Source organism: Actinomycetospora cinnamomea (assembly GCF_003096675.1).
GTDB classification, from domain to species: domain Bacteria; phylum Actinomycetota; class Actinomycetes; order Mycobacteriales; family Pseudonocardiaceae; genus Actinomycetospora; species Actinomycetospora cinnamomea.
The window spans coordinates 1-57,671 of record NZ_QEKW01000015.1 but is presented as its reverse complement, the minus strand read 5'-3'; the positions used below and the strand labels follow the sequence as shown (position 1 = coordinate 57,671).

General features: G+C 74.4%; 44 protein-coding genes and 1 tRNA gene (1 of these 45 running past the window's edge). 24 read left to right on the top strand and 21 right to left on the bottom strand.

Going from position 1 to position 57,671, the window contains the following annotated elements; genetic code table 11:
- The 5 genes from C8D89_RS22405 to C8D89_RS22385 all read left to right on the top strand — a co-directional run.
- Positions 1-1,501: the 3' portion of a helix-turn-helix transcriptional regulator gene (locus C8D89_RS22405; protein WP_116710359.1), read on the top strand. It extends 161 nt beyond the left edge of the window; only the last 1,501 of its 1,662 coding nucleotides appear in the window; its start codon lies beyond the left edge, outside the window; its stop codon occupies positions 1,499-1,501.
- Positions 1,502-1,550: 49 nt separating this feature from the next.
- On the top strand, positions 1,551-2,375 hold the full coding sequence (locus C8D89_RS22400; protein ID WP_116710358.1) for a class I SAM-dependent methyltransferase: 825 nt from the start codon (positions 1,551-1,553) through the stop codon (positions 2,373-2,375).
- A gap of 392 nt (positions 2,376-2,767) precedes the next feature.
- Positions 2,768-2,977, top strand: a complete 210-nt coding sequence (locus tag C8D89_RS22395) for a hypothetical protein (RefSeq protein WP_116710357.1) — start codon at positions 2,768-2,770, stop codon at positions 2,975-2,977.
- 128 nt (positions 2,978-3,105) lie between these two features.
- On the top strand, positions 3,106-4,503 hold the full coding sequence (locus C8D89_RS22390) for a WS/DGAT/MGAT family O-acyltransferase (RefSeq protein ID WP_116710356.1): 1,398 nt from the start codon (positions 3,106-3,108) through the stop codon (positions 4,501-4,503).
- A 282-nt stretch (positions 4,504-4,785) separates the two neighbouring features.
- Positions 4,786-5,100 carry a DUF3040 domain-containing protein gene (locus C8D89_RS22385; RefSeq protein ID WP_116710355.1) on the top strand — a complete coding sequence of 105 codons (315 nt, stop codon included), beginning with the start codon at positions 4,786-4,788 and terminating at the stop codon, positions 5,098-5,100.
- A gap of 4 nt (positions 5,101-5,104) precedes the next feature.
- On the opposite strand, the gene C8D89_RS22380 is transcribed toward C8D89_RS22385, so the two are convergent.
- Complete coding sequence (locus tag C8D89_RS22380; protein ID WP_243418309.1) at positions 5,105-5,953, bottom strand: IclR family transcriptional regulator; 849 nt, start codon at positions 5,951-5,953, stop codon at positions 5,105-5,107.
- A 77-nt stretch (positions 5,954-6,030) separates the two neighbouring features.
- On the opposite strand from C8D89_RS22380, the gene hutU reads away from it, so the two are divergent.
- The 6 genes from hutU to C8D89_RS22350 all read left to right on the top strand — a co-directional run bounded on the left by hutU (position 6,031) and on the right by C8D89_RS22350 (position 14,274).
- On the top strand, positions 6,031-7,668 hold the full coding sequence (hutU, locus tag C8D89_RS22375; RefSeq protein WP_116710353.1) for a urocanate hydratase: 1,638 nt from the start codon (positions 6,031-6,033) through the stop codon (positions 7,666-7,668).
- Positions 7,665-8,870 carry an allantoate amidohydrolase gene (locus C8D89_RS22370; RefSeq protein WP_116710352.1) on the top strand — a complete coding sequence of 402 codons (1,206 nt, stop codon included), beginning with the start codon at positions 7,665-7,667 and terminating at the stop codon, positions 8,868-8,870. Before hutU ends, C8D89_RS22370 begins: the two co-directional genes overlap by 4 nt.
- The gene (locus C8D89_RS22365) at positions 8,867-10,174 is read left to right on the top strand and encodes a formimidoylglutamate deiminase (RefSeq protein ID WP_116710351.1); all 1,308 of its coding nucleotides are present in this window, start codon (positions 8,867-8,869) and stop codon (positions 10,172-10,174) included. The genes C8D89_RS22370 and C8D89_RS22365 overlap by 4 nt, the downstream gene beginning before the upstream one ends.
- Positions 10,171-11,397: an imidazolonepropionase gene (gene hutI, locus C8D89_RS22360; protein WP_116710350.1), complete on the top strand. Its 1,227-nt coding sequence runs from the start codon at positions 10,171-10,173 to the stop codon at positions 11,395-11,397. The genes C8D89_RS22365 and hutI overlap by 4 nt, the downstream gene beginning before the upstream one ends.
- A 58-nt stretch (positions 11,398-11,455) precedes the next feature.
- Complete coding sequence (locus C8D89_RS22355) at positions 11,456-12,925, top strand: aromatic amino acid ammonia-lyase (RefSeq protein ID WP_116710427.1); 1,470 nt, start codon at positions 11,456-11,458, stop codon at positions 12,923-12,925.
- Positions 12,926-13,146: 221 nt separating this feature from the next.
- On the top strand, positions 13,147-14,274 hold the full coding sequence (locus C8D89_RS22350) for a CapA family protein (RefSeq protein ID WP_116710349.1): 1,128 nt from the start codon (positions 13,147-13,149) through the stop codon (positions 14,272-14,274).
- A 449-nt stretch (positions 14,275-14,723) separates the two neighbouring features.
- Here the strand turns inward: C8D89_RS22350 and C8D89_RS22340 are convergent, their stop codons facing one another.
- Both C8D89_RS22340 and C8D89_RS22335 read right to left on the bottom strand, forming a co-directional pair.
- Entirely contained in the window at positions 14,724-16,049 is a 1,326-nt protein-coding gene (locus C8D89_RS22340) for an amidohydrolase family protein (protein ID WP_116710347.1), read from the bottom strand.
- 63 nt (positions 16,050-16,112) lie between these two features.
- On the bottom strand, positions 16,113-16,970 hold the full coding sequence (locus C8D89_RS22335) for an MBL fold metallo-hydrolase (RefSeq protein ID WP_133252021.1): 858 nt from the start codon (positions 16,968-16,970) through the stop codon (positions 16,113-16,115).
- Between the two features lie 373 nt (positions 16,971-17,343).
- Here C8D89_RS22335 and C8D89_RS22330 point away from each other — a divergent pair, with 373 nt between their 5' ends.
- Complete coding sequence (locus tag C8D89_RS22330; protein ID WP_116710345.1) at positions 17,344-20,511, top strand: DUF6777 domain-containing protein; 3,168 nt, start codon at positions 17,344-17,346, stop codon at positions 20,509-20,511.
- 95 nt (positions 20,512-20,606) lie between these two features.
- On the opposite strand, the gene lpdA is transcribed toward C8D89_RS22330, so the two are convergent.
- From lpdA to C8D89_RS22300, 6 genes are all read right to left on the bottom strand, one after another.
- Positions 20,607-22,397, bottom strand: coding sequence for a dihydrolipoyl dehydrogenase (gene lpdA / locus C8D89_RS22325; RefSeq protein ID WP_116710344.1), 1,791 nt, complete (start codon positions 22,395-22,397; stop codon positions 20,607-20,609).
- A gap of 21 nt (positions 22,398-22,418) precedes the next feature.
- Positions 22,419-23,789: a 2-oxo acid dehydrogenase subunit E2 gene (locus tag C8D89_RS22320; RefSeq protein WP_116710343.1), complete on the bottom strand. Its 1,371-nt coding sequence runs from the start codon at positions 23,787-23,789 to the stop codon at positions 22,419-22,421.
- A 30-nt stretch (positions 23,790-23,819) separates the two neighbouring features.
- Positions 23,820-26,531, bottom strand: a complete 2,712-nt coding sequence (gene aceE / locus C8D89_RS22315; RefSeq protein WP_116710342.1) for a pyruvate dehydrogenase (acetyl-transferring), homodimeric type — start codon at positions 26,529-26,531, stop codon at positions 23,820-23,822.
- 544 nt (positions 26,532-27,075) lie between these two features.
- A tRNA-Val gene (locus tag C8D89_RS22310) sits at positions 27,076-27,147 on the bottom strand.
- Positions 27,148-27,216: 69 nt separating this feature from the next.
- Positions 27,217-27,681, bottom strand: coding sequence for a peroxiredoxin (locus C8D89_RS22305; protein WP_116710341.1), 465 nt, complete (start codon positions 27,679-27,681; stop codon positions 27,217-27,219).
- 155 nt (positions 27,682-27,836) lie between these two features.
- Complete coding sequence (locus C8D89_RS22300; protein ID WP_116710340.1) at positions 27,837-28,274, bottom strand: DUF3052 domain-containing protein; 438 nt, start codon at positions 28,272-28,274, stop codon at positions 27,837-27,839.
- Positions 28,275-28,561: 287 nt separating this feature from the next.
- On the opposite strand from C8D89_RS22300, the gene aceE (C8D89_RS22295) reads away from it, so the two are divergent.
- Both aceE (C8D89_RS22295) and C8D89_RS22290 read left to right on the top strand, forming a co-directional pair.
- Positions 28,562-31,345 carry a pyruvate dehydrogenase (acetyl-transferring), homodimeric type gene (aceE, locus tag C8D89_RS22295; RefSeq protein WP_243418307.1) on the top strand — a complete coding sequence of 928 codons (2,784 nt, stop codon included), beginning with the start codon at positions 28,562-28,564 and terminating at the stop codon, positions 31,343-31,345.
- A 218-nt stretch (positions 31,346-31,563) separates the two neighbouring features.
- The gene (locus C8D89_RS22290; protein ID WP_116710338.1) at positions 31,564-31,767 is read left to right on the top strand and encodes a cold-shock protein; all 204 of its coding nucleotides are present in this window, start codon (positions 31,564-31,566) and stop codon (positions 31,765-31,767) included.
- 263 nt (positions 31,768-32,030) lie between these two features.
- Here the strand turns inward: C8D89_RS22290 and C8D89_RS22285 are convergent, their stop codons facing one another.
- Positions 32,031-32,696, bottom strand: coding sequence for a pirin family protein (locus C8D89_RS22285; RefSeq protein ID WP_165825871.1), 666 nt, complete (start codon positions 32,694-32,696; stop codon positions 32,031-32,033).
- A 56-nt stretch (positions 32,697-32,752) separates the two neighbouring features.
- On the opposite strand from C8D89_RS22285, the gene C8D89_RS22280 reads away from it, so the two are divergent.
- The 5 genes from C8D89_RS22280 (at position 32,753) to C8D89_RS22260 (ending at position 37,599) form a co-directional block, all read left to right on the top strand.
- On the top strand, positions 32,753-33,961 hold the full coding sequence (locus C8D89_RS22280; protein WP_116710336.1) for a PucR family transcriptional regulator: 1,209 nt from the start codon (positions 32,753-32,755) through the stop codon (positions 33,959-33,961).
- A gap of 139 nt (positions 33,962-34,100) precedes the next feature.
- Positions 34,101-35,033 carry an ACP S-malonyltransferase gene (locus C8D89_RS22275; protein WP_116710335.1) on the top strand — a complete coding sequence of 311 codons (933 nt, stop codon included), beginning with the start codon at positions 34,101-34,103 and terminating at the stop codon, positions 35,031-35,033.
- A complete protein-coding gene (locus tag C8D89_RS22270; protein ID WP_279323401.1) occupies positions 35,030-36,010 on the top strand; it encodes a beta-ketoacyl-ACP synthase III in 981 nt (326 codons plus the stop codon). The genes C8D89_RS22275 and C8D89_RS22270 overlap by 4 nt, the downstream gene beginning before the upstream one ends.
- Positions 36,011-36,097: 87 nt before the next feature.
- Positions 36,098-36,340: an acyl carrier protein gene (locus C8D89_RS22265; RefSeq protein WP_116710334.1), complete on the top strand. Its 243-nt coding sequence runs from the start codon at positions 36,098-36,100 to the stop codon at positions 36,338-36,340.
- Positions 36,337-37,599 (top strand): beta-ketoacyl-[acyl-carrier-protein] synthase family protein, encoded by a 1,263-nt coding sequence (locus tag C8D89_RS22260; RefSeq protein ID WP_116710333.1) that lies wholly within the window; start codon positions 36,337-36,339, stop codon positions 37,597-37,599. Before C8D89_RS22265 ends, C8D89_RS22260 begins: the two co-directional genes overlap by 4 nt.
- Before the next feature lie 10 nt (positions 37,600-37,609).
- Here the strand turns inward: C8D89_RS22260 and C8D89_RS22255 are convergent, their stop codons facing one another.
- Positions 37,610-38,215: a hypothetical protein gene (locus C8D89_RS22255; protein WP_116710332.1), complete on the bottom strand. Its 606-nt coding sequence runs from the start codon at positions 38,213-38,215 to the stop codon at positions 37,610-37,612.
- 50 nt (positions 38,216-38,265) lie between these two features.
- Positions 38,266-38,757: a DUF3145 domain-containing protein gene (locus C8D89_RS22250; RefSeq protein WP_165825870.1), complete on the bottom strand. Its 492-nt coding sequence runs from the start codon at positions 38,755-38,757 to the stop codon at positions 38,266-38,268.
- A gap of 161 nt (positions 38,758-38,918) precedes the next feature.
- Between C8D89_RS22250 and C8D89_RS22245 the strand changes: the two genes are divergently transcribed.
- Positions 38,919-40,127: an MFS transporter gene (locus C8D89_RS22245; RefSeq protein ID WP_116710331.1), complete on the top strand. Its 1,209-nt coding sequence runs from the start codon at positions 38,919-38,921 to the stop codon at positions 40,125-40,127.
- A gap of 747 nt (positions 40,128-40,874) precedes the next feature.
- Positions 40,875-42,164: a sensor domain-containing diguanylate cyclase gene (locus C8D89_RS22240; protein ID WP_116710330.1), complete on the top strand. Its 1,290-nt coding sequence runs from the start codon at positions 40,875-40,877 to the stop codon at positions 42,162-42,164.
- A gap of 6 nt (positions 42,165-42,170) precedes the next feature.
- Here C8D89_RS22240 and C8D89_RS22235 read toward each other — a convergent pair whose 3' ends face one another.
- Positions 42,171-43,373 (bottom strand): acyl-CoA dehydrogenase family protein, encoded by a 1,203-nt coding sequence (locus C8D89_RS22235; protein ID WP_116710329.1) that lies wholly within the window; start codon positions 43,371-43,373, stop codon positions 42,171-42,173.
- 4 nt (positions 43,374-43,377) lie between these two features.
- Positions 43,378-43,848, bottom strand: a complete 471-nt coding sequence (locus tag C8D89_RS22230; protein WP_116710328.1) for an NUDIX hydrolase — start codon at positions 43,846-43,848, stop codon at positions 43,378-43,380.
- 67 nt (positions 43,849-43,915) lie between these two features.
- On the opposite strand from C8D89_RS22230, the gene C8D89_RS22225 reads away from it, so the two are divergent.
- Complete coding sequence (locus C8D89_RS22225; RefSeq protein ID WP_207787364.1) at positions 43,916-45,019, top strand: carboxylate-amine ligase; 1,104 nt, start codon at positions 43,916-43,918, stop codon at positions 45,017-45,019.
- A gap of 32 nt (positions 45,020-45,051) precedes the next feature.
- On the opposite strand, the gene C8D89_RS22220 is transcribed toward C8D89_RS22225, so the two are convergent.
- Together C8D89_RS22220 and C8D89_RS22215 are read right to left on the bottom strand one after the other, a co-directional pair.
- Positions 45,052-46,491, bottom strand: coding sequence for a DUF2867 domain-containing protein (locus C8D89_RS22220; RefSeq protein ID WP_165825869.1), 1,440 nt, complete (start codon positions 46,489-46,491; stop codon positions 45,052-45,054).
- 42 nt (positions 46,492-46,533) lie between these two features.
- Positions 46,534-46,743 carry a hypothetical protein gene (locus C8D89_RS22215; RefSeq protein ID WP_116710325.1) on the bottom strand — a complete coding sequence of 70 codons (210 nt, stop codon included), beginning with the start codon at positions 46,741-46,743 and terminating at the stop codon, positions 46,534-46,536.
- Between the two features lie 582 nt (positions 46,744-47,325).
- Here C8D89_RS22215 and C8D89_RS22210 point away from each other — a divergent pair.
- The gene (locus C8D89_RS22210; RefSeq protein WP_116710324.1) at positions 47,326-47,571 is read left to right on the top strand and encodes a WhiB family transcriptional regulator; all 246 of its coding nucleotides are present in this window, start codon (positions 47,326-47,328) and stop codon (positions 47,569-47,571) included.
- Positions 47,572-47,644: 73 nt separating this feature from the next.
- Here C8D89_RS22210 and C8D89_RS22205 read toward each other — a convergent pair whose 3' ends face one another.
- The 5 genes from C8D89_RS22205 to C8D89_RS22185 all read right to left on the bottom strand — a co-directional run bounded on the left by C8D89_RS22205 (position 47,645) and on the right by C8D89_RS22185 (position 55,729).
- A complete protein-coding gene (locus tag C8D89_RS22205; RefSeq protein WP_116710323.1) occupies positions 47,645-48,568 on the bottom strand; it encodes a DUF2188 domain-containing protein in 924 nt (307 codons plus the stop codon).
- A 104-nt stretch (positions 48,569-48,672) separates the two neighbouring features.
- Positions 48,673-53,439: a cation-translocating P-type ATPase gene (locus C8D89_RS30475; protein WP_116710322.1), complete on the bottom strand. Its 4,767-nt coding sequence runs from the start codon at positions 53,437-53,439 to the stop codon at positions 48,673-48,675.
- Between the two features lie 133 nt (positions 53,440-53,572).
- Complete coding sequence (locus tag C8D89_RS22195) at positions 53,573-54,895, bottom strand: FAD-dependent monooxygenase (RefSeq protein WP_165825868.1); 1,323 nt, start codon at positions 54,893-54,895, stop codon at positions 53,573-53,575.
- A 151-nt stretch (positions 54,896-55,046) separates the two neighbouring features.
- Positions 55,047-55,244 (bottom strand): hypothetical protein, encoded by a 198-nt coding sequence (locus C8D89_RS22190; protein ID WP_116710320.1) that lies wholly within the window; start codon positions 55,242-55,244, stop codon positions 55,047-55,049.
- Positions 55,241-55,729, bottom strand: a complete 489-nt coding sequence (locus C8D89_RS22185; RefSeq protein ID WP_116710319.1) for a helix-turn-helix domain-containing protein — start codon at positions 55,727-55,729, stop codon at positions 55,241-55,243. The genes C8D89_RS22190 and C8D89_RS22185 overlap by 4 nt, the downstream gene beginning before the upstream one ends.
- Before the next feature lie 257 nt (positions 55,730-55,986).
- On the opposite strand from C8D89_RS22185, the gene C8D89_RS22180 reads away from it, so the two are divergent.
- The coding region (locus C8D89_RS22180; protein WP_133252020.1) for a serine/threonine-protein kinase at positions 55,987-57,671 on the top strand (1,685 nt) is incomplete at its 3' end.

Here is a 57,671-nt window from a genome sequence, read left to right as displayed (position 1 = left end):
GCTCGACGACGCCGAGACGGTCTTCCCGGCCCGCGAGCGGGCCTTCCGGCTCTACCGGTCGTGCGACGATCCCGCGTCCGCGGCCCGGGTCGGCATCTGGATCGCCTCCGACCATCTGGATTTCCGTGGCGCCGTCGCCGTCTCCTCCGGTTGGCTGCGGAGAGCGCGCCGGCTGCTCGTGGCGATGGACACGCGACCGGAGCACGGCTGGCTCACCTTCCATGAGGGGTACCTCGCCGCCCTCGCAGGGGACGTCGTCGTCGCTCGACAGCGTGCGGCGCAGACCGCCGAGGTGGGAAGGCACCTCGACGCGCCGGACCTGGAGATGCTCGGGCTCGCCCTCGACGGCTCGCTCCTCGTCAGCCGGGGCGAGATCGACGAGGGCATGCGCCGACTCGACGAGGCCGGTGCGATGGCGGGCGAAGCAACCATCCCGATCTCCAGCGGCTGGGCCTGGTGCTTCCTGATCACCGCCTGCACCACCGTCCTGGACCTCGACCGCGCAGCCGCGTGGTGCGTGCGGACCGCCGAGCTCGCCGACCGCTTCGGCAGCCGCTATCTGCGCGCGTTCTGTCGTGCGGAGTACGGCGCTGTTCACGTGTGGCGCGGCCGGTGGTCCGACGCCGAGGAGCTGCTGGAGTCGTCGATCGAGGACTTCAGCCGCTCCCGGCCGGCCATGGTCGGAGGTGCGCTGGTCGAGCTGGCCGAGTTGCGCCGGCGGCAGGGTCGGCTGGACGAGGTCGCGAGGCTGCTCGAGCGAGCCGGCGCGACGGGGCCCGCACTGCTGTGCCGGGCACGCGTCGAGTTCGATCGCGGCCGCCCCCTGCACTCCGCCGAGTTGGTGGAGCGGGTGCTTCGTCAGAGCCCTCCGGAGTCCAAGGTCGATCGCGCACCCGCACTCGAGCACCTCGTCCGCTCGCGGGTGGCGAGCGGCGAGCTCGACCGAGCCGTCGCGGCGCTCGGCGAGCTGTGGGAGGTCGAGAAGCTCGTCGCCACCGAACCCGTGCACGCGCTCGCCGAGGTGTGCGACGCGCTGGTCGCCGCCGCGGGCGGCGACCACGAGAGCGCCCGGAGCTCCCTCGAGAGCGCCGTCGACCGGTTCACCCGTTGCGGGACACCGTTCGAGGCGGCGCGGGCCCGCCTCGAGCTCACCACGAGTCTGATCGCGCTCGGGCAGCTCGACCTCGCCGCGCAGGAGGCGGGTGCCGCCGCCACGTCGCTGGACCGGCTCGGCGCGGAGGTGGAGTCGGGCCGGGCGCACCGGCTCCTCGACGTCGCCACGAACCCGGCGGGCCTCGCCGTGACCCGCCGCGAGCGTGACGTCCTCGTCCTCCTCGCCGAGGGCCTCACCAACCGTCAGATCGCAGCGCAGCTGGTGGTGTCGGAACACACCGTGCACCGGCACGTCACGAACATCCTGCGCAAGCTCGACCTCCCGTCGCGGACCGCGGCCGCCGCCTACGTGGTCCGGTCGGGCCTCACGGCCGGGCGTCACGGATAGCCAGAACTGGCGACGCGACATGACCGCCGTCCGTGGCTGGCTTGACGCCATGGACACACGAATCGATGAGCGGAAGAGCGCGACCCGCGCCGCGTGGGCGCTCGGCGACTACCACCGGTTCGCCAAGGCCACCGTCTGGGATCTCGGGCCCGTGCTCGTCGAGGCGTGCGGTATCTCCGCGGGTCAGCGGGTGCTCGACGTCGCCGCCGGGACGGGCAACACGGCGATCCGCGCCGCCCTTGCCGGCGCCGAGGTCGTGGCGGCCGACCTGACGCCGGAGAACTTCGAGGCCGGCCGGCGAGAGGCCGCGGCCCACGGGGTACACATCGAATGGGTGGAGGCCGACGTCGAGGCGCTGCCGTTCGGGGACGGCGAGTTCGACGTCGTCACGTCGTCGTTCGGGGCGCTCTTTGCGCCGCACCACCAGACGGTGGCCGACGAGATGCTGCGGGTGTGCCGTCCGGGCGGGACGGTGGGGATGCTCAACTTCACACCCGAGGGCCTGATCTCGGATTTCTTCGGCGCGCTCGCCCCCTACATGCCGTCTCCGCCGCCCGACGCCTCGCCGCCTCCGCTGTGGGGCAGCGAGGAGCACGTGCGCACGCTCTTCGGGGACCGGGCAGCGGTGACCTTCCGACGCGACACCTACGACGAGGTGGCGGCCGATCCCCGTGCCTACGTCGACCTCTTCAGGGACACGTTCGGCCCCGTGGTCGCCACCTACGCAGCGCTCGCCGACGATCCGCAGCTCGCGGCCCTCGACCACGACCTCCTGGAGTTCGCGACCCGGGCCGACCAGGGCGAGCCGCACGGCCCGTCCCGCTACACCTACGAGTACCTGGTGGTCGTCGCCCGCAAGCTCGTCGGCACGTGACCCTCCGGCCAGACCGAGGAAGGCCACCTCTCGCCCTGCCCACGACGTGGAGACCGCGCCGCGTGCTCGGACCTGGACTGCAACCGGTCGGTGATACCGCCGTGTCTGCTCGATGCCCGTCGGCCGAGGATCGTGCGCCGCGCCTTGCACACCCCAGGGGGGCCGAAAGGAAGGCCGGAATGTGCCCATCGACGGCACCGGGCCCGTCACCGACGAACCGACGGAGCCGGGCCGATCAGCGACGGAGTGCACGTCGTCGTGGCGGAGGAGTCGGCGGAGGAGTCGGCGGAGGGGTTGGCCGCGCGCCGGTCGCTGTACTCCCCCGACCCACCCACCCCGGCCGCGCCTCCGCGGGCAGGGTCCGGAGGAGGGCGACCGCCCCGCTGGCGGCGGTGGAGGCCTCGGCGCAGGCCACGGCCGAGGCCGCGGCCGGGCTGCTGCTCAGCGCGGCGGCGCTGGCCGCCGACACCCTCGCCGCGGTCCTCTCCCCCACCGAGTTCGCGGCCGAGGTGATCGACCGGGCCACGCACGGAGATCGGAGCAGCGACCGCGACGGGGTCGATGAGGCGGGTCCTGACCGGCTGGACCGGCCGCGGGTGTGAGCCGCGCCCGTCGCGACCGCCGGGGCGGTCGGCCACGCTCACGCACCCGTGCCCGGGAGGGGCGCGGCGGCAGCGAGCATCATGGCGTCCCCGTGCCGTGAGCGGGTGACGCGAGAAGGGTGGGACCGGTGGATCGTCTGGGGCCGATCGACGCGACCTTTTACCACCTCGAGGGCCCGACGACCCCGATGCACGTGGGCTCGGTGTCCATCATGGAGGGCCCGGGGCCCCGGTCCGAGGAGCTCACGGCGCTGCTGGCGACCAAGCTCGCGCGAGTGCCCCGCTACCGCCAACGGGTCCGCACCGTTCCCCTGGGCCTCGGGCGTCCGGTGTGGGTGGACGACCAGGACTTCCGGATCGATGACCACGTCCGGCACGCCGCCGTCGCCGAGCCGGGAGGCGACGAGCAGCTCCGCGACCTCGTCGCCCGGATCGTCGAGCAGCCCCTGGACATGACGAGGCCGCTCTGGGAGGTGTGGTTGGTCGACGGGCTCGAGGACGGCCGGTGGGCGATCATCGCGAAGGTCCACCACTGCATGGTGGACGGGATCGCCGGCACCGACCTCTTGCAGCTGATCTTCGATCGGGAGCCCGAGGTCACGGGTGAGGAGCCGGAGCCCTGGGCGCCGAACCCCGAGCCGTCCACGGTCACGGTGATCGCGCAGAGCCTGCGGGGCGCGGTCACCGACGCGGGGCACCACACGTCCCAGCAGCTGGGCGTCCTGCGCGATCTCGCGTCCCCGGCGGAGTGGACCCGCCGGGCCGACGCCGCGACGTCGTCGATCCTCGACCTCACCCGACGCGCCACCGCGACCACCGCCCGGGTCCTCAACGGCCCGCTCGGCCGGCGTCGTCGGTGGGCGTGGACCGCCACCGACCTCGCGACCGTGCGGCGTGTCCGCCGTCAGCTCGGCGGCTCGGCCAACGACGTCGTCCTCACCGCGATCACCGCCGGCCTGCGCGACCTGCTCGCCGGAAGGGGCCGGCTCACCGACCACCTCGTGGTCCGCACCCTGGTGCCGATCTCGGTGCGCCGCAGCGCCGAACGCGGCGAGGTCGGGAACCGGATCGCCACGGTCCTGGTCGACCTCCCGGTCGGTGACCCCGACCCCCTGGCCCGGTTCGCCGACGTACAACGGCAGATGGACGACCACAAGCGACTGGTCGTCGCCGCCGACGTCCGCACGATGCTCTCGGCGGGCGACCTCGTGGCGCCGGCCCTGCTCGCCCTGACCGCGCAGACCACCGGGGTGGCGCAGCCGATCGCCCAGGCCGTCGCCACCAACGTGCCCGGGCCGCCGAGACCGCTCTACGCGCTCGGCCGGCGGATGGTCTCCCTCCACGCCCACGTGCCCATCGCCATGGGCTGCCGGCTCGCGATCGGCATCTTCTCCTACGCCGGCCGCATGACCTTCGGCATCAACGCCGACCACGACGGCGTACCGGACGTCGACGTGCTCGCCGCCGGCATCGAGCAGGGCCTCGACGAGCTCGTCCGTCGGGCCGGCGCCGCGTCCGACCGCTGACACCTTCGCGCTCGCGACCACCGAGTACGACCGGGACCGAGCGACCGTCCGACGTTGTTCGGCACAGCCAGGAGTCGCTTCGGAGATTGTCCGGGATCGACAGTTCGGGCCGGTGCCCGCCGCTTCATCCTGGCTCTCACACCATCGAGCCACCACGCGGCTCGACTGCTCTCACCGCTTGCCGTCGCGATCACGCCGCTCAGCGCCGAGCCTCACCTCCACGTGCCCGCGCTCCGGTGACGGCACGCCATCACCGAGGAACGAGGAGAGGGAGGGGGAACCATGCTGAGTGACCCCGAGCGCCGCACGCTCCACGACATCGAGCGCCGCCTGGTCAGGGAGGACCCCTCCTGGGCCGAAGTGTTCGGCGGTCCGCAGCGCGAGCTCGAGTGTTCGTACCGCCCGACCTGGGCCCGTCTCGCGCTGGCGTTGGCCCTCGGGCTCGCGGCCGCGCTGGCGACGATCGCGGTCGTCCTCGATGCGCACTCCTTGACGGCCTTCCTTCCGGCCGCCATCGCCCTGTTCATCTGGGTCCTCGACCGGCCCAGGCCCCGTTCCGGTCAGCCGCACGACGAGCACCGCAACCCTCGGTCGTGAGCTGCTACCCCGGCGCCGGGACCCCGCGGGCATCCGACGCCAGGACGGGGGCCGGAGTGCCGCCGAGTCGTCGGGTGATCTCCCTGGTCGCACGGGCGACCTGCGCGGCGAGCTGGTCGAAGGTCGATCCGCAGGGCGGGTCGCAGTGGTGGGGGAACGTGACCGAGACGCCGGCGACCGCGGTGCCCTCGGGACCGGGGACGGCGTGGGCGACGGAGGCGAAGCCCTGGCTGACCTCGCCGTCCTCGATCGACCATCCGCGGCGCCGGTCGGCGTCGAGGGTCGCGTTCACCGCGCGCAGGGTCGCGGGACCGCGCTCGGTGCGGCGGGGGAACGGCCCGGCACCGAGGACCGCGCGCCGCTGCGGGAGCTCGATGCCCGCGAGGATCGCCCGGCCCGATGCGGTCAGGTGGGCCGGAAGCCGCACGCCCACGGCGGTGACGAGGGTGGAGGGTCGCGGTGGGCGTGCCCGCACCAGATAGAGCAGCTCGCGGCCGTGCAGGACGCCGAGGTGGACGTCGAGGGCGATCCGCCCCGCGAGGCGGGTCAGGGCGGGTGCGGCGAGGCGTTCCAGGGGGTCGTGGCGCAGGTACGCGGCGCCGATCTCGAACGCGGCGAGCCCGACCGCCCAGCGGCGGCGCTCCGGCAGGTGGGCGACGACGCCCGCGTCGTGCAGCTCGGCGAGCAGGTGATACGTGCTCGAGCGCGGTAGCCCCAGGCGGGCGGCGATCGTCGCCGCAGGCAGGGGCTCGGGCGAGGTCGCGAGCAGGCGCAGGATGGCGAGACCACGTCGCAGACCGGGGACGCCGCCCGCTTCCGTCCTGCCGGTCTCGTGCTCGTTCGCCGATGCCACCACCAAAGTCTCGGATACGAGACAACAACGTCCTGCAGGCCCTCCCGCCACGGGGTCGGGCGCGATGTCCTGGATGCATGCCAGCGGCTCACGGACCATCGATGACGGCGCGCACGTGGGGTGCCGAGGGCGCCTTGCGCATGCTCGACAACAACCTCGACCCGGCGGTCGCCGAGAGACCCGAGGACCTGGTGGTCTACGGCGGCACCGGTCGGGCCGCGCGTGACCATGCGAGCCTGGCCGCGATCCGTCGCTGCCTGACCGACCTCGCTCCCGACGAGACCCTGCTGGTGCAGTCCGGCCGTCCGGTCGGGGTGTTCACCACCCACGAGTGGGCGCCACGGGTGCTCATCGCCAACTCCCACCTCGTGGGCGACTGGGCGACCTGGCCGGAGTTCCGCCGCCTCGAGCACCTCGGGCTCACGATGTACGGGCAGATGACCGCGGGCTCGTGGATCTACATCGGGACCCAGGGGATCCTGCAGGGCACCTACGAGACCTTCGCCGCGGTGGCCCGGGGTCGCGGTGGGTCGCTGGCCGGCACGCTCACCGTCACCGCCGGGCTCGGTGGCATGGGCGGGGCCCAGCCGCTCGCGGTCACGATGAACGGGGGCGCGGCGCTGGTCGTGGAGGCCGACGCGGAGCGCGCGCGACGGCGCGTGGCCGGCGGCTACCTCGACGAGATCGCCGACGACCTCGACGCCGCCCTGATCCGGGTCGAGGCCGCGCGGGCGGCCGGCGAGGCGGCCTCGGTCGGGGTGATCGGCAACGCCGCCGAGCTCCTTCCCGCCATCCGGCGTCGCGGCGCCCCGGTCGACGTGGTCACCGACCAGACCTCGGCGCACGACCCGCTGTCCTACCTGCCGATCGGGGTCGACGTCGCCGACTGGGCCGACTACGCGCGCGCCAAGCCCGAGGAGTTCAGCGACCGCGCCCGCACCTCGATGGGCACGCACGTCGACGCCATGCTCGGGTTCCTCGACGACGGCGCCGAGGTGTTCGACTACGGCAACTCCATCCGGTCCGAGGCCCGCGATGCCGGGGTCACCCGCGCGTTCGACATCCCCGGCTTCGTGCCCGCCTACATCCGTCCCCTGTTCTGCGAGGGCAAGGGCCCGTTCCGCTGGGCGGCGCTCTCCGGCGATCCCGCCGACATCGCCGCCACCGACCGTGCGGTGCTCGAGCTGTTCGGCGACGACGAGCCGCTGGCCCGGTGGATGCGCCTGGCCGGGGACAAGGTGCGCCATCAGGGCCTGCCCGCGCGCATCTGCTGGCTGGGCTACGGCGAGCGGCACCGGGCGGGCGAGCGGTTCAACGAGATGGTCGCGTCCGGCGAGCTCGCCGCGCCGGTCGTCATCGGCCGCGACCACCTCGACGCGGGCAGCGTCGCCTCGCCCTACCGTGAGACCGAGGCGATGGCCGACGGCTCGGACGCGATCGCGGACTGGCCGCTGCTCAACGCCCTGCTCAACACCGCCTCGGGCGCGAGCTGGGTGTCGCTGCACCACGGCGGCGGGGTGGGCATCGGTCGGTCGATCCACGCCGGCCAGGTCTGCGTGGCCGACGGCTCCGACCTCGCCGCCCGCAAGGTCGCCCGGGTGCTGACCAACGATCCCGGCACCGGCGTGATCCGCCACGCCGACGCCGGCTACGCCCGGGCGCTCGAGGTCGCCGACGAGCGCGGCGTGCGCATCCCGATGCGGGAGTCCCGGTGAGCGCGGTCGACCTGCTCGCCGCGGTCGACGACGTCGGCCGCGACCGCCGGCGCGGCGGCTGGTCACGCCACCTGGGCGACGACGCCGAGACCACGCTGCGGGAGTGGTTCACCACCGAGGCGGCCCGCCGCGGTCTCGCGGTCGAGACCGACACCAACACCAACCTGTGGGCCTGGTGGGGCGACCCCGAGGCCGGCGACGCCGTTGTCACCGGCAGCCACCTCGACTCCGTCCCCGGCGGCGGCGCCTACGACGGGCCGCTCGGCGTCGCCTCCGGGCTCGCCGCGCTCGACCTGCTCCGCGCCCGCGGACACCGGCCGACCCGGCCCATCGCGGTCGCCGTGTTCGCCGAGGAGGAGGGCGGCCGCTTCGGGGTGCCGTGCCTGGGCTCGCGGCTGCTCACCGGCGCCCTCGACCCCGACCGGGCCCGGGCCCTGCGCGACGCCGACGGCGTCACCCTCGCCGAGGTCTACGCGCGGCGCGGCCACGATCCCGCGCGTCTCGGGCACGACCCGGCCCGTCTGGGTCGCCTGGCCCGGTTCGTGGAACTGCACATCGAGCAGGGCCGGGCACTCGCCCCCCAGGACCTGGCGATCGGCGTCGGCTCGACGATCGTCGCGCACGGCCGGTGGCGGCTGTCGTTCACCGGCCGCGCCGACCACGCGGGCACCACCGAGCTCGCCGACCGTCGCGACCCGATGCTGCCCGCCGCCGAGACGGTCCTGGCCGCGCGCCGGGCGATGGCGAGGGACCCGCAGGCGCGTGCCACCGTCGGGCGGGTGCACGCCCGCCCGGGCGGCACGAACATCGTCCCCTCGGCCGTCGAGGTCTGGCTCGACGCCCGCGGCCCCGCCCCGCAGGCCCTCGTCGAGGACGTCGTCGCCGCCGCCCGGGCGGCCGCCGGTGCCGAGGGCTGCCGGGTGGAGGTGACGACCGACTCGGTGTCCCCGGCCGTCAGGCTCGACGCCGGGCTCGCCGACACCCTGACCCGCGTCGCCGCGGCGACGGTGCCCGAGGTCGTGCGCCTGGCGACCGGTGCGGGTCACGACGCCGGCGTGCTCGCCGCGCACCTGCCGACCGGGATGCTGCACGTGCGCAACCCGACCGGCACCAGCCACGCCCCCGACGAACACGCCGAGGACGACGACGTCGCCACCGGCGTCCGCGTCCTCGCCGACGTCCTCGCGGACCTGACCCGATGACGACGCGGTTCTGGTGCGAGCAGGCCTGGTTGCCCGAGGGCCCGACCGACGCGGTGGGGATCGAGGTGGACGGGGACGTGATCACCGCCGTGGCGCCCGGAGCCGCGCGCCGGGGCACCGTGCTGCCCGGCCTCACCCTGCCGGGTGCGGTCAACCGGCACTCGCACGCCTTCCACCGCGCGCTGCGCGGGCGTCCCGCCGAGGGCAGCGGGTCGTTCTGGACCTGGCGCGAGGCGATGTACCGGGTCGCGGCAGCACTCGACCCGGACAGCTACCGGCGGCTCGCGACCGCGGTCTACGCCGAGATGGCCCTGGCGGGGTTCACCACCGTCACGGAGTTCCACTACCTGCACCACGACCCCGCCGGGCGGCCCTACGCGGAGCCCAACGCGATGGGCCAGGCCCTCGTCGAGGCCGCACGGTGCGCGGGCCTGCGCCTGCTGCTGCTCGACACCTGCTACCTCGCCGGCGGCTTCGGCGCCCATCCCGACGGCGTGCAGCGCCGCTTCGCCGACACCGACGTCGACGCCTGGGGGACGCGGGCTCAGGCCCTCACGGCCCTCGACGACGGGACCCGGACCCGGGTGGGCGCCGCCGTGCACTCGGTGCGGGCCGTCCCCGCGACCGCCCTGCCGACGGTGGCCGCGTGGGCCGCGCGGGACGCCCGCGCCCTGCACCTCCACCTCTCGGAACAGCCCGCCGAGAACGACGCCTGCCTCGCCGCGCACGGCATCACCCCCGCCGCCCTGCTCGACGGCGCCGGGTGCCTCGGCCCCCGCACGACCGTCGTGCACGCCACCCACCTGACCGCGGCCGACATCGCCACCCTCGCCCGCGCCGGGACACACGCCTGCCTCTGCCCCACCACCGAGCGCGACCTCGGCGACGGCATCGGTCCCGCCGGCGAGCTCGCCGCCGCCGGCGTGCCCTTGTGCCTGGGCAGCGACGGCCAGACCGTCATCGACCCCTTCGAGGAGATGCGCGCCCTGGAGATGCACGAACGGCTGCGCGACCGGGTCCGCGGCCGCTTCACCCCGCGTGAGCTGCTCGCCGCCGGTACCGACGGGGCCGCCCTCGCGGTCGGCGGTCCGGCCGACCTCGTCACCGTCGACACCGGCTCCGTGCGCACCGCCGGCGCCCGCCCGGTCGGCGTCCCCCTCGCCGCTTCCGCCGCCGACGTGCGCCACGTCCTCGTCGCGGGGCGCACCGTCGTCCGCGACGGCGCCCACCAGCACGTGGAGCGTCCCGCGGCCCGCCTCGCCGAGGAGATCACGGCGCTGCTCGACCACCGGCAGGCGCCATGACCTCACTGCTGATCACCGGGATCGCCGAGCTGACCACCCACGACCCCACCGGTGGCGGGGAGCCGGGGCCTTTCGCGGTCGTCCTCGACGACGACCGCATCGCCTGGACCGGGAACGCCCGCGACGCCCCCGACTGCGACACCGCCCTCGACGCCGGCGGCCGCGCCGCCCTCCCGGGCTGGGTCGACAGCCACACCCACCTGGTGTTCGCGGGGGACCGCAGCGCCGAGTTCGCCGCCCGCGTCGCGGGACGGCCGTACACCGCCGGCGGCATCCACACCACCGTGGCGGCCACCCGGAGCGCCCCCACCGCCGACCTCGACGCCCGCATGCGCCGCCACGTCCTCGAGGCCGCGCGGCAGGGGACGACGTGCCTGGAGACCAGGACCGGGTACGGGCTCACCGTCGACGACGAGACCCGGGCCGCCCGGCTGGCGGCGGCCTCGATCGGCGACCTCGACGGCGTCGACGCGGTGACCTTCCTCGGCGCCCACGTCGTCCCGCTCGGGGCGGACCCGCAGCGCTACCTCGACCTCGTGTGCGGCCCGATGCTCGACGCCGTCGCCGACCACGTCACCGCGGTCGACGTGTTCTGCGAGGACGGTGCGTTCGACGCCGACGCCGCCGCGCGGGTCCTGGCCGCCGGCGCCGCCCGCGGACTCGCGGGGCGCGTGCACGGCAACCAGCTCGGGCCCGGTCCCGGGGTGCGCACGGCCGTGGCCTGCGGCGCGGTCTCGGTCGACCACGCCACCCACCTCGCCGACGACGACGTCGACGCCCTCGCGGGCTCGGACACCGTCGCCGTCCTGCTCCCGGCCTGCGACCTCGCCACCCGTCAGCCCCCGCCTCCGGCACGGCGGCTGGTCGACGCCGGCGCGACCGTCGCTCTGGCCAGCAACGCCAACCCCGGGAGCTGCTACACCACGTCGATGGGACTGTGCGTCGCCCTCGCCGTGCTCCAGTGCGGGCTCTCCGTCGACGAGGCCCTGCGGGCCGCGACCCTGGGTGGTGCCCGCGCCCTGGGCCGCGACGACGTCGGGCACCTGCGCGTCGGCGCTCGTGCCGACCTCCAGCTCCTCGACGCCCCGACCGTCGCGCACCTCGCGCAGCGCCCCGGGGTGCCGCTCACCGCCGCGGTGTGGCGGTCGGGCCGACGCGTCCCGCCACCGCAGTCCGTGCCCCACCCGCGACCCGCACGAGGAGGGCCGCCCCGTGACCCCTGATCGCACCGCCGCCACCCCCCGGGCGTCCCGGCGGCGGCGGGACAACGAGCGCCGGGCGCTGCGCCTGGACGGGACGTCACTGAGCGCGCGCCGCGTCGCCTCCGTCGTCCGCACCGCGGGTCCCCTCGACCTGCAGACCGACCATGCCGCCCTCGCCCGCGTCGAGCGCGCCGCCCGCTTGGGCTCCGAGCTCAGCACCCGCCGGACCGTCTACGGCCGCACCACCGGTGTCGGCGGCAACCGCGACGAGGTGGTCCACCGGGAGGGGACCGCGGGCCGCACGAGCCACGGACTGCGTCTGTTGCGGAGCCACTCCGGCGGCGCGGGCGAGCGACTCGCACCCGAGATCGTCGACGCGGCCCTGCTCGTGCGGCTCAACCAGCTCCTGACTGCCCACTCCGGTGTCTCCCCGGACCTCGTCCTGGCCCTCGCCGAGGCCGTGCGTCGCGGGGCCCGGCCCGTCGTGCACCGTCTCGGCGCGATCGGGACCGGCGACCTCGCGCCGCTCGCACAGATCGCGCTGGCCCTCGCCGGGGAAGGCGCCTGGGATCCCGCCACGGGCGCCGACCCGCCCGACCCGGTCACCATCGACGCCGGAGATGCGCTCGCCTTCGTCTCCAGCAACGCCGTCACCATCGCCGAGGCGGCCCTGGCCGCCGCCACCCTCGACGTCGTCCTCGCCTCGAGCGAGGTCGTGACCGCGCTGTCCTATCGGGCGCTCGGGGGCAGCCCCGAGGCCTACGCCGAGCCGGTCCACCGCGCCCGGCCGCACCCCGGCCAGGTGCGCTGCGCCGCGCGCATGCGCCACCTCCTCGGGATGGAGGGCACGCCCCCGCCCGGACGCCGCCTCCAGGACCCGTTCGGGCTCCGCGCCTTCCCCCAGGTCAACGGCCCAGCCCTCGACGCCCTCGAGGCCGTGCACCGCGTCCTCGACATCGAGATCAACGCCGGCGCCGAGAACCCCATGATCGTCCTCTCGGTCGACGACGCGTATCACCACGCCCACTTCCACACCGCCTACGTCGCCAGCGGCCTCGACCACACCCGCGCCTGCGTCCACGGCGTGGCCGAGCTGTCCGTCGCACGACTCGGCGACCTGGTCGAACCCGAGCAGACCGGACTGCGGGCCTTCCTCGCCGACGGCCCGCCCGGCAGCTCCGGGGTGATGATCCTCGAGTACATCGGCCACGACGCCCTCGCCGCGCTGCGCCAGGCCGCGCTCCCGGCCACCCTCGGCAACGCCGTCGTCTCCCGCGGCCTCGAGGACCACGCGAGCTTCTCCACCCAGAGCGCCCGCGCCACCACCGACGTCGCCGTCGCCTACGCGCACGTCCTTGCCTGCGAGCTCGTGGCCGCCGTCCGCGCCTTGCGCCAGGCCGCCGCCGAGATCGACCCCGCCGTCCCGATCGCCGACGCGCTCTCCCGTGCCTGCGACGTCCTCGACCCCCGCACCGACGATCGTCCGCTCGCCGAGGACGTCGCCGCCGCGACCTCGCTGGTCCTCGACCCGACCTGGTCCCACCTCTGATCTCGGTCGCGGGCGTCACGGCCCGTGTCCCCCGGGAGGCACTCGCCGAGCTGCGCCGTTCGCCCCATGCCTGGGAGCCGCTGCCGGGGTTTCCTCACCTTCACCGTCCCCCCGCTTCTCGTGGTCGCTCGACGTCCGCGACCAACGGCCGGGCCCTTCGACCCTGCGCGGCGCCGGGCGCTACCGGTCGGCTCCCCTCGTGAGCACCAGATGACGAGGGGATGACCGCCGTGACGGATCACGGGAACGTGCTGACCCTCCTGCTCTGCGGCGACGTCATGACCGGTCGGGGGGTCGACCAGATCTTGCCGCACCCGGTCGATCCACGGTTGCGCGAGGAGTACGTCGACGATGCTCGGACCTACGTGGACCTGGCCGAGAAGCTGAACGGCCCGATCGCCCGGCCGGTCGACTACTCCTGGCCGTGGGGAGACGCCCTGCCGATGATGGAGGAGCTCGCGCCGGATGTTCGTCTGATCAATCTCGAGACCAGCATCACCTCCGACGGCGACTTCGCGCCGGGCAAGACCGTGCATTACCGGATGAGTCCCGACAACATCGGCTGTCTGACCGTCGCCCGCCTCGACGCCTGCGGCCTGGCGAACAACCACGTCCTCGACTTCGGACCGAGGGGCCTCGACGACACTCTCGACGCCCTCGCCCGGGCCGGGCTGCACGCGGCGGGTGCGGGCCGGGACGCCGACGCAGCGGCCCGTCCCGCGATCCTGAGCGTTCCGGGCGACGGCCGCGTCCTGTTCTCCTCCGGCGGGATGGAGTCCAGCGGCGTGCCGCGACGGTGGGCCGCGACCACGGACCGGGCGGGTGTGTCCTTCGTTCCCGACCTCTCCAACCGAGTCGCCGCCGCGACCGCGGCCCGGGCGTGCGAGCTCAAGCGGCCCGGCGACATCGTCGTCGTGTCCCTGCACTGGGGCTCCAACTGGGGATATCGGCTCAGCGCAGCGCAGGTCCGCTTCGCGCGCCGGCTGATCGACGGTGGCGTGGACATCGTGTTCGGGCACTCCTCGCACCACCCCCGCCCCCTCGAGGTGTACCGCCGCAAACTGATCCTCTACGGCTGCGGTGACGTCATCAACGACTACGAGGGCATCCGGGGGCACGAGGCGTACCGGGACGATCTGCGCCTGCTCTACCTCGCATCGGTCGATGTCGGCAGCGGTCACCTGACCTTCCTCCGCATGCTCCCGATGCAGGCGCGGAACATGCGCCTTCGGCACGCCTCGACCACCGACGTCGACTGGCTGCGGTCAGCACTGGAACACACCAGCCGCCAGTTCACGACACGAGTGGATCGCGAAGCCGGTGGCACACTCGCCCTGCACGTGACGTGACGTGACGTGACGTGACGGGAGCGACGCTCACGACCGTCTGCGAGGCGTGCGGGATGGTCGATCCGACCCGCGACGCGTCGGCGCTACGCGGGCTCGAGGTGTAGCGCACCGTCTGGACACGGATGAAGTCCCCGGCGAGGACGAAGGTGTCGATGCCGTCCATCGCCTTCGTCTTCGCCGAGATCGCCGACCACTCGATGAAGAGGACGTCACCCTCGAGGATCTGCAGCGGCACGTCCCACTGGGCGGCGCCGCGCTCGTCGCGACCGGCTCAGGCCGGCGCCGGGGCCAGCGGACGCAGATCGAGTCGGCCGGGCTGCCCCTCGACGGTCGGCGCCGACGGTGACCGCCGTGCCGCGCGGGAGCGTCACCACCGAGCCACGGCGCATCCGTGCCTCGCGGGTCGAGATGGCCGGCGTCCGATGATCGATACGGCGCCCGGGTGGGGATCACGCTCTGCCTCGCACGACGCGGGCTCGTTCGGCCACGTCCCGGACGACTCGTTCTTCGTCGACGGTCTGCACCTCTCCGTGCCGGACGACGACCTTGCCGCCGACCAGGACCGTGTCGACATCGCTGCCGCGTGCGCTGTAGACCAGCGAAGCGAGCGGATCGTGCATCGGCGTCATGTGGGGACCCGAGGCGTCGACGAGGACGACGTCGGCGAGGAAACCGGGCACCAGTCGACCGAGCCGATCACCGAGGCCGATGGCGGCGGCCCCGCCTGCTGTGGCCATCCGGAAGACCTCCTCGGCGACCAGGACGTCGGCCTGTCGGGCCACCACCTTCTGCAACAAGGCCGCGTACTTCATGTTCTCGAACATGTCCTGGCCGTTGTTGCACGCTGGACCGTCACACCCCAAGCCGATCACCACCTCCGCGGAACGCAATTGCGGGATCGGGGCGACGCCGGATCCGAGGAGCATGTTGCTCGTCGGGTCGTGGATGACCGGCGAACCCGCCTCGGCGATCAGCGCGATGTCGCGCTCGGAGAGATGGACACCATGGTTGAGCATGACCGAGGGCCCGAGCGCTCCCACGTCCGCCAGCATCTCGACGTTGGTCCGACCAGTGCGTTCCCGGACGAGATCGTTGTATTCCGGGGTCTCCGCGGTGTGCAGGTGGAGGGGAAACCGCCGATCGGACGACAGCGCCACGAGGTCGCGGAACGAGCCCGCGCTGGAACCCCACGGCACCAGCGGCCCGCCGCCGACCCTCGTTCGACCCGCGTTCGGCCAGCGGGCGTGCAGATCCTCCAGACGCCGGACGATATCGCGACGGTCTTCGACGAACCCCTCGAAGAACGCCTCGTCGTTGGTGCAGCGGAACAGCACCGAGCGAATGCCTGAGGCGTCGAGGGCCGCAGCGGAAATCTGGTCGACGGAGGCGTCGTAGTGCGGCGAGAAGAAGACCTCGCACACCGTGGTGTTCCCGGCCTTGAGGTTCTCGACGGCCCCGAGCCTCATGCTCAGCTCGTAGTCGTGCGGCTCGAGGGCGCGCATGATCGGGATCTGCTCGTCGCCCAGCCACTGCAACAGGCCACGATCACTTCCCAGTGACCGCCCGTAGATCATGCAGAGGTGGGTGTGGGCGTTGACGAAGCCGGGGACGACGAGCATCCCGGCGGCATCGATCACGGACTCGGCGTCGGGTGGGTCACCGTCCCCTACCGCTTCGATGAGCTCGTCCTCGATGAGCAGCCACCCGCGCTCCAGAGGCACGGCGCCGTTCTCCCCGGTGAGGATCGTGCCGTTCACCACCACCGTCGTCGCCATTGCGCGCTCCTCAGTAGGGGAGATCTCCCCGACGAAGCCGACCCCAACCCTGCTCGTCGCGGATCACGGACGGCACGAGGTGTCCCAGCCGGCGACGTGGACCTCGGCGACCTCGTTCGCGCCGACCTTCCAGCTGGGGTGCCGGTCGAACACCAATGTGTCGTGGCCGGGGACGATCCGATCGAGCTCACCCCCGAGGTACTGGTGGATCTCGCCGTAGGTCAACAGCATCTTGTAGGTGTTGCCGTTGGTGTAGCCGCTCGGCCACATCTCCTCGACGTTCGAGTACCACATCACCGCGTCGCCGGCGACGACGTAGCGGCCACCGGAGGTGTCCACCGAAATCCACTGGGTACCGAAGGTGTGGCCGTCCTTCGACAGGTGGCCACGGATGCCGGGGGCGAGCTCGTCGCCGTCCCCGACGAACTTCAAGCGGTGGTCCCGCGCGAGCTCGCCGAAGACGCGGGCGTCGTCGCGATCGAACGACGAGGTGATCCAGCTCTCCTCCCCGAGGGGGGTGTACAGGTCCGGGAGGGCCAGCGCCTTCAGCCAGCCCTGGTACTCCTCCCACTGCACGAAGACGTCGGCGTTCGCGAACGCCCCGACGTTGTTGGCGTGGTCGAAGTGCATGTGGGTCAGGAAGATCTTCTCGATCTGCTCCGGGCGCACCCCGACCTTGTCCAGGACCGTGTCCGGGGGCTCCCAGTCGTAGAACCCGAACCGGTGGATCCATTTGTCGGCGTGGAAGCCTGCGTCGACGAGGTAGTGGTGCACCACCCCGGCCGCATCCTGTCCGCTGACGAGCACGTAGATCATCGGCGAGGCGGAGACGCCCTTCCCGCTGTGGATCGGCACTCCGCCGAAGAACTCGCGCGGCAGGTCGACGTGGGAGAAGCACAGAGGGCGGATCGAGTAGTCCATGACGGCCTCCACCGGTGATCGCACGCCCCCCGTCGACAGCCCGCATCCCACCGAGCGCGCCACGGCGGGTCGAGCGTGGTGTCCGGCGGTACTGGACACACGCGCTCGGCAGACGGACCGTCGCGGTCGGACCTCCTGCGCCGTGGGGACCGCCCGGTCCCTGCGCTGTCGAAGTCGGGCCGTTCGTCACTGGACACATCCAGCGCAGGCATCACCGTCGGCATATGAGTGAGCAGGCCCGGGTCGTCGTCCTCGTCGACGGCGCCCGGTGCACCGCTGGATGTGGAACGCCGTCGCCGGACGCTCGGAGAGAAGCGGACGGGCGGGTGTCCGCGGTCCGCCGGTGACCCGGACGTTGGGGGGGCAGAGACCGGTGAGTTACGCGCTGGGTGTCGATCTGGGAACCACCTTCACCGCCGCCGCGGTCGCCCGCGACGGGCGGGTGGAGATGGTCACCCTGGGCGATCACACCGACGCCGTTCCCTCTGCGGTGGTGATCCGCCCCGACGGCACCGTGCTCACCGGCGACGCCGCCGAGCGCCGTGCGGCCACCGAACCGGAGCTGGTCGCCCGCGAGGTCAAGCGCCGCCTCGGCGACCCGATGCCGCTGATCCTCGGCGGGGCGCCGTATCCGGCAGCCGTGCTGATCGCCCATCAGCTGCGCGACGTGGTCGGCGTCGTGAGCGATCGCGAGGGCGGCCCCCCGGAGATGCTCACGTTGACCCACCCGGCCAACTGGGGCCCCTACAAGCGCGAACAGTTCGCGCAGATCCCCCATCTGGCCGGGGTCGACAACGTCCGCATGCTCACCGAGCCCGAGGCCGCCGCCGCCCACTACGCCCGCAACGAGCACCTGGCCGTCGGTGCCCTGGTCGCGGTGTACGACCTCGGGGGCGGCACCTTCGACGCCACCGTGCTCCGGACCACCGAGGACGGCTTCGTCATCCTGGGCCGACCCGAAGGCATCGAAGGTCTCGGCGGCGTCGACTTCGACGAGGCCGTGTTCAGCCACGTCGACCGCACGCTGGACGGGACGGTCTCCGGCCTCGACCTCGCCGACGCGCGCGCCACCAGCGCCGCCATCCGGCTGCGCCACGACTGCGTCCGCGCCAAGGAAGCGCTCTCCGCGGACACCGAGACCACCATCCCGGTGCTGCTGCCCCACCTGCAGACCGAGGTCCGGCTCACCTGCGGTGAGTTCGAGACGATGATCCGTCCCTCCATCGCCGCCACCATCGCCTCGCTGCGCCGCGCTCTCCGGTCCGCTCGGGTCGACCCGGCGCAGCTGGCCACTGTGCTACTCGTCGGTGGCTCCTCGCGCATCCCCCTGGTCGCCCGCACGGTGTCCGCCGAGCTCGGACGACCCACCGCCGTCGACGCCCACCCCAAACACGCCGTCGCCCTCGGTGCCGCCGCCCTGCCCCCCGCCCACCCCACCGGGCCCGCGGGCGCCGCCCCGGATGTCGCGGCCTCCCGTGCGGATACCAGCACCGGCCCGGGAGACGCTGCGCCCCGCGTGCTCGCCGGCCGTTACGAGCTGCGCGGGCTCATCGGGCGCGGCGGCATGGCCGAGGTGCACCGCGCCCTGGACCGTGAGCTCGGCCGCACGGTCGCGGTCAAGCTGCTGCCCGCCGAGCACCGCGGCGACGCGGAGTTCGGCGGCCGGCTCCGCGACGAGGCCCGCGCGGCCGCGGTCATCGACCACCCGCACGTCGTCGCGGTGTACGACGTCGGGTTCGCCGACGGCGGCGAGGTCTTCGTCGTCATGGAGTGGGTGGACGGCCGCACGCTGCGTGAGGAGCTCCGCGAACGGGGCCGGCTGCCGGTCGACGAGGCCGCGGCGGTGCTGGTGCCGGTGTGCGAGGCCCTCGCGGCCGCGCACGAGCGCGGGGTCGTGCACCGCGACGTCAATCCGGCCAACATCATGCGCTGCCGCGACGGCACCGTGAAGCTGATGGACTTCGGCATCGCCCGCGTCGGCAACGTCGAGGGTGTCACCGGCTCCGGCGTCGTCATGGGCACCGCGGCCTACCTCTCTCCCGAGCAGGTCCGCTGCGACCCGCTCGACGGGCGTTCCGACCTCTACGCCGTCGGGTGCACGCTCTACGAGCTCCTCACCGGGCAGGTGCCGTTCCGCGGGCCGAGCGCGGTGGAGGTCGCCTCCCGGCGGCTCCACGAGCCGCCGGTGCCGCCGCGCGAACTCGAGCGCGACCTGTCGCCGGAGTTGGACGCCGTCGTGCTGCGCGCCCTGGCTCTCGATCCCGCGCGACGCCATCAGAACGCGCACGAGCTCGCCGACGACCTGCGCCGTTCCGCCGCGCCCGACCCGGTCCTGCACACCGAGGTGATCACCGCGCGGGGGGTCGACGATGACGGGCGAGCCGGCGCCGGAGCGCCCGGGCCGCGGCGCAGCGCGGCGGGGGTCCCACGTCGGCTCCAGGCCCTGCTCGGCGGCCGGCAACGTCGAGACGCCGAGGCCGACACAGGCGCAAGACAGCCACATCGCCGACGCCTACCCCTGGTGATCGCTCTCATCGCGCTCATCGCCGCCCTGGCCGGCGGCGGGACCGCCGCATACGGAGCGCTCGGCGCGCCCGTCCACACCGAGCCGGTCCTCTCCCCGGGCGCCAACCCCTTCATGCCCCCGGTCGGGACGGACACCGCCGGGGTGACGTCCCCAATCGATACGGGCCACACGGTGCCCGGAGACACATCCGGCCTCTACGGCGGAACACTGAACGAATCGACCTGTGACCCGGACAAGATGGTGGCCTTTCTCCAGGCCCATCCGGACAGGGCAGCGGCCTGGGCCGGTGTCGAGGGCATCCGCGTCGCGGACATCCCGAGCTACGCGGCCGGGCTGACGCCGTTGATCCTGCGCACCGACACGGCGGTCACCAACCACGGCTTCGCCGACGGTCGCGCCACCACGCTCGACTCCGTCCTCCAGGCCGGCACCGCTGTGCTGGTCGACGATTTCGGCGTGCCCCGCGTTCGCTGCGAGTGCGGGAACCCGCTCACCCCGCCGGTGGTCCATCAGCGGCAACGGTTCACCGGACCATCCTGGCCCGCGTTCTCCAGGACGAACATCACGGTCGTCCAGGCGGCGAGCGTCGTCATCACCGAGTTCGTCATCGTGGACGTCGATGACGTCGGCCAGGTCATCTCCCGCCCGGCCGGCTCGCGCGGTTACCTCGATCGCCTCCGGCCTCCCCCGGCGGCGGCCGAGCCCCGGCCGGAGCCGCCGACCGTGACGAGGACACCCCCCGCTGGTCCTCCATCTCCCGTGCTTCCCGGAGTGGCTTCCCCCACCGAGCAGAGCCCGGCACAGAGCGGCACGACGACCACGCCCTCTCCCACGGAACCAGCTCCTACGGGGAGCGGAACGACGACCGCGCCGTCCACCACCGAGCAGGCCCCGACGCAGAGCGGCACGACGACCACGCCCTCTTCCACGGAGCGAGCTCCGACGGAGGGCGGATCCCCGACGGCCCCTGAGGTCGGCCCTGGAGGCCCGACACCGACGGTGCCCGGTCAGTGATCTCGGCGGGGCGGTGCCATGGGCTTCGTCGTCCATCGGGCTGAGCCGCGCAGCAGGGCCGGCCGGGCACCGGAAGGGCCCACGACCGGCCTGCATCACTTCCGGGCGGCCTTCTTGGGCAGGTAGAGGTCGGTGAGGGTGCCCTCGAAGGCCTCGGCCGCCATGCCGATGGTCTCCGAGAGCGTGGGGTGCGGGTGGATCGTGAGGCCGATGTCGGCGGCGTCGGCGCCCATCTCGATGGCCAGCGCGGCCTCGGCGATGAGGTCGCCGGCGGAAGGGCCGACGATGCCGGCGCCGATGATGCGGTCGGTCTCGGTGTCGAAGAGGACCTTGGTGGAACCCTCGGAGCGCCCGAGGGAGAGCGAGCGCCCGGACGCCGCCCACGGGAACGTGCCGGTGCCGTAGGACAGGCCGCGGGCCTTGGCCTCGTTCTCGGTGACGCCGACCCAGGCGACCTCCGGGTCGGTGTAGGCGACCGACGGGATGACGCGGGCGTCGAACGCGCTCTTCTGCCCGGCGGCGACCTCGGCGGCGACCTTGCCCTCGTGCACGGCCTTGTGGGCGAGCATCGGCTGCCCGACGATGTCGCCGATCGCGAAGACGTGCGCGGCGTTCGTGCGCATCTGGGCGTCCACGGGCACGAAGCCGCGGTCGTCGACGGCCACCCCGGCGGCGTCGAGGCCGAGGGCCGCGCCGTTGGGCCGGCGGCCGACGGCGACGAGCACGGCGTCGAACGTGGCCGTCGCGGGAGCCTTCTCGCCCTCGAAGGACACCGTGAGTCCGTCGTCATCGGCGGTCACGTCGGTGACCTTGGTGGAGAGGAGGACGTCGTCGTACCGCTTGCCGATGTGCTGGGCCAGCGGCTTGACGAGGTCCTTGTCCGCGCCGGGGATGATCTGATCCATCAGCTCGACGACGGTGATCTTCGAGCCGAGCTCGGCGTACACCGTGGCCATCTCGAGCCCGATGATCCCGCCGCCGAGCACGAGCAGCCGATCCGGGATGTCCGACAGCTCGAGGGCGGAGGTGGAGTCGAGCACGCGCGGGTCGTCGTGGGGCACGAACGGCAAGCGCACGGGCTCGGAGCCGGCCGCGACGATGGCCTGGTCGAACCCGACGACGGTCGTCGTGCCGTCGGTCGTGGTGACCTCGACGCGGTGCGCGGACACGAAACGGCCGTGCCCCTGCACGGTCGTCACCTTCCGCTGCTTCGCCAGCCCGGCGAGGCCGCCGACGAGCCGGCCGACCACGCCGTCCTTCCAGCTGCGCAGCGCGCCGAGGTCGATCTCCGGCGCGGTGAACTTGAGCCCGTGCTCGCTCATCTCCTTGGTCTCGGCGATGACCTTGGCCGCGTGCAGCAGCGCCTTCGACGGGATGCAGCCGACGTTGAGACAGACCCCGCCGAGCGTGTCGCGGGCGTCCACGACCATGACCTCGAGCCCGAGGTCGGCGGCCCGGAACGCCGCGGTGTAGCCGCCGGGGCCGGCGCCGAGCACGAGCAGGCCGACGTGCACGTCCTCCCGCCCGTCCGAGGAGGGTGACGGCGCCACCGGCACCGTCTGCTCGGCGGCGGGCTTGTCCGCCGCCGTCGTCGTCTTGCGCACGGGTGGCGGGGTCGACGGCGGTGTCGACGTCGGAGCGTCCTCGCTCGGCGCGACGACCAGGATCGGCGTGCCCCGCGAGACGGTGTCGCCCACCGCGACGCGCACCTCGGTGACCGTCCCGGCCACCTCGGCCGGGACGTCCATCGTGGCCTTGTCGGACTCGAGGGTCAGCAGCGGCTCGTCGAGGGCCACCTCACTGCCCACGGCGACGTGGACCTCGATGACGGGGACGTCGGTGAAGTCGCCGATGTCGGGGACCTCGACGACGACGGTGTCAGCCACGGCAGGTTCTCCCGGAGGTCGTCAGAGCAGGAGGCGGCGTTCGTCGCCGAGGGTGTGGGCGAGGTGCCGGGTGAAGCGCGCGGCCAGCGCCCCGTCGATGACGCGGTGGTCGTAGGACAGGCACAGCGGAAGCAGCGTGCGCGGCACGAACGCCTCGCCGTCCCAGACCGGCGACACGCGCGAGCGCACGACGCCGAGGATCGCGACCTCCGGCGCGTTGACGATCGGGGTGAACGCGGTGCCACCGATCCCGCCGAGGCTGGAGATCGTGAACGTGCCGCCGCTCATGTCGTCGGCGGTGAGCTTGCCGTCGCGGGCGCGGGCGGACACCTCCCCCAGCTCCTTCGACAGCTCGACGATCCCTTTGCGGTCCACGTCGCGGATCACGGGCACGACGAGCCCGCCGGGGGTGTCGACGGCGACGCCGATGTGGAAGTAGCGCTTGAGGATCAGCGCGTCCTTCTCGGGGCTCAGCGAGCTGTTGAGCGTCGGGTAGGCCTTGAGGGCCGACACCGCGGCCTTCATGAGGAACGCGAGCAGGGTGACGCGGTAGGCCCCGGAAGGATCGGCCTTGGCCTGGGTGTCGAGCTCCTTGCGGAAGCGGTCGGTGTCGGTGATGTCGGCGTCGTCGTTGTGCGTGACGTGCGGGACGTTCAGCCACGAGCGGTGCAGGAACGGCCCGGATATGCGCGTGATCCGTGAGAGCGGCTGGGTCTCGGTCGGGCCGAACCTGCTGAAGTCCTGGGCCGGGATCTCGGGGATGCCCGCGCCGCCGGACGGCGCGGCCGGAGCCGGCGCCGCCGGGGCGGGTGAGGGCCCGCGCACGTAGTTCAGCAGGTCGGACTTGGTGATCCGTCCCTTCGGCCCGGTGGCCGGGACCTGCCCGAGATCGACGTCGAACTCCCGGGCCAGCTTGCGCACGCTCGGCCCGGCGTGCACCGGGAGTCCCGGTCCGCCCGACCCGTTCGACGACGGCGCCTGGCTCGGTGCCGGCGCCGTGGTCCCGGTGCCCGTCCCGGTGCCCGTCTCGGTGCCCGTCTCGGTGGCCGGCTCCTGCGCCGTGACCTCGGCGTCGGCCGCCGCGGGCGCATCCCGCGGCACCGGGGCGTCGGACTCGGTCGGGCCGTCCTGCGCGGGTTCGCCCTCGGCGGCGTCGAGGCGCACCACCGGGGTGCCCTGGCTGACGGTGTCCCCGACGGACACCAGCACCTCGGTGACGCGTCCCGCATGCGAGGACGGGACGTCCATCGTCGCCTTGTCGGACTCGAGCGTGGCCAGCGGATCGTCGACGGCGATGACGTCGCCGACCGCGACGTGCAGCTCGATGATCGGGACGTCGGTGAAGTCGCCGATGTCGGGGACCTCGACCTGCGTCGTGGTGGGGGCAGACATGAGGGCGCCTCTCCAGCAGGGGTGGGCGGGTCAGACGTGGGCGGGGTTGGGGCGCTCGGGGTCGATGCCGTAGCGATCGATGGCCTCGGCGACCCGCTCGGGCGTGACGGCGCCGTCGCGGGCCAGCGCGGACAGGGCCGCGACGACGACGTAGCGGCGGTCGACCTCGAAGAAGTCGCGCAGCGCCCGGCGGTAGTCCGAACGTCCGAAGCCGTCGGTGCCCAGCACCACGTAGTGCCGGTCGGAGACCCACTCGCGGATCTGGTCGGGGAAGGCCCGCACGTAGTCCGTCGCCGCGACGACCGGGCCCGCCGGGCGGTCGGCCAGGCACTGCTCGACCCACGAGAGCCGGGGCGCCTCGGTGGGGTGCAGCATGTTCCAGCGCGCGACGTCGATGCCGTCGCGGCGCAGCTCGGTGAAGCTCGGTGCGCTCCACACGTCCGCGACGACGCCCCAGTCGGCCTCGAGCATCTCCGCGGCGGCGATCACCTCGCGCAGGATCGTCCCCGAGCCCATCAGCTGGACCCGCGGCTCCTGCTTCGCGCGACCCTTCCGTCCCCCCGACGTGGCGGCGCCCTCACCCGCCCGCTCCGTGCCCTCGTGGAACAGGTACAGGCCGCGGACGATCCCCTCCTCCACACCGTCGGGCATGGCGGGGTGCACGTAGTTCTCGTTCATCAGGGTCAGGTAGTAGTAGACGTCCTCCTGCTCGACGTACATCCGCCGCAACCCGTCCTGGACGATCACCGCGACCTCGTAGGCGAAGGTCGGGTCGTAGGACACGCAGTTGGGGATCACCGACGAGAACACGTGCGAGTGCCCGTCCTGGTGCTGCAGGCCCTCGCCGTTGAGCGTGGTGCGCCCGGCGGTGCCGCCGAGCAGGAACCCGCGCGCCCGCAGGTCGCCCGCAGCCCACGCGAGATCGCCGACCCGCTGGAACCCGAACATCGAGTAGTAGATGTAGAACGGGATCATCGGCGTGTCGCTGGTGGAGTACGACGTCGCCGCGGCGATCCACGACGACATCGCGCCCAGCTCGTTGATGCCCTCCTGGAGGAGCTGGCCGTTCTCGGCCTCCTTGTAGAACATCAGCTGGCCGGCGTCCTCCGGCGTGTAGAGCTGCCCGACGCGGGAGAAGATCCCGAACTGGCGGAACATGCCCTCCATGCCGAACGTGCGCGACTCGTCCGGAACGATCGGCACGATCCGCTCGCCGATCTTCTTGTCCCGCAGCAGCGTGTTCAGCACGCGGACGAACGCCATGGTCGTCGAGTTCTCGCGGTCGCCGGAGCCCGCGAGCTGGGCGCCGAAGGCCGAGAGCTCCGGGACCTCGAGGGCCTGCGACGTGCGGCGCCGCGTGGGCAGCGAGCCGCCGAGGGCCTCGCGGTGCTTGCGGAGGTAGATGCCCTCCTCGCTGTCGGGCTCGAAGCGCAGATAGGGCAGCGACTCGATGGCCTCGTCGGCGATCGCCAGGTCGAAGCGGTCCCGGAACAGCCGCAGGTTCTCCTGGGCCATCTTCTTCTGCTGGTGCGAGATGTTCTGGCCCTCGCCGGCCTCGCCCATGCCGTAGCCCTTGACGGTTTTGGCGAGGACGACCGTCGGCCGGTCGGGCTCGGCCACCGCCGCCGCGTACGCCGCGTAGATCTTCGACGGGTCGTGCCCGCCGCGCGTCAGCGCCCAGATCTCGTCGTCGCTCCAGTCCTCGACCATCGCCGCGGTCTCCGGGTAGCGGCCGAAGAAGTGCTCGCGGACGTAGGCGCCGTCCCGGGACTTGAACGTCTGGTACTCGCCGTCGACCGTCTCCTCCATGAGCTGGTGGAGCCGGCCGGTGGTGTCCGCGGCGAGGAGCTCGTCCCAACGGCTCCCCCAGATGACCTTGACGACGTTCCACCCGGCGCCCCGGAAGATGCCCTCCAGCTCCTGGATGATCTTGCCGTTGCCGCGCACCGGCCCGTCCAGGCGCTGCAGGTTGCAGTTCACGACGAAGATCAGGTTGTCCAGGTGCTCCCGGCCCGCCAGGGAGATCGCGCCCAGCGACTCCGGCTCGTCCATTTCGCCGTCACCCAGGAACGCCCACACGTGCCGGTTCTCGGTCTCGGCCAGCCCCCGGCCCTGCAGGTACTTGAGGAATCGGGCCTGGTAGATCGCCATCAGCGGCCCGAGGCCCATCGAGACCGTCGGGAACTGCCAGAAGTCCGGCATCAGCCACGGGTGCGGATACGACGACAGGCCGTTGCCACCGGCTTCCTGGCGGAAGGCGTCGAGCTGCTCCTCGGTCAGGCGGCCCTCGAGGAAGGCGCGCGCGTAGATGCCGGGCGAGGAGTGTCCCTGCATCATCACCAGGTCGCCGCCGTGGTCGGTCGAGGGCGCGTGCCAGAAGTGCTGGAAGCCGGTGTCGTAGAGCGTCGCGGCGGACTGGAAGCTCGCGATGTGCCCGCCGAGCTCGGAGGACTCCTTGTTCGCGCGCAGCACCATCGCGATCGCGTTCCACCGGATCGCCGAGCGGATGCGGTGCTCGACGGCGCGGTCGCCCGGGTGCGGAGGCTCCTGCTCGACCGGGATCGTGTTGACGTAGGGCGTGGTCGCCGAGAACGGCACCGGCGCCCCCGCCGCCCGGGCGTCGCCGATCAACTCGTCGAGGAGGGCGTGGACCCGATCGGGACCCTCGACGGCGAGGACGGACCCGAGCGCCTCGCGCCACTCCTCGGTGCCCTCGGGGTCGGGATCATCGATCTCGGGCATCGCGGCCTCCTGGACGGTCTCCCGTCGCGCATCCGGTCAGCTGCTCGACCATCCGGGCCCGCTCCCGACACCGGGTGACCGGGTGCGGCAGTGGTCGTCGGCGTTCGAGCAGCATGGTGTCGGTGTCGGACCCCGCCGACGGCGTGTTGTTCAGCCGTGCGTCGGCGTGGTGGTCGAGCAGGGCGACGAGGACCGGGCCCCGAGTACGGACGGAGCACGGCTGCGGCCCATGCGTAGCTCGTACCAGGGGAAGCTCGCCACGTCGAGACGTGCGGCGAACTCGGCGTGGGCGGATGCTCGCCGCAGCGTGACGATCTGCTTCCGGCGAGCCCGGTGTGCACGCCGACACGCGGCGACCAGTTCCGGCCGCGACGCGATCGCGCAGGTCGCGAGGAGATCCTCGCAGACGAGCGCTTGCGGGCCGGCGCGGCGCCGACGGCCGTCGCGATCGGCGGCTACCGCGGCGCAGGCCGCGGCCGCGCTCGGAGCGCTCGTGTCGTCGGCACACGCCGGCGTGCTCAGGTCGGGGACCCGACGGTGAGGGTGGGCGCGGCAGGATTCGAACCTGCGACCGACGGCTTGTAAGGCCGTTGCTCTTCCGCTGAGCTACGCGCCCGGGAACCGGAGCGAACGGGGAGTTCGCGCGCCTAGAAGCAGCGAACAGCGCGTTCGCTCCGGCAGGGAGCTACGCCGCGAGATCCTGCAACGCGTCGCGCCAGCCCTGCTGGTCGCGGGCGTCGCCGGGGCCGTTGCGCTCGAGGAACTGCACGATCCCGTCCTTGTCGATCAGGAACGTGCCGCGGAAGGAGAAGCCCAGGTCGGAGCTGAACACGCCGTAGGACTCACCGACCGCGCCGTGGGGCCAGAAGTCGCTGAGCAGCGGGAACTCGTAGCCCTCCTGGCGCGCCCAGGCCCGGATCGACTCCACAGGGTCGCACGAGATGGCGAGGACCTGGACGTCGTCGTTCTGGAACGACGAGAGGTCGTCGCGCACCGAGCAGAGCTCGCCGGTGCAGATGCCGGAGAACGCGAACGGGTAGAACACGAGCAGGACGGCCTTCTGGCCCTTGAAGTCCCCGAGGGAGATCTCCTGGCCGTCCTGGTTCTTGAGCGTGAAGTCGGGGGCCGGTGAGCCCACCTCGACCGTCATGGGGTCCTGTCTCCTGTCCGTCCGGGTGACCGAAACCCGGCCAGCCTAGCGAGCGACCACCGGTCGGGGGCTCGCCCGTGCACCGGCGGTCAAGGGTGTGAGCGCGTGCCCGTGCCAGGGCACGGGCAAGCACGCACGAGCGCGGAGCGCAAAGTTCAGCGGCGGCGCTGGGCGGAGGCCTTCGGGGCGACGAGGCGGGTGCCGACCCAGGCGTCGGAGATGCTGACGTTCGAGGTCTGCGACAGCCCGGCGGTGGGGGCCGCCTCGGCGATGTCGGAGGGCTCGACGTGCCCGTCGGTGCCGGTCTTGGGCGTGAGCACCCAGACGACGCCGTTCTCCGTCAGCGGCGAGCGGGCGTCGACGAGGGTGTCGACCAGGTCGCCGTCGCCCTCGCGCCACCAGAGGAGGACGACATCGACGACCTCCTGGGCGTCCTCGTCGAGCAGGTCCTCGCCGCACCGGTCCTCGATGGCGGACCGGACCTCCTCGTCGACGTCGGAATCCCAGCCCAGCTCCTGCACGATCATCCCCGGCTCGATGCCGAGCTTGCCGGCGAGATCGGACTTGTCCGAGTCTCCCGTGGCCGCGACCACGCCCGTCCCCCTCTTCGTCCCCGGGGCTCCGCGCCCGCGTCCGCCGTTCGAGGCGTTCAGCGAACACGGCTGTCGCGCCGGACGCAACCAGCCACGCTGGAAGCGCCCGGGACGCCCGCAGCGCCGCTACCGCTCGGTAGACGTGACGGACAGGGCACGCCGGGTGACGATGGTGCAGCGACCCCGGGCACGACCGGGCAGAATCGGTTCCGAACCGGCCCGCGATCCGGGCCCGGCCCCGCCCGTCGGGCAGCCGTCGGACCACCCAGCGACGAGGGAGTTGGATCGTGACCACCCAGAAGGGCACCGGGACCGCGAACAACGGACGGGTCCACATCATCCGGGACGGTCTGTCCTCGCACCTGCCGGACATCGATCCCGACGAGACCTCGGAGTGGATCGAGTCGTTCGACGCGATGCTCGAGGGGCAGGGCGAGCAGCGGGCGCGCTACATCATGCTGCAGCTGCTCCAGCGCGCCCGGGAGCGCCGGGTGTCGGTGCCGTCCCTGTACTCCACCGACTACGTCAACACGATCCCCACCGACCAGGAGCCCTGGTTCCCCGGCGACGAGGAGACCGAGCGGCGCTACCGGGCGTGGATCCGGTGGAACGCGGCCGCGATGGTGCACCGCGCGCAGCGCCCCGGGGTCGGGGTCGGCGGGCACATCTCCACCTACGCGTCCGCGGCGAGCCTCTACGAGGTCGGCTTCAACTGGTTCTTCCGCGGCAAGGACCACCCCGGCGGCGGCGACCACGTCTTCATCCAGGGCCACGCCTCCCCCGGCATCTACGCCCGCGCCTTCCTCGAGGGCCGTCTGGGCGCGCAGCACCTCGACGGGTTCCGCCAGGAGCTCAGCCACGCCGGCCCGGGCGGCGGCCTGCCGTCGTACCCGCACCCGCGGCTGATGCCGTGGTTCTGGGAGCACCCGACGGTCTCGATGGGCCTCGGTCCCATCGGCGCGATCTACCAGGCGCGCTACGACCGGTACCTGCACAACCGCGGGATGAAGGACACCTCCCGGCAGCACACCTGGGCGTTCCTCGGCGACGGCGAGATGGACGAGCCCGAGTCGCGCGGAGCCATCCACGTCGCGGCGGCCGAGGGCCTGGACAACCTGACCTTCGTCATCAACTGCAACCTGCAGCGCCTCGACGGCCCGGTGCACGGCAACGGGAAGGTCATCCAGGAGCTGGAGTCGTTCTTCCGCGGTGCCGGGTGGAACGTCGTCAAGGTCATCTGGGGCCGGGAGTGGGACAAGCTCCTGCACGCCGACCGCGACGGCGCGCTGATCAACCTGATGAACAACACCCCGGACGGCGACTACCAGACCTACAAGGCCAACGACGGCGCCTACGTCCGCGAGCACTTCTTCGGGCGCGACCCGCGCACCAAGGAACTCGTCGCGAACATGACCGACGAGGACGTCTGGAACCTCAAGCGCGGCGCCCACGACTACCGCAAGGTCTACGCGGCCTACCAGGCGGCGATGGAGCACCAGGGACAGCCGACGGTCATCCTCGCCAAGTCGATCAAGGGCTACACGCTCGGCCCCACGTTCGAGGGCCGCAACGCGACCCACCAGATGAAGAAGCTGACCCTCGACGACCTCAAGACGTTCCGCGACGAGGTCCGCGTGCCGATCAGCGACGCCGAGCTGGAGCGCGACCCGTACCTGCCGCCGTACTACCACCCGGGCGCCGACGCCCCGGAGATCGAGTACATGCTCGACCGCCGGCGCCAGCTCGGCGGCCCGCTGCCGGAGCGGCGGGCGCGCAACAAGCCGCTGGTGCTGCCGGGCGACAAGGCCTACGACGTCGTCAAGCGCGGCTCGGGCAAGCAGGAGATCGCCACGACGATGGCGTTCGTCCGTCTGGTCAAGGAGCTCACCCGCGACGCCGAGATCGGCAAGCGCGTCGTCCCGATCATCCCGGACGAGGCGCGGACCTTCGGGATGGACTCGTTCTTCTCCAACCTGAAGATCTACAACCCGCAGGGCCAGCTCTACACCTCGGTCGACCACGACCAGCTGCTGGCCTACCGCGAGTCCGAGTCCGGCCAGCTGCTCCACGAGGGCATCAACGAGGCCGGGTCGGTGGCCTCGTTCACGGCGGTGGGGACGTCGTACGCCACCCACGACCTGCCGATGATCCCGATCTACATCTTCTACTCGATGTTCGGGTTCCAGCGCACCGGCGACGGCATCTGGGCGGCGGCCGACCAGATGGCGCGCGGCTTCTACCTGGGCGCCACCGCCGGCCGCTCGACGCTGGTCGGCGAGGGCCTGCAGCACAACGACGGCCACTCGATCCTGCTCGCGGCGACCAACCCCGGCATCGTCACCTACGACCCGGCGTACGCCTTCGAGATCGGGCACATCGTGCGTGACGGGCTGAACCGGATGTACGGCGAGCCCGACCCGCACCGCGACCCGAACGTCTCGTACTACCTGACGGTCTACAACGAGCCCTACCAGCAGCCCAAGGAGCCCGAGGGCCTCGACGTCGACGGGCTGCTGCGCGGGCTCTACCGCTACGCGCAGGCCCCCGGCGGCCCGGGCCCGCGCGCGCAGATCCTCGCCTCGGGCGTCGCCATGCCGTGGGCGCTGGAGGCCCAGCGGATGCTCGCCGAGGAGTGGGGCGTGCAGGCCGACGTGTGGTCGGCGACGTCGTGGACCGAGCTGCGCCGCGACGGCGTCGAGTGCGACGACCACAACCACGCCCACCCCGGCGCCGACCCCCGCACGCCGTACCTCACCCGGGCCCTCGCCGACGCCGCCGGCCCGGTGCTCGCGGTGTCGGACTGGATGAAGGCGGTCCCCGACCTCATCCGCCCGTGGGTGCCCGGCGACTTCTCGGTGCTCGGCACCGACGGGTTCGGGCTCTCGGACACCCGCCCGGCGGTACGCCGCCACTTCGGGGTCGACGCCGAGAACATCACCGTCGGCGTGCTCGCCGCCCTCGCCCGTCGCGGCGAGGTCGGCCACGACACGGTGGTCCGGGCCGCCGAGCAGTACAAGATCGACGACCCGCAGGCCGCCGGTCCGCAGACCTCGGACTCGGGGGTGGCGTGACCCTCTCCGTGACCCTCTCGTGACCGTTCGTCGCGGGGTTCGTCGTCGGGGCTGGTGAGCCACCCCGTCCTTCCGGATAGGCTGTCGCCGTCACACCGCCCGGACGTCTCCGGACGACCCGGGCGATGCGACTCCGACGTACGGGGCCACCGGCCCCAGCGGCGGATCTGAAGGTCGGGGCTGATCGACGCCTCGGGACATCGGTATGAGGAGCAGGAATGGCAGAAGGCACCGTCAAGTGGTTCAACAGCGAGAAGGGCTTCGGCTTCCTCGCTCCCGACGGTGGTGGCGCTGACGTGTTCGTCCACTACTCGGCCATCCAGGCGCGCGGCTTCCGCACCCTGGACGAGGGTCAGCGCGTCTCGTTCGACGTCGAGCAGGGCCAGAAGGGCCTGCAGGCCGTTCAGGTCACGCCGCTGTAAGGACTCAGCGGAGTCACCTCGCACGAGATCGGGGGCGGTGCGTCGGGAGACGCGCCGCCCCCGTCGTGTGTCCGGGGTGCCTGCTGGTGCGCCTCGTCGTGCGAGCGAGGGACTCCCCCGCTGCGTCCCACGCACCCGAGGCGTCCCTCGCTCCACGACCCGGGCACCCCGAGGCGCGCCCCCTCCCGCAACGAGGGGCGCCCCCGCTGCGTCCCACGCACCCAAGGCGTCCCTCGCTCGACCACCCGCGGACCCCCGTGCGCTCAGCCGGTGGTGACGACGATCAGCTCGGCGCCCTCGGGGCCGGCGTGGAGCGCCACCGGCCCGGCGCCGGTCACCTCGAGGGCGTCGCCGGGCCCGGCCGCCGGGTCGGCCAGCGCGCCCCGGGCCACGTGCAGGTGGCGGAACGCGCCGTCGGCAGGTGCCCACGTCTCGCCCGCGCCGAGGCGGGCGACGGTCACCGTCACCCCGGGGCGCCGCACGGCGAGGACGAACGGGCCGGCGTCGAGGTCGGGGCGGTGGTGGGTCAGCGCCGGCGGGCCGGGCGGCGGGTCGTCCATGCCGGGCGTCACCCAGATCTGCACGAGGTGCACGCCGGCGTCGGCGGTGGCGCGCTCGTCGTGGTGCCAGCCGGTGCCGGCCACGAGGTGCTGCAGCGTGCCCGCCGGCACGCGGGTCTCCTCCCCGTCGGGGCCGGTGTGCACCATCGTCCCGTCGACCACCCACGCGACGATCTCGACGTCGCGGTGCTCGTGGGCCCCGTAGGCGACGCCCGGGGCGAGCTCGTCGTCGTTGTGGGCCACGAGGGCGCCGAACGACGTGCGCTCCGGGTCGTAGTGGGCGCCGAAGGACAGGCCGTGGCGCGAGGTCACGCCCCCGCCCTCGCTCACGGGACGATCGCTGCGCAGCAGGGGTCGCACGGTCGGCATCCGTGCCATGCTCCCCTCATGGGTCGAGCTCTGCTGCGCTCCGTCTCCCGCGGTCCATGACGGGCGTCGCGGCGGTGGGGTCCGCGGGGCCGGGCCGGCGCGGTAGCGGCGCCGTGCGCGCCGCCACCCTGCGCCGCCTGGAGCGCGCGTCCGGGGACGTCGCCGCGGCCGGGGTGGCGGCGATGGCCGAGCGCCTGCCGTGGTTCGCCCGGCTGACCGCGGAGCAGCGCAGCGGGGTCCTGCTCGTCACCCAGACCGGCGCCGCCAACTTCGTCGCCTGGCTGCGCGACCCCGACGCCACCCCGCGCCTGACCGCCGAGGCGTTCCGCAGCGCCCCGCTCGACCTCGCCCGGCGGGTCACGCTGCGCCAGACCGTCGAGCTCGTGCGCATCGCCATCGCGGTGTTCGAGGAGCACATCCCGCCGCTGGGTGCCGACGACGCCGAGCGCGGCGCCCTGGTGCACGCGGTGCTGCGCTTCGGGCGCGAGGTGGCGTTCTCCGCGGCCACCGTCTACGCCAGCGCCGCCGAGGCCCGTGGCGCGTGGGACGCGCGGCTCGAGGCGCTCGTGGTGGACGCCGTGGTGCGCGGCGAGGCCGAGGAGACGCTGCTGTCGCGGGCGTCGGCGCTGGGCTGGGACCCGGCGGCCGAGGCGACGGTGCTCGTGGGCGACCCGCCCGCGGAGGAGCCGCCCGACCCCCTGCACGCGGTGCGCCGGGTGGCGAACCGCGCCGGGGCGACGGTGCTGCTGGGGACGCACGGCGCCCGGGTCGTCATGATTGCCGGGCCGGGCGCCCCGCTGGAGGACCTGTCGGCGTCGTTCGGGCCCGGGCCGGTGGTCGCCGGGCCCACGGTGTCGGGCCTGACCGACGCCCACCGCAGCGCGGCCCGGGCGCTCGCCGGACACCGCGCCGTGCGGGCGTGGCCCGGCGCCCCGCGCCCGGTGGCCGCCGACGACCTGCTGCCCGAGCGGGTGCTCGACGGCGACGCCGAGGCCGTCGCGCAGCTGCGCCGCGAGGTCGCCGCCCCGTTGCGCGAGGCGGGCGCCGAGCTCGCGGCCACCGTGGAGTGCTACCTCGACGTCGCCGGCGTGCTCGAGGCCGCGGCCCGCCGCCTGTACGTCCACCCCAACACGGTGCGCTACCGGCTGCGCCGGGTGTCGGAGGTCACGGGGCTCCATCCCGGCGAGGCACGGGGCGCGCTGGTGCTGCGGCTGGCGCTCAGCCTCGACCGTCTGCACGACCCCACCGGCCCCGCAGCGCCCTGACCAGGGACGACCGACATCCAGACCGGACAGCCGGCGGGTGTGTGACGGGGCGCATTGTGGGAACTCCACAAGCGCGACGGACCCGACTTCGTCGCCCCGATGCCTTCGGCCCGACGTCGCGCCGTGATGAGGTGGCTCCGTGATCGCGATCCTCGCCCCCGGTCAGGGCGCCCAGAAGCCGGGCATGCTCGCTCCGTGGCTCGACCGTCCGGAGGCCCGCGGGCGCCTCGAGGCGTTCTCGGACGCCGCCGGGCTCGACCTCGTCCACCTCGGCGCCGAGGCCGACGCCGCGGCCATCGAGGACACCGCGGTGACCCAGCCGCTGCTCGTCGCCTCGGCCCTGCTGGCCTGGGACCAGCTCCGCCTCGAGGTCACCGTCCCCGACGACGCCGTGGTCGCGGGGCACTCCGTGGGCGAGCTCGCCGCCGCCGCGATCGCCGAGGTCATCGACGCCGAGCAGGCCGTGGCGCTGGCCGCCGTCCGCGGCCGGGAGATGGCCGCCGCCTGCGCGCAGGAGCCGACGACGATGGCCGCGGTCCTCGGTGGCGACGCGGACGCCGTGCTCGCCCGGCTCGCCGAGCTCGACCTCGAGCCCGCCAACCGCAACGGCTCCGGTCAGATCGTCGCCGCCGGGCGCGCCGAGGCCGTCGACGAGCTCGTCGCCGAGCCACCCGAGGGGGCGCGGGTCCGCCCCCTCTCGGTCGCGGGCGCGTTCCACACCCGCTTCATGGAGCCCGCCGAGAAGGCGCTCGGTGCGTGGGTGAGCGAGCACCGCGACGAGCTCGCCCCCGCCGACCCGTCGCTGACGCTGGTCCAGAACGCCGACGGCGCCGTCGTCACCGACGGCGGGGAGCTGCTCGACCGTCTCGTCGCCCAGGTGACCCGCTCGGTGCGGTGGGACGCCTGCATGGACACGTTGCGCGATCGGGGGGTCGACGCCGCCATCGAGCTGACGCCGGCCGGCACGCTCACCGGGATGGTCAAGCGTGCCCTCAAGGGCACCGCTACCCACAACGTCAACACCCCGGACGACCTGCGGAAGGTCGTCGAGGAGATCGGGGGCGGCGCGTGAGGCTCCAGCTCACCCCGCAGGCCGCCGGCGCGCGCATCCTCGGGCTCGGCAGCATGCAGCCCGACCGCGTCGTCACCAACCACGACCTCGAGAAGATCGTGGAGACCAACGACGAGTGGATCCAGAGCCGCGTCGGCATCGTCGAGCGCCGCTTCGCCGCGGAGAAGGACTCGGTGGTCTCGATGGGCGTCGAGGCCGGGTCGAAGGCCCTGGCCGACGCCGGCCTCTCCCCCACCGACCTCGATGCGGTGATCGTCGCGACCTGCACCATGCTGAAGCCGATCCCCAACGCCGCCGCCCAGACCGCGGACCGCATCGGGGTCAACGGCATCGGCGCGATGGACCTCAACACCGCCTGCGCCGGCTTCTGCTACGGCACGGGACTCGCCGGCGACATGATCCGCTCGGGCACGGCGAAGCACGTCCTGGTCATCGGGTCGGAGAAGCTCTCCGACTGGCTCGACATGAACGACCGCTCGACCTGCATCATCTTCGCCGACGGCGCGGGTGCGGCCGTGGTCGGTCCGGCGGCCACCGAGGAGGAGGTCGGCGTCGGGCCCGTCATCTGGGGCGCGGCCGGCGATCTCGTCTCGACCATCCACATCGACGAGACCGACGCGCTGCGCCAGGAGGGCCAGGCGGTGTTCCGCTGGGCCACCACGAAGATCGCGCCGGTCGCCCTGCGCGCGGTGGAGGCCGCGGGGCTGTCGCCGTCGGACATCGACGTGCTGGTGCCCCACCAGGCCAACCTGCGCATCGTCGAGGCGATCGCCAAACGCCTGCGCCAGAGCGGGGGCCGCGACGACCTGCGCGTCGCCGACGACATCCAGTACTCCGGCAACACCTCGTCGGCCTCGATCCCGATGGCGATCGACCACATGCGGGGTGCCGGGCGCGTGAAGTCCGGCGACGTCGCGCTGCTGGTCGGCTTCGGCGCCGGCCTGTCGTACGCGGCACAGGTCGTGGTCCTGCCGTGACCGTCCTGCCGTGACCGTCCTGCCCTGACCTGTCCTACGGTGCGCAACCGCGCACCACGAACCGTCGAGACACGAGAAAGGGAGCCCGTGGCGACCAACGAAGAGATCCTGCCCGACCTGGCGAGCATCGTGGAGGAGGTCGCCGGCGTCGACGCCGCCGAGGTCACCTCCGAGAAGTCGTTCGTCGACGACCTCGACATCGACTCCCTGTCGATGGTCGAGATCGCCGTCCAGGCCGAGGACAAGTTCGGCGTCAAGATCCCCGACGACGAGCTGGCCAAGCTCACCACCGTCCAGGACGCCGTCGACTACATCTCGAACCACTCGTGAGCGCCACCGGCCAGGGGGTCGTCGTCACCGGTATGGGAGCGACGACCCCGCTCGGCGGCGACGTGGCGACCACCTGGGACGGCCTCCTGGCCGGTCGCAGCGGCGTCCGCCCCATCGAGGAGGAATGGGTCGACCGGTTCGAGCTGCCGGTGAAGATCGCCTCGCAGCTCGCCACCGAGCCGGCCGACGTCATCAAGCGCGTCGAGGCCCGCCGTCTCGACCGCAGCGAGCAGACCGCGATCATCGCCGCTCGCGAGGCGTGGGCTCACGCCGACCTCGGCGACTACCCGTCGCTGGAGGACGGCTCACCCAAGGTCGACGCGCTGCGCCTCGCGGTGATCGTCGGCACCGGCATCGGCGGAGCGTTGACGCTGCTGGGCCAGGACGACCTGCTCGAGCAGCAGGGCCTGCGCAAGGTCGCGGTCCTGACCATCCCGATGCTGATGCCGAACGGGCCCGCGGCGCACGTGGGGCTCGAGTTCGGCGCGGCCGCGGGCGTCCACGCGCCGGTGTCGGCCTGCGCGTCCGGCGCCGAGGCCCTCGCGTGGGGCTGGCGTATGCTCCAGGCCAACGAGGTGGACGTCGTCGTCGCCGGCGGCACCGAGGCGTGTATCGCGCCGATCACCCTGGCGGGCTTCAGCCAGGCCCGGACCATGGCGCTGCGCAACGACGAGCCCGAGCGCGCGTCGCGGCCGTTCGACACCGGCCGCAACGGCTTCGTGCTCGGCGAGGGCGCGGGCATGGTGGTGCTCGAGCGCGAGGAGTTCGCGCAGGCCCGCGGGGCCACCGTGCACGGGCGCCTCGCCGGCATCGGCACCAGCGCCGACGCGTACCACATCACCGCGCCCGACCCCGAGGGGACGGGCCAGTCCCGCGCCGTCGCGGCCGCCCTGCGCACGGCGGGCCTCGACCCCGCCGACGTGGGCCACGTGAACTGCCACGCGACGGCCACCAACGTCGGCGACGTGGCCGAGACGGTCGCGGTGAAGAAGGCGATCGGCGACCACCCGGTGCTCACCGCGCCCAAGGGCTCGCTGGGCCACCTCCTCGGCGCGGCCGGTGCGGTCGAGGCGATCGCGACGATCCTCTCGGTGCGCGAGGGCCTCGTGCCGCCGACCGCGAACCTCGAGGAGCTCGACCCGGACGTCACCCTCGACGTCGTGTCCGGCGAGGCCCGCAAGATGACGCTCGACGCCGCGATCAGCGACTCGTTCGGCTTCGGCGGCCACAACGTCTGCCTCGCGTTCACCCCGGCCTGAGGACGAGCGCTCAGCAGGGTGTCCGGAGCTGGCTCCCGGGCCTCGGGTCGACGAGACGGGGCTCGTCGCCGGTCTGGGTGACGACGGCGCTGACCTGCCAGCACAGGCGCGGGACGCGCACGTCCGCCGGAGCGACCGCCGGGTCCTGGGTGGTCACGTAGCCCAGCGGGACGACGAGCTCGCCCCCGGCCACCGGGTCGATCCGCCGGACGACCACCGAGCCGACGCGCTGCGTGCGCGCCGTCTCGGTGAAGACCGTCGGGTCGATGCGGGCACCGGGCGCGAGCGTGGCGCGGTAGGCCGCGACGTCGCCGGCGTTGCGGGCGTCGACCCAGCGCTGGAGGAGGTCGCGGACGGCGGCCGAGCGCGGGTGCGCCACGGCGGAGGGCGAGAGCGTGACCGTCGGGGGGCCGGCGGACCCGTCGGCGGGCAGCTCGGCGCCCACGAGGACAGGACCGGTGTCGCCGACCGCGGCCCGCCCCACCTCGGCCGCCCGCGTCCCCAGGAGGACGCCGGCCACCACGAGCACGACGAGCAGCACGACGAGGGCGGTGGGCACGACGATCGTCGGCCGCGGCCGGTCGCGCCAGTCGCCGTCACGCAACCGACCGAGCATGCCCTCCAGCGTGCCAGCCCTCCCCGACGTCCCCCGGTCGGCGGGAGCGGTCAACCGACCTGGTGCAGCCGCGCCGGCGCGGCGCCGTCGCCGGCGAAGCGGAACTCCTCGAGCGCGTCGTCCCAGCGGGTGCCGAGCAGGTCGTCGAGGCGCCGGGTCAGCGACTCCCGGCTGGACGCGCCGGCCAGCGCCGCGCGCACCTGGTCCTCGCCGAGCACGATGTCGCCGTTCGCGCTGGTCCGCCCGTGCCACAGGCCCAGGCCCGGGACGTGGCTGAAGCGCTCGCCGTCGGTGCCCGCCGAGGGGTCCTCGGTGACCTCGAAGCGCACCATGCTCCAGGCGCGCAGAGCGGTCGCCAAACGGGCCGCGGTGCCCGCGGGTCCGACCCACGTGCACTCGGCACGTACCGATCCCGGTGCCGCGTCCTGTGCGGACCAGTCCAGTACGACACGGGCGTCGAGGACGCCCGCGATCGCCCACTCGACGTGCGGGCTGACCGCAGACGGCGACGAGTGGACGTAGACCACGCCACGGGTGCTCACTGCTGACCTCCGGCTCGACGAGAAGCGCCTTCCCCAACGTCCTCGTCACCGACGGCCCAGCGGATCACACCGCGGTGGAGTGTGCACCGTGAGGCGGGTGTGGCGCCAGTGCCCCCGAATCCCGGGCGTGTCGCGCGTCGTGCACGTAGAGTCGTCGGACCGTGACCGACGAGCACCGGCCGGACGCCGGCGGTGCGCGCTTCGTCGACGTCCTCGCCGACGCCCAGTTCCGGGCGCTCTGGGTCGCGCAGCTGCTCTCGGTGCTCGGCGACCAGGTGGCCCGCGTGGCGCTCGCGTTCCTCGTCTTCACCGAGACCGCGTCGGCCGGGCTGACCGCGCTGACCTACGCGCTGACCTTCCTGCCCGACCTCGTCGCCGGCCCCCTGCTCTCGGGCATCGCCGACCGGGCGCCGCGCCGGGCCACGATGGTGGTGACCGACCTCCTGCGCGCCGGCCTGCTCGCGCTCATGGCCGTGCCCGGGATGCCGTTCTGGGGCCTCTGCGTCCTCGTCGTCGCGGGACAGCTGCTCGCGGCCCCGTTCGCGGCGGCGCGGGCGGCGATCCTGCCGCACGTCCTGCACGGCGAGCGCTACGTCGTCGCCTCGGCGGTGTCGGGCACGACGTACCAGAGCGGGCAGGTGCTGGGCTTCGCGCTCGGCGGGCCGCTGGTCGCGCTGGTCGGGGTGCCGGTCGCGCTGCTGGCCGACGCCGCGACGTTCGTGCTCTCGGCGGCGATCCTGCAGTTCGGGGTGGTCGAGCAGCGGGTGAGCGCCGCGCCGGAGGTCCGCGCGGGGGCGGGGCTGCGTGACGGCGCCCGCATCGTCGTGAGCGACCGGCGCCTGCGGGCGCTCGTCGCCCTGGCCTGCGTGTCGGCGTTCGTGGTGACGATCGAGGGCCTCGCGGCGCCGTACGCGGCGGCGCTGGGTGGCGGGCCGGTCGCCGTGGGCCTCCTGCTGGCCGCGAACCCGCTCGGGGCGGCGCTGGGCATCGTCGTGCTCGCCCGCCTCGTGCCACCCGCGCGGCGCGACCGCCTGCTCGGCCCCCTGGCGGTGGCCTCCTGCGTGCCGCTGGTGGCCTCGGCGCTCGATCCCCCACTGGCCGGCCTGATCGCGCTGTGGGTCGCCTCGGGGCTGGCGTGTGCCTACCAGGTGCCCGCCAATGCGGCCTTCGTCGCCGCCGTGCCGGATGCCCACCGCGGGCAGGCCTTCGGCCTCGCGGTCACCGCCCTGCGCGTCACCCAGGGCGTGGGCGTGCTCCTCGCCGGCCTGCTGGCCGAACGCACGGGACCGGCGACCGCGGTGGCGATCGCCGGCGTCGTCGGGGTGGTCGTCGCCGTCGCCTGCGCGGCGGCGTGGAGCCGCGCGCGCTGACGAGGAGCCGCCGCCTGCCGTGGGGACGCGCACGCTGACGTAGGGCGCGAGCGAGGGGCGCCTTCGCTGCGTGGGGAGCAGCGGAGGCGCCCCTCGGCCCTCGGATCAGCGCGCGTCAGTGCCAGTTGGAGTCGCGGTGCCAGTTCGAGTCGGCGTAGTGCCAGTTGGAGTCGCGGTGCCGGTTCAAGTCGGCCACGGGAGATCCTTTCGAGAGGATTCGGCATCGGTCGGGTCGGGTGGGCCCCGAGATCACGGTCGTGGGCCAACGCACACGGTGCGTGGCGGATCTCGCGTCCCCGGGGCGTGCACCCGGCCGACGTTCTCCGCGCTGACGGAGAGCGACGGCACTGTCACATCCGGACGCACGCCTCGGCACATCCGCCCTTGAATGCTCGCCAATGGAGCTTTGTGTGACCAGACGGCGACTGGGCGTCAACCATGGGAGTGATTGCTGCTCAACGGGTGATGCGCGCTGCCGAGATCCGATGTCTCTCGGTACCGTGTTCCGCAGGCAGGATCGGCCCGCCGCCGGCCCTGCTGACCTGGAGGAGGTCACTCATCGTGACGGCGAGCGAACCCGGACGGGGTCCCGGCGACCCCCGCTCCGCTCTCGCTCCCGCGTCCGGAGCAGCCCCCTCCAAACGATCGGTACGTCGCGTGAGCACCGCGTCCGCGACGTCCCCGAAGTCCGATTCCCTGCGCCCGGTGCGTCTGGCACGCCGAGCCCGGCCCGACCGACCCGCTGGTGTGGCGGAGGTCACGGAGCCGCCGGTCCGCCGGTTCGACCCGCGGCGGCTCGACCCCCGCCGGTGGAGCCTGTGGCAGGCACCGCGGCGGGTCGTCGTCGCCGTCCTCGTCGTCGACGTGCTCGCGGTGGTCCTGTCGGTCGCCGTCTCGGGGCTCCAGCCGATCGGCGCCGCCGACTGGCGCACTCTCGGGCTGCTCGCGCTGGGCCTGGTCGTCCACGTCGAGATCGCCCGCGGCATCGAGCGGCGACGCGAGGTCGCGGCCGAGGGCCAGCCCTACATCGAGCTGAAATCGGTCTGGAGCTTCGCAGGGCTCTTCCTGCTGCCGCTCGGCCTGGCCCTGGTCCTCGTCGTGCTCACGTTCGCCTACTGGTGGGCGAGGGTCAGCCAACGCCCGGTGCCGCACCGGTGGACGTACTCCGCGGCGACGGTGCTCCTCGCGTCGACCGCGGCGTGGGGTGTGCTCTCGCTGGTGCCGGGCGATCTGCTGGCCAAGGTCTCCGGTCCGCTCGGGCTCCTCGTGCTCGTGGCCGCGGGCCTGACGCGGTGGACGGTCAACCACGGCCTCGTGGTGTTCATGATCTGCCTCAGCGCGCCCGGCACGCCGTGGTGGAAGCGCCTGGGGTCGCCCACCGACACCCTCATCGGCCTCGGGGCGCTCGCCCTCGGCGCCGCGCTGGCCGTCGTGGCGCTGACGGCGCCGTGGCTGTTGCCGGTGCTGCTGGTGCCCGTGATGGGCATGCACCGGGGCTTCCTGCTCCAGCAGTTCGCCCGCGCCGCGCGCACCGACCCGAAGACGGGCCTCGCGAACGCCACGGCCTGGCGCGACCAGGCCGACCGCGAGCTCGCGCGCCTGCGCCGGCGCGGCGGCGAGATGGGCGTGATCATGGTCGACCTCGACGCCTTCAAGGCGATCAACGACCGCCACGGCCACCTCGTCGGCGACGCCGTGCTGCGCGCCGTGGCCGACACCCTGCGCTCGGAGGTCCGGCCCTACGACGCCGTCGGGCGCTTCGGCGGCGAGGAGTTCGTGGTGCTGCTCGCCGAGGCCGACCCCGACCAGGTCGGACGCACCGCCGAGCGCCTCCGGCGGCGCATCAGCGAGTGCGAGGTGGCCATCTCGACGGAGCTCGGCGGCGGCACCGTCGCCGGCCTCACCGCCTCGATCGGCACCGCGTCGTACCCGCAGAGCTCGCAGGACCTCGACGGCCTCATGGTGAGCGCCGACGCGGCGCTGTACGCCGCCAAGCACGGGGGCCGCAACCGCGTGGAGTGCGCGCCCCCGGAGTGAGGACGGCTACCGGAACGCCGGAATCCCCGTGACGGCCTGCCCGATCGACAGGGCGTGCATCTCCTCGGTGCCCTCGTAGGTCAGCACGGTCTCGAGGTTGGTCATGTGCCGGAACACGGGGTACTCGAGGGTGATCCCGTTGCCGCCCAGCACGGTGCGCGCGGTGCGGGCGACGTCGAGCGCGGCGCGGACGTTCGCCATCTTCCCGAGGCTGACCTGGGCGGGGTGCAGCTGCTCGGCGTCCTTGAGCCGGCCGATCCGCGCGGCGGTCAGCGCGGCCTGGTTCACCGCGACGACCATGTCGGCGAGCTTGCGCTGTGTCAGCTGGAACCCGGCGATCGGCTGCCCGAACTGCTCGCGGTCGCATGCGTACGCCAGCGCCGACTCGTAGCAGGTCCGCGCCGCCCCCACCGCGCCCCAGAGGATGCCGTAGCGGGCCTCGTTGAGGCACGAGAGCGGTCCCTTGAGCCCGCGCACCTCGGGGAACGCCGCGTCGGCGGGCAGGCGCACGCCCTCGAGGACGAGCTCGGCGGTCAGCGACGCCCGCAATGACAGCTTGTGCTTGACCTCGTTGGCGGCGAAGCCCGGGGTGTCCGTGGGCACGACGAAGCCGCGAATGCCCTTGCTCCCGGCGTCCGGATCGGTCTGCGCCCACACCACCGCCACGTCGGCGAGGGTGCCGTTGGTGATCCACATCTTGGACCCGTCGAGCACCCAGTCCGCGTCCTCGCCGGACCCGTCGCGCCGCGCGCGGGTACGCATCGACCCCGGGTCGGAGCCCGCGTCGGCCTCGGTGAGCCCGAAGCAGCCGAGCGCCTCGCCGGTGGCCATCCGCGGCAGCCACTGCTGCTTGTGCTCCTCGGAACCCCAGCGGTGGATCGCGAACATCGCCAGCGACCCCTGCACGGAGACGAACGAGCGCAGCCCCGAGTCGACGGCCTCGAGCTCGCGGCAGGCCAGCCCGTAGCTCGTGGCGTTGGTGCCGGCGCAGCCGTAGCCCTCGAGGTGCATGCCGAGCAGGCCCAGCGCGCCGAGCCCCTTGGCGATGTCCCGCGGGAGGGTGTTCGACTCGTACCACTCGGCGATCCGCGGGCTGAGCTCGGCGGCCGCGTAGTCGCGGACCGCGTCGCGGATGTCGCGCTCCTCCGCGCTCAGGTCGGCGTCGACGGCGAGGAAGTCGGACGGGTCCGGCAGGGCAGGTCCAGGCATGGCCTCACGGTAGGCGCTCGGGCGCCTCCCGACCTGTCCAGAAGGCCGCGAACCCCGGGTGCAGCGGCAGCTCCGCGACCTCGCCCACCGGCGTCCAGCGCAGCTCGGTGGCCTCGCCGTCGGTGGGCTCGAGGAACGGCGCCCGTGCGGTGTCCAGCCGGGCGTGCACGGTGACGTAGGACCAGCCGCCGTGGTCGTCGACGGTGTCGCCGGTCACCCGGACCCGCTCCGGGTCGATCCCGGTCTCCTCGACGGCCTCGCGCAGCGCGGCCTCGCGGGCGGTCTCGTCGCTGTCCCGCGCGCCGCCCGGGATGCCCCACGTGCCCCCGTGGTGGCTCCACCAGACGCGGTGTGCGAGCAGCACGCATTCGTCCCCGCCGTCCTCGGCGTGGCGCAGCAGGAGCCCCGCCGCGCCGAACCGCCCCCAGTGCCGGTGCCCGGCGTCGCAGACCACCCAGCCGTCGCCGTCACCCACGACGGATCACACTAAGCGGACCCGGCCCCGACGGCGATCGCGGCGGCCGGAACGGGAACATCGCAGCATGACTGGAGTGCCCCCGTTCGGGGCCGAGGAAGAACTGCTGCTCGTCGACCCCGTGAGCGGGGCACCGCGCGGCCGGGCCGGTGCGGTGCGCGACGAGGCGGACGGCGAGCTCGACGGCGAGATGCGCACCGAGCAGGTGGAGACGGCCACCGCGCCGCACGCCGACGCGGCCGCGCTGGCCGCCGACCTGCGCCGCCGCCGTCGGGAGGCCCGCGAGGCCGCCCGGGCGGCCGGGGTGGACGTGGCGGGGCTGGCGACCTCGCCGGTCGCGCCGGACGAGGGCGCCGAGCCGGCCGCGGTGCCCGACGGGCGCTACGGGCGCATCGCGGAGCGCTTCGGCGCGATCGCCACCGCGCAGCTGACCAGCGGCCAGCACGTGCACGTCGAGGTCGGCTCCCTCGAGGAGGGCGTCGGGGTGCTGGACCACATCGGCGTCTGGCTGCCGGTGCTGCGCGCGCTGGCGGCCAACTCGCCGTGCTGGCGGGGCCGGGACACGAGCTACGCCAGCTACCGCACGATCGTCTGGTCGCGCTGGCCGTCGGCGGGGCCCACGCGCGTGTTCGGGTCGCTCGCCGCCTACGACGCGGCCGTCGCGGCGATGCTGTCGACGGACACGCTGCTCGACGAGGCGATGGTCTACTTCGACGCGCGCCTCTCCCGCGAGCTGGGCACCGTCGAGGTGCGGGTCACCGACGTGGCGCTCGAGATCGACGACGCGGTGCTCGTGGCGGTGCTCGCCCGGGCGCTGGTCACCACGGCGGCGCGGGACTGGCGCGACGGCGTGGCCCCGCGCGACGAACCCGTCGAGGCGCTGCGCCTGGCGCACTGGCGGGCGGCGCGCTGGGGGCTCACCGGTGAGCTCGTGGACCCGCGCACGGGCAAGCCGGCGCCGGCCGAGGAGGTCCTGAACGCGTTGCAGGACCACGTGGCGGGTGCGCTGGCCGACGCCGGGGACGCGGACCTCGCGGCCGCGGGCTGCGCCCGGCTGCTGGCCTCGGGCACGGGCTCGGTGCGCCAGCGCGCCGCGGTCGAGGCGGCCGGCGGGGACCCCGCCGCCGCCGTCCACGACGCCCGCGAGCGGTTCCTGCCCGCCCCCATGTGAGCGAGGTTCACGGCTCTGGCCGTGAACCTCGCTCACGTGGCGGCGGCGGTGATCCCCCGGGCCATGGCCCCGAAGACGGCGGACGCGGTGGCGCGCAGGGTGCGGCCGTAGGCGACGCCGGCGAGGCCCGCGGCGGCGAAGCGCACGTCGAGGTGCAGGTGCGAGCCGCGACCCGAGACGTCGGGGGCGACGCGCAGTGAGAGCCACAGCCGCCCGGGCTGGCGCAGCTCGGAGCGCAGGCGCAGCGACGCGCCCGGTTCCACCGCCTCGACGCACCACGAGTCGACGACGTCGCCGGCCTGCAGGGGCCGGCCCTGCGGGCGCCCGCGGTAGGCCCCGACCCCGCCGAGCAGCTGGTCGGCCCAGCCGCGCACCGTCCAGGTGCCCGGCGGGGTGTACCAGCCGGCGTCCCCGCCGAGCCCGTCCACGACGGCCCACAGCGCGTCGGCGCCCGCGGGGCACGGCTCGACGGTGCTCCACGCGTACACCGCGCCCCCGGAACCCTCGGGGTCGCTGGGGACCGCCAGCGCGGGGTCATCGGGTGCCTCCCCCGCCCCGCCGTCGCGGGACGCACCCAGCGCCGCGCGCACCGCGTCGTCGAAGGTCGTGCGCCCGCCCGGCGGCGGGCCGATCACCGTGAGCACGTCCTCCTCGCCGCACACGAGCTCGTGCGACAACGACTCGATCAGCGGGGTGACGAGCTGCCGCGACAACGGCGTGAGCGCCTCGACCACCCGGCCCGCGAGCGCCGGCGCCCCGGGCGGCACGGGCACCGGGACGGCGGCGCCCTGCGGCAGCCCGGCCAGGCGCAGGTAGCGACGGACGAGCTCCAGGTAGCTCAGGACGTCCGGCCCGCCGATGTCGAAGCGGCGGTCGACGTCCGCGGGCAGGTCGAGCGCGCCGACGAGATGGTGCAGGACGTCGGCGATCGCGATCGGCTGCGTGCGGTGCGCGAGCCACGGCACCGCCGGCAGGACGGGGACGCGCTCGGCGAGGTAGCGGATCATCTCGAAGCTCGCCGAGCCCGAGCCGACGACGATCGACGCCTCGAGCGCGGCGGTCGGGACCGGGCCGTCGAGGAAGACGTCGGCGACCTCGGCCCGGGACGACAGGTGCCGCGAGGCCGTGCCCGCCCGCGGCCGGAGCCCGCCGAGGTAGACGATCCGCCGGACCCCCGCCGCGGCGGCCGCGGCGCTCACCGCGCGGGCCGCGGCCCGGTCGCGCGCGGGGAAGTCGGGCCGCTCGAGGGCGTGGGCGAGATGCACCACGGCGTCGGCACCGGCCACGAGCGCGGCGATCGCCGCGGGATCGCCCAGGTCGCCGGGCACGACGTCGACGCGCTCGGCCCAGCCGGTGGCGGCGAGCTTGTGCGGGCTGCGCACGAGGACGGCGACGTCGTGGCCCTCGGCGAGCAACCGGGCGACCAGGCGCACGCCGACGTAGCCGGTCCCGCCGATCACCGCGCAGCGCACCACGCCATCCTCGCGATCGACCGCGCCCGGCGGCACCCCCGCCTAGCCGACGGTGGGCTTGCCCGGCCGATCGGCGGCGCGCTGGTCGACGAACAGCCCGCCGTCGCGCTTGGACACGAGGACCAGCTGGTAGAGGGCGAAGGCCAGCAGGATCCCGCCGATGATGCCCCAGCCGAGGACGAGGGCGACGAGGCCGCCGGTGGCCACGGCCCAGATGACGAAGTCCCGGGCCGTGCGCCGGGTGCGCTTCATGCTCCGGCCTCCCTCACTGCCGTCCCGCCGGCCGCCACCCGGTCGTGGGTCGCCCGATGGTGGCACACGGCCCGTCAGGGGGCCACGGCGTCGCGGCGGTCGAGGCGCAGCGGGGTCCTCGTCACCCGTGCGGCGCAGCACGTGAACCGAGCGTGAGATGCTCGAGTGAGCGACGACACAGCGGTTCGCCGGGGTGGCGCGGATCAAATGCGTTTGCCGTACGCGTTGTGGGGCTAGACCATGGTGGTTCGGCAGTCGCGGGGTGCCCGCACGCCCGGATCCTGTTCCGCGATCACGGTGTCGCGGACCACGGGAACCGGCGGGGTGGCCCCGACGTCATACCGAGTACACCCAGGTGCTCCGGGCTCCGGGGCGCGGGCCCACACCTGGGCCGCCCCGAAGGCCGTCACGCCCGACCCCGGAAACGATCCGACGCCCGGCAGCACGACACCGTGCCGCGGGGGCCGTCGTGGGGTGCGCTCGCGCGCCCCACGTCGGGCCCGGCGGCACCTGCCCGGTCCCGCCCGCTCCGCGGGGCCCGGGTGGCCACAGACCACCGACGAGCGAGATGGGACGCAGGACATGGACTGGGAGCTCGCGGCCTGCCGCGACCACGACCCCGAACTCTTCTTCCCCGTGACCAGCCTGGGTCCGGGGTCCGCGCAGCTCGCAGCGGCCAAGGCCGTCTGCGCGAGCTGCCCGATCCAGCGCGGCTGCCTGCAGTGGGCCATGGACACCGGCCAGGAGGCCGGCGTCTGGGGTGGCACCAGCGAGGACGACCGCCGCGCGATGCGCCGCGCGTCGCGCGTGGGCACCGCCGCAGCCTGAGCCCCGGGCAGACACACGACGGGCCCGTCCCCCTCGGGGGGACGGGCCCGTCGTCGTATCGCCGTCGTGCGGGTCAGCGGCGGCCGGTGACCTTGCGCGCCGCGAACTGCAGCACCTGCCCGCCGGTGGAGATCACGGCGCCGGCCACGCTGAAGCCGGTCTTCACCGCGATCGCGGCGGCGTTGCCGACGATGCGCACGGGGTTGTAGCCCGGGGCGTTGTCGCGCACCTGCTCGGCCGCGTGGCGCACCTGACGGTCGACCTGCTGGGCCGCCGCCTCGGCGGACTGCCCGACGCGCCGCGCGCCCTCGTCGCCGGCCTGGTCGAGCTCGGAGGCCACGCCCGAGGACACCGTCGCCGCGCGGTCGCCCGCACCGGCCACCTTCTGGCCCGCCTCGTCCGCACGCGCCGCGGCCTCGGACTCGGCGTGCTGGGCCACGCGTGCCGCGTCCTTGGCGACGCGCTCGCCGGCCCGCGAGGTCGTGGTGGCGACCTGCTCGCCGCTGGTCTGCGCGATCGTCGAGGCGTCCTTCGCGGCCGCCTGCACCGACTTCTCCCCCGACGCGGCCTTCGCGGCCTCGTCGGCGACGCCGGACGCGCCGGCCTCGGCCTGCGAGGCGGCCTTCTTGCCCGAGGCCTGCACGCGGTCGGCGTCCTTCTGCGCGGTGGCCTTCGCGTCCGCGCCGACCTTCTTGGCGCTGCTCGAGGCCTTGTCCGTCGCCGACTCGCCCTTCGCGCGGGCGCCCTCGGCGTTGGCCTTGGCCGTCGCCTTCGCGGCCTCGCCGGTCGCGTTGTCCTCGGCGGCCACGGTGTGGGTGTCGCGCACCTTGCCGTCGGTGCCATGGACGACGACCTTGCCGCCGCCGTCCTTCTTCACGATCTCGGTCGCCCGCTCGACGGCCTCGGCCTGCGTGGCCGCCTTGGCGCTGGCGCGCTGGGCGCCCTTCTTCTGCACCTGCCAGCCGTCCTCGGTGGGGACGACGTACCGGTCGGCCATGACGGTCTCAACTCCTGTTCGACGATTCCTCTGACGAGTTTGATGCCCACGCCGCGACCTGCACAAACGCGTCGGTAACCGGCGTCGCACTCACCCGTTCGGCACTATGCGTTGAGCGCCGCGGCCGCCCGGTCCTGAAGGTCGACGTACCGCCGGGTGGCCTCCTCACGGACCTCTTCCAGCCGCGCGAGCCACTCGGCCTGCGGCGAGCCCTCGGGCACGAGGACCGGCCCGTAGCGGCGCACGAGCTCCGGCCCGACCACCGACGCGGCGGTGGCCACCGTCGCCGACCCGGCCGCCTGCGCCCACCCGATCGGCCCCAGCGGCACGCAGCCGAAGAAATGGCTCACCCCCGGTGTCTGCACCACCGCGACCAGCGCGCCCGCGGACACCACGCTCGCCCCGATGACGAGCGGGCTGCGCGCACCGCCCGCGACGATGGTCTGCCCGAGCTGGGTGCCGACGAGCGCGGTGAGCGCCACGGTGCGGGCGCGCGCCGCGCTGCCGTACGGCGTGGCCTGCGCCTGGAACCACGCCAGGCTCGCCCCGCCCGCGGTGGCCATCGCCCGCAGGCCGATCTCGCGGTTGAGCGCCTCGCCCAGCGACGCGTCCGGCCCCTCGGCCAGCAGCGAGGCCGCCGACCCGGGCTCCGGTGCGCGCACCGCCAGCGCCAGCGAGGGCACGAGGTCGGTGAGCAGGTTGACCAGCAGCAGCTGGCGGGCGTTGAGCGGCGAGGTGCCCGCGGTGCTGGCGCCGAGCACGGTGAACGCGATCTCGCCGAGGTTGCCGCCGACGAGCACGCCGAGCGCCTCCCGCACCGACGCCCACATCGCCCGGCCCTCGACCAGCGCCGCGAGGATCGTCTCGAGGCGGTCGTCGGTGATGACGAGGTCCGCGGCGGCCCGGGCGGCCGGGGTGCCGCGGCGGCCGAGCGCGATGCCGACGTCGGCCAGGCGGATCGCCGGCGCGTCGTTGGCGCCGTCGCCGGTCATGGCCACGGTGCGGCCGAGGCGCTGGAACGCCTGCACGATCCGCACCTTGTGCGACGGGGTGCCGCGGGCGACCACGCGGACCCGGGGCAGCAGCTCGTCGAGCCCGTCGTCGTCGAGGGCGTCGAGCTCGGCCCCGGTGACGACGACGCCGCCGTTTCCGTTCCCCGTCGCTCCGCTCGCCCCGCCGTTCCCCGTCGCTCCGCTCGCCCCGCCGTTCCCCGTCGCTCCGCTCGCCCCGCCGTTCCCCGTCGCTCCGCTCGCCCCGCCGAGGACGTCCAGCTCCTCGGCCACGGCCTCGGCGGTGCTCGGGTGGTCGCCGGTGATCATGACGACCTGCACGCCCGCGTCCCGCAGGTCGCGCACCGAGGCCTCGGCACCGGCGCGCACCGGGTCGGTGAAGCCGACGAAGCCCGTGAACTCGAGGTCGGCGACGTCGGCGTCGTCGAGCGCCTCGCCGTTCGACGGTTCGTCCCCGCCGTCGCCGTCGCGCTCGGCCACGCGGGCCGCGTGCTGGTCGGCGGTCAGCACCCGCTCGGCGACCGCGAGCACGCGCATGCCCTGCCCGGCGAGCAGCTCGGTGTGCTCGACCAGACGCTGGCGCGCCTCGTCGTCGAGAGGGGTGCCCGCCCAGGTCGTGGCGCGGGCGATGACGACCTCGGGCGCGCCCTTGACCGAGATCAGCCGGTACGGGCCGTCGTCCTCACCGGCGTCCTTCGGCGGGTCCACCTCTCCGAGCGTCGCGTGGTAGCCGCGCGACGGGTCGAAGTCCAGCGAGGCGACCGGCCACCAGCCCGGGCGCTTGTGGGCCGGGTCCACGTCGAACTGCTGGCCGCCGGAGACCACGGCGCGGTCGGTGAGGTGCGCGAGCCGCTCCCCCGGCGCCGGGCGCGGGGTGGCCCGCAGCGCGGCGGCGAGGACCCGGCGCTGTCGCTTGCGCAGCCGGTCGGTGGGCCGCAGCTTGATGCCGTCGGAGATCGCCGAGAGCGCCAGGCGGCCCTCGGTCAGCGTGCCGGTCTTGTCGAAGCACAGGACGTCGGTGCGCCCGACCGCCTCGATCGTCTTGGGGTTGCGCACCAGCGCGCCCTCGGCCGACAACCGCCGCGCGGAGGCGAGCTGGGCGGCCGAGACCACGAACGGCAGGCCCTCGGGGACGCTGGCCACGGCCAGGCCGACCCCGGAGTGCAGGTTCTGCTGGAACGGCAGGCCCCGCAGCGCGCCGGCCGCCACGACGGCGCCCGCCGAGGCGATCGCCAGCGGCGTGGTGACGCGGGTGAGGCCGGCGAGGCGCTCGTCGACGCCGGCGACGGGGGCGCTGGCCTTCGCCGCGGCGGTCGAGCGGCCGACCTCGGTGTTCGAGCCCGTGGCGACGACGACGGCGCGCCCGCGGCCGGTGGCCACCGTGCTGCCCTCGTAGACCATCGAGCGGCGGTCGGCGACGGTGCGTGCGATCACCGGGACCGGGCTCTTGGGCACCGGCAGCGACTCGCCGGTCAGCGACGACTCGTCGACCTCGAGGGCGTCGGCGTCGAGCACGCGGCAGTCGGCGGGGACGACGTCGTCGGGGCCGAGCTCGATGACGTCGCCGACGACGACCTCGTCGGCGCCCAGCCCGCGCGGCGCGCCGTCGCGCAGCACGCGGGCGCGCAGCGCGGAGCGCTCCAGCAGCCCGGCCACCGCGCGGTCGGTGAGGACCCGCTGGACGCCGCCGATCAGCGCCGACGCAGCCGTGACGCCGACGACGATCGCGGCGTCGACGACGGCGCCGATGGCCGCCGAGAGCACCGCGCCGCCGGCGAGCACCGGGGTCAGCGGGTTGTTGAGCTCGTCGAGGAACGCGCGCCCGAGCGATGTCTGGGTCTCGGCCGCGGCCGGGTCGTCGCGGTGGCGGCGCTGCGCCTCGGTGGTGCTCAGGCCGTCCTCGCCGACGTCGAGGCGCGCGAGGACGGTGGACGCCGGCATGACGTGCCACGGGGTGCGGCTCACACCCGGCACGACGACGCGGCGCCCGAGCTCCGAGGCCGACCACGCACCGTTGCCCAGCGACACCGCGGCGGCGCCGTTGACGGCGAGGCCGGCGAGCCCCGGGGCGCGCGGCGTCGTGCCGGCGGTGGCCATGATCGCGCCGAGCACGGTGCCCGCGCGGGCGAGGTTCACCGAGCGGCTCGACACCCCCCGCGCGACCTTGACGCCCTCGATCACCAACGCGGCCGTGCCCAGGTCGTCGCCGACGAGCACGTGCGCGCCCCACGGCGCGGCGCCGTCGGGACGCGAGACGCCCACGCCGAGGTCGGCGGCGGCCAGGGCGCGCCGGTCGCGGGAGACGACGAGGACGCCGGCACCGGCGGCCTGCAGGTCCCGGACCGAGGTGCGCAGCGCCTCGCCGCCGGGCACCGCGCGGTCCGCGAGCCCGGCGCCGGTGGCCTCCGAGGTGCCGAGCACCAGGCTCAACCCCGCGCGGCGGGCGGCCGCGGCCAGCGCCTCGGCGGCCGACGCGGGCTCGGGCAGCACGCCGACGACCGCGGCCAGGCGCTCGTCGCGGCGCAGGCCCAGCACGAGCGTGGCGCCGTCGGCACGCAACGCCTCGCCGGCCTCCAGCGCGCGCGGGTCGTCGCCGCCCGGGACGTCCTCGAGCACCGCGAGCAGCCAGTGCTCGCCCGCGTCGGTGACCCGGTGCGGTGCGGTGGCGTCGGCCGGGTCGAACAGCTCGTGCACGCGGGGCACGAGCTCGTCGAGCGGGTCGGCGACACCGCCGGGGCCGGGCAGCGCGAGCAGATCGCCGAGCATCGGCACGCCGGTGGTGAGCGCCTCGGCGTCGAGGACCACGGTGTCGACGCGGTCCAGCCGGCGCAGCGCGGAGGGCTCGAGCACGACCGCGCCACGCCGGGCGAGGACGCGCCCGAACGTGGTCGCGAAGCCCTCGCGGCCCAGCCGGCCGGCCTTCGGCAGCGTCGAGAGGGCCACGCCGGCGGCCTTGCGCGCGTCGCCGCCGGTGGCCGCGGCGGTGGCCGCGAACCCGCCCGCGGCGGCCGTGCCGACGAGGTCGCCGTGGCGCTCGACGGGGCCGAGCGGCAGCGGGACGGGGCGGGGCTCGGCGAGGTCGTCGTCGGCCGGCGCGGCGGCGTGTTCGGCGGTCTCGAGCAGGCGCGGTTCGGCGTCGGACCAGGTGCCGAGGCGCGCGCGGGCCTCGGCGAGCTGCATCGCGCGGTAGGCGGTGTCGACCAGCAGGCCCGTGGTGCCCTGCCCCATCGCCTGCGCGGCGGCGTTGGCGAGCGCGAGCAGGACGTTGGCACGGTCCTCGCCGAGGGCGCGCTCGACGGCCTCGCGCAGCCGCGGCTGGTGGTCGACGAACGTGGCGGCCGAGGCGATCTCGCCCGGCAGCGGGGTGCGGCGCAGCACGCGTCCGAGGGCCGCCACGCCGAGGCCCGCGAGGTCGGCGGCCAGCGCGACGAACGCCTGCTGGGCGGCGCCGGCGGAGGCGGAGCCCGGGTCCGGCCAGTGCTCGTCCTGGGCGTGCTCACGCTCCTCGAGGATCTCGACGAGGTCGACCAGGTCGTCGACGACCTCCACGTCGGGCAGCCCGGGCGCCGCGCCCTCGGCCACCATCCCGACGACCACCGCGCCGAGCGTCGCGTTCACGGTGGCCCACTCGACGTCCGGGTGCGCGGCCAGCGCCTTCTCGACCGCGCGGGCCAGCTCTCCCCCCGACTCGGAGGTCACGGCGGGGACGCCGATCTGCACCCGGCCGGCACCGCGCCACACCCGGCGGCCGCGGTGACGGAACGGATCGACGCGGTCGAGCACGCCACCGGCGATCCCGAACGGGTCGACCACACGCGCGAGGAGGCCGCGCTGCGGGCGGGGGGCGGGGTGGGAGGCCATGAGGGAGGCTGACGTCCTCTCGTCGACGGGGCCGCGGGATGCCCGGGGCGCAGCGGTGTCGACGCCTCCGGGGTGGACGGTAGCGCCCGTGCACGCCCGGTCGGCGCAGCGCCGGGCACCGGCGAGCGTCAGCTTACGGGCGGCCCAGCGCCGGACGTCGGAGTGAACGCGACCCGGACGTGGCGGTCGGGTGAACGCCACTCCGTCCGGGTGGTGTGCGTCGCCCGGTCGGGGAGCCGCCTGGACCGCTCGGACCCGCCGCGCGGCTCGCGAGGGCCTGCAGCAGCCGTCCCGCCGGCCGCCACGACGCGACCCCCAGGGCCGCACGGCGCACGGCGGCGACCACCCGGTTGCCGGGCAGGAAGAAGTGGCGCGAGCGCCGCGCGGCGGACCCGGCCGCGAGCGCCGCGGGCCGGTGCGCGTCCTCCCACGCCGCGAGGCCCGCCTCGGGGTCGTCGGGGTGCGCGGCGAGGTGCGTGCCGAGGGTCTCCCCGCCGACCAGCGCCAGCGCCGAGCCCTGCCCGGAGTAGAGCGTCGGGCACCAGGCCGCGTCGCCGACCAGCACCACGCGTCCCCGCCGCCACGAGCCGAGGCGGATCTGGGCGACCGTGTCGACGTGGGTGGTACCGGCCTCCTCGACGCCGTCGAGGATCTCGGGCATCAGACCGGCGAAGTCGCCGTAGACCCGGCGCAGGGCGCCCACCGGATCCGCGGCCGCCCGGGCGGCCGCGGCGCCCCCCGTGGCCCCCAGGAGCTCGGCGCGGAAGGTGAAGAAGACCACCGGGTCGTGGCCCTCGACGGCCATGAGGTGGGCGGTGCGCCCGACCTCGGCCGGGACGACGTAGTCGCCCTCGCACAACGCGCCCGGCAACCGCGGGAGCACCGCGGAGATCACGACGTGGTCGAACTCGTGGCGGAACATCGCGTCGGGGCCGAACACCATCGTGCGCACCGCGGAGCGCACCCCGTCGGCGCCGACGACGAGGTCGAACCGCTCGACGGTGCTGCCGTCGGGACCGTCGAGCACGACGTCGACGGCGTGGCGGCGCAGGTCGACCCGGCGCGGCGTGGTGCCGAACCGCACCACGACCTCCGCGGGGCGCGCGTTCCACAGCGCGGCCTCGAGGTCGCCGCGGACCAGGGCCAGCGCCCGCGGGTCGTCGGCGAGCGAGGCGTCGACCCGCGAGACGGTCCGCCCGCGGGCGTCGACCCCGGTGATCACGCCGTCGGCCGGCAGGCGGGTGCGCAGCGCGTGGGAGACGCCGAGACGGTCGGCCGCGGCGAGCCCCTCGGGGGCCAGACGGACGAAGTAGCCGCCGGTGCGTCGCGACGCGGCCCGCTCGCAGACCTCCACCGCCCACCCGGCCCGGTGCAGCGAGGTCGCGGCGGCGAGCCCCGCGACCCCGGCCCCGACGACGAGTGCGCGCGGCCGTCGGTCACGCGCGGTGGGGTCCACGTCCTCCGAGGATAGGCGCCGCCGCGCGGTTCGTCCGTTCGTGCGCCGGTGGCCTGGACCTCTTCCCCGACCTCGCCCGGACCTCCGCACGACCACGGCCCCGCCACCCGGGTGGGGTGACGGGGCCGTGGGTGGCGGGCGACGCGCGGGATCAGACCCGCGGGGGCTCCCAGCGGTGGTAGTGGGCGCACTCGCACTGCGCGCAGTGGTCACCGACGTAGTAGTGCTCGTGCGACTCGCGGGGGTGCTTGCACGTGCACAGGTCGACGAGCGGGACCCGGGCCAGGGACGGCGGGAGGGGCGCGCGGAGGACGGGACGGTGGGATCGGCGGTGGTCGATGAGCTTCATGTCGAAGGAGTCCGTTGAGGTGTCGGCAGCGGCGGTCGAAGAGCGGTCGTGGGCACTTCGTGCCCGCGCACGTGGTGGACGCGCGCGGGGGGCCCGTGCCGAGCGGTGTGCTCGCCCCGGGCCGCGGCGAGCTCGCGCCGGATCCGGTGGAGTTCTCCGCGGGCCCGGTCGAGCTCGTCGTGGGCCTGGTCGCGCTCGCGCGTGACCAGGGCCACCTCGTCCTGCAGGGACACGACCATCGCGGCCGCGGTGAGGGTGAGCCCCTCGTCGAACAGCACGCGGATCCGGGCGGCGAGGGCCAGCTGCCGGCGCGACCAGCGCCGGTGCCCGCCCGCCGATCGCACCGGGCGGACCATCCGACCCGCGTCGAGACTCCGGAGGAACGCCGGCTGCACCCCGAGGAGCTCCGCCGCCTGACCGGTGGTCAGGGCGGGGGTGTCCTCCTCGTCGAGGCTCTCGGCGCCCACGGCTTCCGTCGCGTCCATGCGTTCGTGCTCTGCGTGCACCCACCCCGCGTGAGCAGGGCGGATGCGCTGAATTTCTACTCGCGACTGCAACTTCTGTCAACGCTGCCAGGACACGGCGCGTGACGTCACCCGGACGGGGAGTGCGGGTCGGTGGCGACCGGCCGAAGTGATGCGTGCCATCACCCGAATTCGTGGAGTCGGTATGTCGATGTGCCCCGATCCGGGTACCGGGGGTGAGAAGATGACGTCCCTGGAGCGCGGAGGGAGGCGAGCTCATGGCGGAGCCCGACCCGTCCTGCTCGTCCGCGCCCGGCCCGTTGCCCGAGCGCCTCGGGCAGCGTTTCACCCTGGGCGAGCTGATCGGACGCGGCACGTGCTCCGAGGTCTACCGGGCGCACGACCTGCTGCTCGACCGCGACGCCGCTGTGAAGATCTTCCCCGTGGCCCACGACCCGCGCATCGAGCGCGAGGTCGCGCTGACGGCCTCGCTCGACCACCCGAGCCTGGTGCCCGTCTACGACGTCGGCGAGGTCGGTGGCCGGGCCTTCCTGGTGATGTCGCTGCTCGAGGGCGGCAACCTGGTCGACCGGCTGGCCGACGGCCCGCTCGGGGTCACCGAGACGCTGCTCGCGGTGGCGGCGGTCGCCGACGCGCTCGCCCACGTGCACCGCGCCGGCGTGCTGCACCGCGACGTCACGCCGCGCAACGTGCTCTTCGACGCCGACGGCCGCGCCCACCTCTCCGACTTCGGCGTCGCCCTCGTGGCGGACGCGCCCCGCATCACCGACACCGGCATCGTCGTCGGGTCGGCGCCCTACCTGGCTCCCGAGCAGGTCCGCGGCGATGTCGTCGGCCCGCCCGCCGACGTCTACGCCCTCGGCCTGGTGATGATCGAGGCGCTCACCGCCCGTCCCGCGTACGACGGGACGCCGCTGGTCGCCGCCCGCGCCCGCCTCGAACGCAGGCCCGACATGCCCGCGGGGCTCGACGCCGAGGTCGTCGCGCTCCTCGAGGCCATGACGGCCGACGACCCGGACGCCCGCCCCACCGCCGACGAGGTGTGCATGGGCCTGCGCCGTGCCGCGCTGGCCGCCGAGACCGTGACGCCGCTCGACACCGTCGTGCCGGTCGTGGGTACGGGTCTGGCCTGCGCCGTGCCCGAGCCGACCACCGACGCCTTCGCGACCTCCCCAGCACCGGAGCCGCCCGTCGCGGCGGGCACCGTCGGCGCCGCCGCGGTCGGTCTGCCCTCCCCCGCGACGAGGACCCCGGGCGCGCCGGCCGCCGTCCCGCCCGCCGTGGACGAGACCCCGCAGCCCGCACGCCGCCCACGTGCCGCCGAGGCCGGGAGCCTCGCGGTCGCCGCGTCGATCGTCGCGGCGGTCCTGCTCGCCGGCGGCGTGGTCGTGGCCTCGGCGTGGACCGTCGACAGCGTGTCGGCGAGCGCCCCGCCGGCCGCGACGCTCGCGCCGCCCACGGCGGAGGAGGCGGTCGACCCGGGTGTCGGGGCGACGGCCGGGTCCGGCACCGCGGGCGCCTCCGGCGAGAACACGACGGGCGAGGACACGAGCGGCGAGGACCGCACCGTCTCCCGCGACGACGCGGACGCCTGGCCGGTCGCCTCGCGTGTCGAGCCCGCCGCCCCGTCCGAGGACGCACCGAGCCGGGCGCCGACCACGTCGGCGCCGAGCACGGACGGCTCCACCACGACGGCCCCGTCCTCGACGCGGCCGTCGTCCACCCCGCCGTCCTCCACCCCGCCCCCGAGTTCGACCACCCCGCCCGGCACCACCTCGCCCACCCAGCTGCCGGACGTGCCGGTGCCGTCGCTGCCCTCGCTCCCGCTCCCCACCCCCACGTCGCAGACCCCGGACACCTCGGAGACCACGCCGACCTCCGCGACCACGCCGACCTCCGCGACCACGCCGACCTCCGCGACCACGCCGACCGCCGCGCCCCC

What these genes read in the sequence shown, in the direction of transcription:
- C8D89_RS22400 (WP_116710358.1), top strand. Translation starts at nt 1,551, where the DNA reads ATGGACACACGAATCGATGAGCGGAAGAGCGCGACCCGCGCCGCGTGG.
- C8D89_RS22385 (WP_116710355.1), top strand. Translation starts at nt 4,786, where the DNA reads ATGCTGAGTGACCCCGAGCGCCGCACGCTCCACGACATCGAGCGCCGC.
- hutU (WP_116710353.1), top strand. Translation starts at nt 6,031, where the DNA reads ATGCCAGCGGCTCACGGACCATCGATGACGGCGCGCACGTGGGGTGCC.
- C8D89_RS22365 (WP_116710351.1), top strand. Translation starts at nt 8,867, where the DNA reads ATGACGACGCGGTTCTGGTGCGAGCAGGCCTGGTTGCCCGAGGGCCCG.
- hutI (WP_116710350.1), top strand. Translation starts at nt 10,171, where the DNA reads ATGACCTCACTGCTGATCACCGGGATCGCCGAGCTGACCACCCACGAC.
- C8D89_RS22350 (WP_116710349.1), top strand. Translation starts at nt 13,147, where the DNA reads ATGACCGCCGTGACGGATCACGGGAACGTGCTGACCCTCCTGCTCTGC.
- C8D89_RS22340 (WP_116710347.1), bottom strand. Translation starts at nt 16,049, where the DNA reads ATGGCGACGACGGTGGTGGTGAACGGCACGATCCTCACCGGGGAGAAC.
- C8D89_RS22335 (WP_133252021.1), bottom strand. Translation starts at nt 16,970, where the DNA reads ATGGACTACTCGATCCGCCCTCTGTGCTTCTCCCACGTCGACCTGCCG.
- C8D89_RS22320 (WP_116710343.1), bottom strand. Translation starts at nt 23,789, where the DNA reads ATGTCTGCCCCCACCACGACGCAGGTCGAGGTCCCCGACATCGGCGAC.
- aceE (WP_116710342.1), bottom strand. Translation starts at nt 26,531, where the DNA reads ATGCCCGAGATCGATGATCCCGACCCCGAGGGCACCGAGGAGTGGCGC.
- C8D89_RS22305 (WP_116710341.1), bottom strand. Translation starts at nt 27,681, where the DNA reads ATGACGGTCGAGGTGGGCTCACCGGCCCCCGACTTCACGCTCAAGAAC.
- C8D89_RS22290 (WP_116710338.1), top strand. Translation starts at nt 31,564, where the DNA reads ATGGCAGAAGGCACCGTCAAGTGGTTCAACAGCGAGAAGGGCTTCGGC.
- C8D89_RS22285 (WP_165825871.1), bottom strand. Translation starts at nt 32,696, where the DNA reads ATGCCGACCGTGCGACCCCTGCTGCGCAGCGATCGTCCCGTGAGCGAG.
- C8D89_RS22280 (WP_116710336.1), top strand. Translation starts at nt 32,753, where the DNA reads ATGACGGGCGTCGCGGCGGTGGGGTCCGCGGGGCCGGGCCGGCGCGGT.
- C8D89_RS22255 (WP_116710332.1), bottom strand. Translation starts at nt 38,215, where the DNA reads ATGCTCGGTCGGTTGCGTGACGGCGACTGGCGCGACCGGCCGCGGCCG.
- C8D89_RS22235 (WP_116710329.1), bottom strand. Translation starts at nt 43,373, where the DNA reads ATGCCTGGACCTGCCCTGCCGGACCCGTCCGACTTCCTCGCCGTCGAC.
- C8D89_RS22225 (WP_207787364.1), top strand. Translation starts at nt 43,916, where the DNA reads ATGACTGGAGTGCCCCCGTTCGGGGCCGAGGAAGAACTGCTGCTCGTC.
- C8D89_RS22215 (WP_116710325.1), bottom strand. Translation starts at nt 46,743, where the DNA reads ATGAAGCGCACCCGGCGCACGGCCCGGGACTTCGTCATCTGGGCCGTG.
- C8D89_RS22210 (WP_116710324.1), top strand. Translation starts at nt 47,326, where the DNA reads ATGGACTGGGAGCTCGCGGCCTGCCGCGACCACGACCCCGAACTCTTC.
- C8D89_RS22205 (WP_116710323.1), bottom strand. Translation starts at nt 48,568, where the DNA reads ATGGCCGACCGGTACGTCGTCCCCACCGAGGACGGCTGGCAGGTGCAG.
- C8D89_RS30475 (WP_116710322.1), bottom strand. Translation starts at nt 53,439, where the DNA reads ATGGCCTCCCACCCCGCCCCCCGCCCGCAGCGCGGCCTCCTCGCGCGT.
- C8D89_RS22190 (WP_116710320.1), bottom strand. Translation starts at nt 55,244, where the DNA reads ATGAAGCTCATCGACCACCGCCGATCCCACCGTCCCGTCCTCCGCGCG.
- C8D89_RS22185 (WP_116710319.1), bottom strand. Translation starts at nt 55,729, where the DNA reads ATGGACGCGACGGAAGCCGTGGGCGCCGAGAGCCTCGACGAGGAGGAC.